The sequence below is a fragment of the Aquimarina celericrescens genome (assembly GCF_042682765.1).
Taxonomy (GTDB): domain Bacteria; phylum Bacteroidota; class Bacteroidia; order Flavobacteriales; family Flavobacteriaceae; genus Aquimarina; species Aquimarina celericrescens.
This window is the reverse complement of sequence record NZ_JBHUHY010000015.1, coordinates 346028-403052: the sequence shown is the minus strand read 5'-3', so window position 1 is coordinate 403052 and position 57025 is coordinate 346028. Positions and strand designations below refer to the sequence as shown.

The 57025-nt window shown below is 33.2% G+C and carries 66 protein-coding genes (2 of these 66 cut by a window edge); 32 read left to right on the top strand and 34 right to left on the bottom strand.

From position 1 onward, the window contains the following. The 4 genes from ACFSJT_RS14875 to ACFSJT_RS14860 form a co-directional block, all read right to left on the bottom strand. A protein-coding gene (locus tag ACFSJT_RS14875) for a thiamine pyrophosphate-dependent enzyme (protein WP_378321094.1) crosses the window boundary here: on the bottom strand, window positions 1-104 show its start. It extends 1636 nt beyond the left edge of the window; the window shows 104 of its 1740 coding nt (coding positions 1-104); its start codon is at window positions 102-104; its stop codon lies beyond the left edge, outside the window. A gap of 23 nt (window positions 105-127) precedes the next feature. Beyond that, window positions 128-592: a hypothetical protein gene (locus ACFSJT_RS14870; protein WP_378321093.1), complete on the bottom strand. Its 465-nt coding sequence runs from the start codon at window positions 590-592 to the stop codon at window positions 128-130. 319 nt (window positions 593-911) lie between these two features. Further along, window positions 912-1064 (bottom strand): hypothetical protein, encoded by a 153-nt coding sequence (locus tag ACFSJT_RS14865; RefSeq protein WP_378321092.1) that lies wholly within the window; start codon window positions 1062-1064, stop codon window positions 912-914. Window positions 1065-1089: 25 nt separating this feature from the next. Continuing rightward, entirely contained in the window at window positions 1090-2451 is a 1362-nt protein-coding gene (locus tag ACFSJT_RS14860; protein ID WP_378321091.1) for an NAD-dependent succinate-semialdehyde dehydrogenase, read from the bottom strand. A gap of 191 nt (window positions 2452-2642) precedes the next feature. On the opposite strand from ACFSJT_RS14860, the gene ACFSJT_RS14855 reads away from it, so the two are divergent. The 3 genes from ACFSJT_RS14855 to ACFSJT_RS14845 are packed head-to-tail and all read left to right on the top strand — an operon-like array spanning window position 2643 to window position 3529. Beyond that, window positions 2643-2972, top strand: a complete 330-nt coding sequence (locus tag ACFSJT_RS14855) for a YtxH domain-containing protein (protein WP_378321090.1) — start codon at window positions 2643-2645, stop codon at window positions 2970-2972. Further along, window positions 2972-3319 carry a hypothetical protein gene (locus tag ACFSJT_RS14850; RefSeq protein WP_378321088.1) on the top strand — a complete coding sequence of 116 codons (348 nt, stop codon included), beginning with the start codon at window positions 2972-2974 and terminating at the stop codon, window positions 3317-3319. The genes ACFSJT_RS14855 and ACFSJT_RS14850 overlap by 1 nt, the downstream gene beginning before the upstream one ends. A gap of 6 nt (window positions 3320-3325) precedes the next feature. Further along, the gene (locus tag ACFSJT_RS14845; RefSeq protein ID WP_378321087.1) at window positions 3326-3529 is read left to right on the top strand and encodes a DUF6327 family protein; all 204 of its coding nucleotides are present in this window, start codon (window positions 3326-3328) and stop codon (window positions 3527-3529) included. 5 nt (window positions 3530-3534) lie between these two features. On the opposite strand, the gene ACFSJT_RS14840 is transcribed toward ACFSJT_RS14845, so the two are convergent. The 7 genes from ACFSJT_RS14840 to ACFSJT_RS14810 all read right to left on the bottom strand — a co-directional run bounded on the left by ACFSJT_RS14840 (window position 3535) and on the right by ACFSJT_RS14810 (window position 9708). Continuing rightward, a complete protein-coding gene (locus ACFSJT_RS14840; RefSeq protein WP_378321086.1) occupies window positions 3535-4602 on the bottom strand; it encodes a helix-turn-helix transcriptional regulator in 1068 nt (355 codons plus the stop codon). A 201-nt stretch (window positions 4603-4803) separates the two neighbouring features. Beyond that, window positions 4804-5271 (bottom strand): hypothetical protein, encoded by a 468-nt coding sequence (locus tag ACFSJT_RS14835; RefSeq protein ID WP_378321085.1) that lies wholly within the window; start codon window positions 5269-5271, stop codon window positions 4804-4806. Between the two features lie 34 nt (window positions 5272-5305). Next, window positions 5306-5812: a Dps family protein gene (locus tag ACFSJT_RS14830; RefSeq protein ID WP_378321084.1), complete on the bottom strand. Its 507-nt coding sequence runs from the start codon at window positions 5810-5812 to the stop codon at window positions 5306-5308. A 222-nt stretch (window positions 5813-6034) separates the two neighbouring features. Then, a complete protein-coding gene (locus ACFSJT_RS14825; RefSeq protein WP_378321083.1) occupies window positions 6035-6637 on the bottom strand; it encodes a DUF2652 domain-containing protein in 603 nt (200 codons plus the stop codon). A gap of 15 nt (window positions 6638-6652) precedes the next feature. Beyond that, window positions 6653-7948, bottom strand: coding sequence for a DUF2254 domain-containing protein (locus ACFSJT_RS14820; protein ID WP_378321082.1), 1296 nt, complete (start codon window positions 7946-7948; stop codon window positions 6653-6655). Between the two features lie 5 nt (window positions 7949-7953). Then, entirely contained in the window at window positions 7954-8667 is a 714-nt protein-coding gene (locus ACFSJT_RS14815; RefSeq protein WP_378321081.1) for a flavodoxin family protein, read from the bottom strand. Window positions 8668-8856: 189 nt separating this feature from the next. Next, the gene (locus tag ACFSJT_RS14810) at window positions 8857-9708 is read right to left on the bottom strand and encodes a bacteriorhodopsin (RefSeq protein WP_378321080.1); all 852 of its coding nucleotides are present in this window, start codon (window positions 9706-9708) and stop codon (window positions 8857-8859) included. A gap of 341 nt (window positions 9709-10049) precedes the next feature. Here ACFSJT_RS14810 and ACFSJT_RS14805 point away from each other — a divergent pair, with 341 nt between their 5' ends. From ACFSJT_RS14805 to ACFSJT_RS14780, 6 genes are all read left to right on the top strand, one after another. Then, complete coding sequence (locus tag ACFSJT_RS14805) at window positions 10050-10625, top strand: hypothetical protein (RefSeq protein WP_378321079.1); 576 nt, start codon at window positions 10050-10052, stop codon at window positions 10623-10625. Window positions 10626-10718: 93 nt separating this feature from the next. Continuing rightward, entirely contained in the window at window positions 10719-11153 is a 435-nt protein-coding gene (locus ACFSJT_RS14800) for a hemerythrin domain-containing protein (protein WP_378321078.1), read from the top strand. A 19-nt stretch (window positions 11154-11172) separates the two neighbouring features. Then, complete coding sequence (locus ACFSJT_RS14795; RefSeq protein ID WP_378321077.1) at window positions 11173-12270, top strand: DNA topoisomerase IB; 1098 nt, start codon at window positions 11173-11175, stop codon at window positions 12268-12270. 14 nt (window positions 12271-12284) lie between these two features. Continuing rightward, a complete protein-coding gene (locus ACFSJT_RS14790) occupies window positions 12285-13172 on the top strand; it encodes a mechanosensitive ion channel family protein (RefSeq protein ID WP_378321076.1) in 888 nt (295 codons plus the stop codon). 19 nt (window positions 13173-13191) lie between these two features. Continuing rightward, on the top strand, window positions 13192-13740 hold the full coding sequence (locus ACFSJT_RS14785) for a hypothetical protein (RefSeq protein WP_378321075.1): 549 nt from the start codon (window positions 13192-13194) through the stop codon (window positions 13738-13740). Between the two features lie 439 nt (window positions 13741-14179). Beyond that, window positions 14180-15211 carry an AI-2E family transporter gene (locus ACFSJT_RS14780; RefSeq protein WP_378321074.1) on the top strand — a complete coding sequence of 344 codons (1032 nt, stop codon included), beginning with the start codon at window positions 14180-14182 and terminating at the stop codon, window positions 15209-15211. 34 nt (window positions 15212-15245) lie between these two features. Here the strand turns inward: ACFSJT_RS14780 and ACFSJT_RS14775 are convergent, their stop codons facing one another. Genes ACFSJT_RS14775 through ACFSJT_RS14760 form a run of 4 tightly spaced genes read right to left on the bottom strand, consistent with a single transcriptional unit; the run spans window position 15246 to window position 16418 of the window. Then, the gene (locus tag ACFSJT_RS14775; protein ID WP_378321073.1) at window positions 15246-15749 is read right to left on the bottom strand and encodes a DUF2383 domain-containing protein; all 504 of its coding nucleotides are present in this window, start codon (window positions 15747-15749) and stop codon (window positions 15246-15248) included. A 4-nt stretch (window positions 15750-15753) separates the two neighbouring features. Further along, on the bottom strand, window positions 15754-15906 hold the full coding sequence (locus ACFSJT_RS14770; RefSeq protein WP_378321072.1) for a YqaE/Pmp3 family membrane protein: 153 nt from the start codon (window positions 15904-15906) through the stop codon (window positions 15754-15756). Window positions 15907-15962: 56 nt separating this feature from the next. Next, window positions 15963-16175 (bottom strand): hypothetical protein, encoded by a 213-nt coding sequence (locus ACFSJT_RS14765; protein WP_378321071.1) that lies wholly within the window; start codon window positions 16173-16175, stop codon window positions 15963-15965. 30 nt (window positions 16176-16205) lie between these two features. Then, window positions 16206-16418, bottom strand: coding sequence for a hypervirulence associated TUDOR domain-containing protein (locus ACFSJT_RS14760; protein WP_378321070.1), 213 nt, complete (start codon window positions 16416-16418; stop codon window positions 16206-16208). A 200-nt stretch (window positions 16419-16618) separates the two neighbouring features. On the opposite strand from ACFSJT_RS14760, the gene ACFSJT_RS14755 reads away from it, so the two are divergent. After that, window positions 16619-16777 carry a hypothetical protein gene (locus ACFSJT_RS14755; RefSeq protein ID WP_378321069.1) on the top strand — a complete coding sequence of 53 codons (159 nt, stop codon included), beginning with the start codon at window positions 16619-16621 and terminating at the stop codon, window positions 16775-16777. A 44-nt stretch (window positions 16778-16821) separates the two neighbouring features. Next, window positions 16822-17271, top strand: coding sequence for a ferritin-like domain-containing protein (locus tag ACFSJT_RS14750; protein ID WP_378321068.1), 450 nt, complete (start codon window positions 16822-16824; stop codon window positions 17269-17271). 109 nt (window positions 17272-17380) lie between these two features. On the opposite strand, the gene ACFSJT_RS14745 is transcribed toward ACFSJT_RS14750, so the two are convergent. The 3 genes from ACFSJT_RS14745 to ACFSJT_RS14735 form a co-directional block, all read right to left on the bottom strand. Then, on the bottom strand, window positions 17381-18472 hold the full coding sequence (locus tag ACFSJT_RS14745; RefSeq protein ID WP_378321067.1) for a DUF748 domain-containing protein: 1092 nt from the start codon (window positions 18470-18472) through the stop codon (window positions 17381-17383). An 88-nt stretch (window positions 18473-18560) separates the two neighbouring features. Beyond that, window positions 18561-19142, bottom strand: a complete 582-nt coding sequence (locus ACFSJT_RS14740; RefSeq protein ID WP_378321066.1) for a DUF3332 domain-containing protein — start codon at window positions 19140-19142, stop codon at window positions 18561-18563. 191 nt (window positions 19143-19333) lie between these two features. Next, a complete protein-coding gene (locus tag ACFSJT_RS14735) occupies window positions 19334-20377 on the bottom strand; it encodes a helix-turn-helix transcriptional regulator (protein ID WP_378321064.1) in 1044 nt (347 codons plus the stop codon). A 260-nt stretch (window positions 20378-20637) separates the two neighbouring features. On the opposite strand from ACFSJT_RS14735, the gene ACFSJT_RS14730 reads away from it, so the two are divergent. Beyond that, window positions 20638-21342, top strand: coding sequence for an SOS response-associated peptidase (locus ACFSJT_RS14730; RefSeq protein ID WP_378321063.1), 705 nt, complete (start codon window positions 20638-20640; stop codon window positions 21340-21342). Here the strand turns inward: ACFSJT_RS14730 and ACFSJT_RS14725 are convergent. The 3 genes from ACFSJT_RS14725 to ACFSJT_RS14715 form a co-directional block, all read right to left on the bottom strand. After that, complete coding sequence (locus ACFSJT_RS14725) at window positions 21332-21664, bottom strand: hypothetical protein (protein ID WP_378321062.1); 333 nt, start codon at window positions 21662-21664, stop codon at window positions 21332-21334. The two genes, ACFSJT_RS14730 and ACFSJT_RS14725, sit on opposite strands and share 11 nt — an antisense overlap. Before the next feature lie 150 nt (window positions 21665-21814). Beyond that, entirely contained in the window at window positions 21815-22831 is a 1017-nt protein-coding gene (locus ACFSJT_RS14720; RefSeq protein WP_378321061.1) for an AraC family transcriptional regulator, read from the bottom strand. Between the two features lie 179 nt (window positions 22832-23010). Then, window positions 23011-24054, bottom strand: coding sequence for a helix-turn-helix domain-containing protein (locus tag ACFSJT_RS14715; RefSeq protein ID WP_378321059.1), 1044 nt, complete (start codon window positions 24052-24054; stop codon window positions 23011-23013). Between the two features lie 209 nt (window positions 24055-24263). Here ACFSJT_RS14715 and ACFSJT_RS14710 point away from each other — a divergent pair, with 209 nt between their 5' ends. From ACFSJT_RS14710 to ACFSJT_RS14700, 3 genes are all read left to right on the top strand, one after another. Beyond that, window positions 24264-24428 carry a DUF1328 domain-containing protein gene (locus ACFSJT_RS14710; RefSeq protein WP_378321058.1) on the top strand — a complete coding sequence of 55 codons (165 nt, stop codon included), beginning with the start codon at window positions 24264-24266 and terminating at the stop codon, window positions 24426-24428. A 42-nt stretch (window positions 24429-24470) separates the two neighbouring features. Further along, window positions 24471-24611, top strand: a complete 141-nt coding sequence (locus ACFSJT_RS14705; protein WP_378321057.1) for a hypothetical protein — start codon at window positions 24471-24473, stop codon at window positions 24609-24611. A 284-nt stretch (window positions 24612-24895) separates the two neighbouring features. Further along, window positions 24896-25018, top strand: a complete 123-nt coding sequence (locus tag ACFSJT_RS14700) for a hypothetical protein (protein ID WP_378321056.1) — start codon at window positions 24896-24898, stop codon at window positions 25016-25018. 5 nt (window positions 25019-25023) lie between these two features. Here the strand turns inward: ACFSJT_RS14700 and ACFSJT_RS14695 are convergent, their stop codons facing one another. Then, window positions 25024-25446 (bottom strand): arsenate reductase family protein, encoded by a 423-nt coding sequence (locus ACFSJT_RS14695; protein WP_378321055.1) that lies wholly within the window; start codon window positions 25444-25446, stop codon window positions 25024-25026. Window positions 25447-25572: 126 nt separating this feature from the next. Between ACFSJT_RS14695 and cls the strand changes: the two genes are divergently transcribed. The 3 genes from cls (at window position 25573) to ACFSJT_RS14680 (ending at window position 29353) form a co-directional block, all read left to right on the top strand. Continuing rightward, the gene (gene cls, locus ACFSJT_RS14690) at window positions 25573-26994 is read left to right on the top strand and encodes a cardiolipin synthase (RefSeq protein WP_378321054.1); all 1422 of its coding nucleotides are present in this window, start codon (window positions 25573-25575) and stop codon (window positions 26992-26994) included. Between the two features lie 304 nt (window positions 26995-27298). Then, the gene (locus tag ACFSJT_RS14685; protein WP_378321053.1) at window positions 27299-27901 is read left to right on the top strand and encodes a porin family protein; all 603 of its coding nucleotides are present in this window, start codon (window positions 27299-27301) and stop codon (window positions 27899-27901) included. Between the two features lie 150 nt (window positions 27902-28051). After that, window positions 28052-29353, top strand: coding sequence for an MFS transporter (locus tag ACFSJT_RS14680; RefSeq protein WP_378321051.1), 1302 nt, complete (start codon window positions 28052-28054; stop codon window positions 29351-29353). 55 nt (window positions 29354-29408) lie between these two features. Here the strand turns inward: ACFSJT_RS14680 and ACFSJT_RS14675 are convergent, their stop codons facing one another. Genes ACFSJT_RS14675 through ACFSJT_RS14650 form a run of 6 tightly spaced genes read right to left on the bottom strand, consistent with a single transcriptional unit; the run spans window position 29409 to window position 39057 of the window. Beyond that, window positions 29409-30305 carry a hypothetical protein gene (locus ACFSJT_RS14675; RefSeq protein WP_378321050.1) on the bottom strand — a complete coding sequence of 299 codons (897 nt, stop codon included), beginning with the start codon at window positions 30303-30305 and terminating at the stop codon, window positions 29409-29411. A gap of 9 nt (window positions 30306-30314) precedes the next feature. After that, entirely contained in the window at window positions 30315-34025 is a 3711-nt protein-coding gene (locus tag ACFSJT_RS14670; RefSeq protein ID WP_378321049.1) for a metallophosphoesterase, read from the bottom strand. A 10-nt stretch (window positions 34026-34035) separates the two neighbouring features. Next, window positions 34036-35565: a GH3 family acyl-acid amido synthetase gene (locus tag ACFSJT_RS14665; protein ID WP_378321048.1), complete on the bottom strand. Its 1530-nt coding sequence runs from the start codon at window positions 35563-35565 to the stop codon at window positions 34036-34038. A gap of 11 nt (window positions 35566-35576) precedes the next feature. Further along, complete coding sequence (locus ACFSJT_RS14660; RefSeq protein WP_378321047.1) at window positions 35577-36800, bottom strand: Pycsar system effector family protein; 1224 nt, start codon at window positions 36798-36800, stop codon at window positions 35577-35579. Window positions 36801-36856: 56 nt separating this feature from the next. Beyond that, window positions 36857-37603, bottom strand: coding sequence for a hypothetical protein (locus tag ACFSJT_RS14655; RefSeq protein ID WP_378321046.1), 747 nt, complete (start codon window positions 37601-37603; stop codon window positions 36857-36859). Between the two features lie 29 nt (window positions 37604-37632). Then, window positions 37633-39057 (bottom strand): CotH kinase family protein, encoded by a 1425-nt coding sequence (locus tag ACFSJT_RS14650; RefSeq protein WP_378321045.1) that lies wholly within the window; start codon window positions 39055-39057, stop codon window positions 37633-37635. A gap of 181 nt (window positions 39058-39238) precedes the next feature. Between ACFSJT_RS14650 and pafA the strand changes: the two genes are divergently transcribed. Both pafA and ACFSJT_RS14640 read left to right on the top strand, forming a co-directional pair. Continuing rightward, on the top strand, window positions 39239-40879 hold the full coding sequence (pafA, locus tag ACFSJT_RS14645) for an alkaline phosphatase PafA (RefSeq protein WP_378321044.1): 1641 nt from the start codon (window positions 39239-39241) through the stop codon (window positions 40877-40879). Window positions 40880-40894: 15 nt separating this feature from the next. Continuing rightward, window positions 40895-41788, top strand: a complete 894-nt coding sequence (locus ACFSJT_RS14640; RefSeq protein ID WP_378321043.1) for a YihY/virulence factor BrkB family protein — start codon at window positions 40895-40897, stop codon at window positions 41786-41788. Window positions 41789-42183: 395 nt separating this feature from the next. Here the strand turns inward: ACFSJT_RS14640 and ACFSJT_RS14635 are convergent, their stop codons facing one another. Further along, window positions 42184-42780, bottom strand: coding sequence for a fasciclin domain-containing protein (locus ACFSJT_RS14635; protein ID WP_378321042.1), 597 nt, complete (start codon window positions 42778-42780; stop codon window positions 42184-42186). A 149-nt stretch (window positions 42781-42929) separates the two neighbouring features. Next, window positions 42930-43358 carry a 6-pyruvoyl trahydropterin synthase family protein gene (locus ACFSJT_RS14630; protein ID WP_378321041.1) on the bottom strand — a complete coding sequence of 143 codons (429 nt, stop codon included), beginning with the start codon at window positions 43356-43358 and terminating at the stop codon, window positions 42930-42932. Between the two features lie 178 nt (window positions 43359-43536). On the opposite strand from ACFSJT_RS14630, the gene ACFSJT_RS14625 reads away from it, so the two are divergent. Both ACFSJT_RS14625 and ACFSJT_RS14620 read left to right on the top strand, forming a co-directional pair. Continuing rightward, a complete protein-coding gene (locus tag ACFSJT_RS14625) occupies window positions 43537-44256 on the top strand; it encodes a YqjF family protein (protein WP_378321040.1) in 720 nt (239 codons plus the stop codon). Between the two features lie 11 nt (window positions 44257-44267). Continuing rightward, entirely contained in the window at window positions 44268-45548 is a 1281-nt protein-coding gene (locus ACFSJT_RS14620; RefSeq protein ID WP_378321039.1) for an FAD-dependent oxidoreductase, read from the top strand. A gap of 22 nt (window positions 45549-45570) precedes the next feature. On the opposite strand, the gene ACFSJT_RS14615 is transcribed toward ACFSJT_RS14620, so the two are convergent. The 4 genes from ACFSJT_RS14615 to ACFSJT_RS14600 form a co-directional block, all read right to left on the bottom strand. Next, window positions 45571-45966 carry a rhodanese-like domain-containing protein gene (locus ACFSJT_RS14615; protein WP_378321038.1) on the bottom strand — a complete coding sequence of 132 codons (396 nt, stop codon included), beginning with the start codon at window positions 45964-45966 and terminating at the stop codon, window positions 45571-45573. A gap of 15 nt (window positions 45967-45981) precedes the next feature. Further along, window positions 45982-46296, bottom strand: coding sequence for a rhodanese-like domain-containing protein (locus ACFSJT_RS14610; protein WP_378321037.1), 315 nt, complete (start codon window positions 46294-46296; stop codon window positions 45982-45984). 116 nt (window positions 46297-46412) lie between these two features. Beyond that, window positions 46413-47039 carry a thioredoxin family protein gene (locus ACFSJT_RS14605; RefSeq protein WP_378321036.1) on the bottom strand — a complete coding sequence of 209 codons (627 nt, stop codon included), beginning with the start codon at window positions 47037-47039 and terminating at the stop codon, window positions 46413-46415. Between the two features lie 39 nt (window positions 47040-47078). Further along, the gene (locus ACFSJT_RS14600; RefSeq protein ID WP_378321035.1) at window positions 47079-47600 is read right to left on the bottom strand and encodes a TlpA family protein disulfide reductase; all 522 of its coding nucleotides are present in this window, start codon (window positions 47598-47600) and stop codon (window positions 47079-47081) included. 239 nt (window positions 47601-47839) lie between these two features. Here ACFSJT_RS14600 and ACFSJT_RS14595 point away from each other — a divergent pair, with 239 nt between their 5' ends. The 10 genes from ACFSJT_RS14595 to trpA all read left to right on the top strand — a co-directional run. After that, window positions 47840-48307: a MarR family winged helix-turn-helix transcriptional regulator gene (locus tag ACFSJT_RS14595; RefSeq protein WP_378321034.1), complete on the top strand. Its 468-nt coding sequence runs from the start codon at window positions 47840-47842 to the stop codon at window positions 48305-48307. A 25-nt stretch (window positions 48308-48332) separates the two neighbouring features. Further along, entirely contained in the window at window positions 48333-48899 is a 567-nt protein-coding gene (locus ACFSJT_RS14590) for a YceI family protein (RefSeq protein WP_378321033.1), read from the top strand. A 219-nt stretch (window positions 48900-49118) separates the two neighbouring features. Continuing rightward, a complete protein-coding gene (locus tag ACFSJT_RS14585) occupies window positions 49119-50516 on the top strand; it encodes an anthranilate synthase component I family protein (protein ID WP_378321032.1) in 1398 nt (465 codons plus the stop codon). Window positions 50517-50669: 153 nt separating this feature from the next. Next, the gene (locus ACFSJT_RS14580) at window positions 50670-51242 is read left to right on the top strand and encodes an anthranilate synthase component II (RefSeq protein ID WP_378321031.1); all 573 of its coding nucleotides are present in this window, start codon (window positions 50670-50672) and stop codon (window positions 51240-51242) included. Window positions 51243-51336: 94 nt separating this feature from the next. Then, the gene (gene trpD, locus ACFSJT_RS14575) at window positions 51337-52332 is read left to right on the top strand and encodes an anthranilate phosphoribosyltransferase (protein WP_378321030.1); all 996 of its coding nucleotides are present in this window, start codon (window positions 51337-51339) and stop codon (window positions 52330-52332) included. An 89-nt stretch (window positions 52333-52421) separates the two neighbouring features. Further along, a complete protein-coding gene (trpC, locus tag ACFSJT_RS14570; protein WP_378321028.1) occupies window positions 52422-53204 on the top strand; it encodes an indole-3-glycerol phosphate synthase TrpC in 783 nt (260 codons plus the stop codon). Continuing rightward, complete coding sequence (locus tag ACFSJT_RS14565) at window positions 53201-54331, top strand: SDR family oxidoreductase (protein WP_378321027.1); 1131 nt, start codon at window positions 53201-53203, stop codon at window positions 54329-54331. Before trpC ends, ACFSJT_RS14565 begins: the two co-directional genes overlap by 4 nt. 9 nt (window positions 54332-54340) lie before the next feature. After that, entirely contained in the window at window positions 54341-54997 is a 657-nt protein-coding gene (locus ACFSJT_RS14560) for a phosphoribosylanthranilate isomerase (RefSeq protein WP_378321026.1), read from the top strand. Between the two features lie 61 nt (window positions 54998-55058). Beyond that, window positions 55059-56240 (top strand): tryptophan synthase subunit beta, encoded by a 1182-nt coding sequence (trpB, locus tag ACFSJT_RS14555; RefSeq protein ID WP_378321025.1) that lies wholly within the window; start codon window positions 55059-55061, stop codon window positions 56238-56240. A gap of 81 nt (window positions 56241-56321) precedes the next feature. Then, a protein-coding gene (gene trpA, locus ACFSJT_RS14550) for a tryptophan synthase subunit alpha (RefSeq protein ID WP_378321024.1) crosses the window boundary here: on the top strand, window positions 56322-57025 show its 5' portion. Its footprint extends 58 nt past the window's final position; the window shows 704 of its 762 coding nt (coding positions 1-704); the start codon lies at window positions 56322-56324; its stop codon lies beyond the right edge, outside the window.

Sequence of the window (57025 nt, the reverse complement as noted above, 5' to 3'; positions counted from 1 at the left end):
CCTATAGCGTCTACCAGAGGATTTAATGCATCTCCGGCTACTCCAAAAATATGCTTAACACCTTCGTTTTGTAGTATTTCTAACAATTGTTCTGAAACATTCATTTATTTTCTCTTTAAATAAGCTCTTAGTCAGTAAAAACAAGTTGCGACTCAAAAGGTTCTGACCATTTAGAAACTAGATTTATGGCAGGAATTAAAGTTGCAAATACTTCAAATTTTCTTGAATACACTGAAGTATTATCCTGCAGGTTACCCAGTTTTAAATTCATAGGTGTTTTAAAGGTAACATTCTCTTTTTTCACCTCGTCTGCTCTAATTAAAACACTTTCCCTACACAAAAAGTCATCTTTTCTTTCATTACTAACTACTCTTTGAATCTTCGTATCGTCCCAGTTTGCGAACAATACCGGTATATCATTTACACCGTGTACATCGTATACAAAAACATGTAGCATGTATTCCATATTACTTGATACATCCAAGGGATGGAACTCTATTTGGGTGTTCACGATAATCATGTTTTTTTTATGATCGCTTACTTCAATATATTCAGGAATTTTATCTAGTGTAACTTCTTTTATTTTTGCCATAATAGTGTTGGTTTTATATTAAAATGGGATTGAAAACAATATTCAACCCCATTTTACATCAATCAATCAAAAAATCATTTTATACTACATGTATCAACCGGCCAAAAGTTTATTATTATTCGTATTTAGTAAAAGTATTTTAGTTTTTCAGTAAACAGTATCACGATCCGCAGAATTATTGATGCAAATGATAAAAACATCTCTTCTACTACAAAATTTGATCAGGAAATACAAAAAATCATTTAATTTGAATTTCTATGTAAGCATCTGGGTGGTTTCATAATATTCATCACCTGTTTGGCCAATCAATACGTAACAGCTATAAGAATTCAAAAAATATTCCTGATGCTACAACCACTGCTATAAGTATGATCAATACTAAAATTACAAACTTTGCTCCAAATTTGGTTTTGGTATTTTTCTGAAATATAAAATCTTTTCTTTTTTCGTCTTCCTCTTTTACAAATTTCATTTTTAACAAATTAAATTTAACTTTTCTACTTTATGTAAACCGTCTTTTTGTTCACAAATTCTAAAATTCCTTCTCTGGAAAGTTCTCTGCCATATCCTGATGCTTTCGTACCTCCAAATGGAAGTCTCGGGTCTGATTTTACCATTTCATTAATAAAAAAAGCTCCATCTTCTATGCTATCAATTTGCTTTCTGGCTTCATCGATGTCTTCTGTAAATAGCATGGTACCAAGTCCAAAAGAAGATTCTGAGGCCAGTTTGAAAGCATGATGCCTGTCTTTTGCTTTAATTATGGCTGCAACAGGACCAAAAACCTCTTCGTCAAAAGCTGGCATTCCCGGTTGGACGTCTACCAAAATGGTTGGTTCAAAAAATGCTTTATCTCTTTTGTTACCAACAAAAACCTTTGCTCCTTTTTGTATAGATTCATCAACCTGACGCTGTACCTCTTCTGCAAGATCTACTCTGGCTAGGGTGCCTATTTCGGTTTTTGGATCCAAGGGCGCTCCAAATTTTATATTGGATACTTCTTCTTTAAATTTTTCTAAGAATTCGTCATAAATTTCTTCAACGACTATAAATCTTTTAGCAGCAATACAGCTTTGTCCAGAATTCTGCATTCTGGCTTTTACAATAGTTTCGATATATTTATCGAGATTGGCATCTTCCAGAATAATACAGGCATTATTTCCCCCGAGTTCTAATACAGTTTTCTTAAGATTCTTACCTGCTATTTCTGCAACCGCCCGGCCGGCTTTTTCACTTCCCGTGAGACTTACTGCTTTTATAATATCATTTTCTATGATAGTTTCAATTTGATCATGGCTTACCAACAGTGTTTGAAAACAACCTATAGGATACCCAGCTGCTTCAAAAAGATTTTGAATAGCCAAACCACATCCCGTTACATTATTAGCATGCTTCAATATTGCTGTATTTCCTGCTGTTAAGGTTGGAACTGCGAAGCGCATTACTTGCCAGAAAGGATAATTCCAAGGCATTATAGCCAATATACAACCTAATGGATCATAACTAATAAAACTTTCCTGAGCTTCTGTATCAATAAGTTCGTCTGCCAGAAATTCATCTGCATTTTTTTCGTAAAAATCGATGAGCCATATACATTTTTCTATCTCAGCAATACTTTCTGTGTAAGGCTTACCCATTTCGTGGGTAATAAGATTAGCGTATTCTTCTTTGTTTTGATCTAGTATCTCGGCTAGTTTTTGAAGAAGTTCAGTTCGATGATTTAACGATGTTTTTTTCCAGTTCATAAACACTTCTTCAGCTTTTTCTAAAGAAGCGATTATAATTTCATCTGTAGATAAAGCATACTCCTGCAAAATCTCTCCTGTAAAAGGATAATTAGTGGTAATTTTATCTGACATGGTATGATTTTTTAATTTAAGAATCAAAGGTATATTTTGCTTGCGAGCAATGTGAACGCTTTTAAGAGAAATCTTAATTCGTTTACTAATAAATCATTTCGGTTAACATCCTTATGATTTGAGTTAAACCAAACAACCGTTTTTTCAGAAATTTGATAGAAATCATTTTAAAACTTAAAAAAACAGTAATAATGAGCGACAATAGTAATACATTTTTAGCCTTTTTAATGGGAACCGCAATAGGAGCATCTTTAGGAATACTATTTGCTCCTGATAAAGGAATAAATACCAGGAGAAGAATAGCAGAAGAAGCACAGGCGACCAAAGATAATTTGGCCAGAGAAGCTTCTAATTTACAACATCGAATAGTCGATACTGTTTCTACTCAAAAAGAAACTTTGGATACTAAGATCGAGTCGTTAGTATCAGATGCAAGCTACAAAGCAGATGACGTGATTACTTCTTTAGAAAAAAAACTAAGAGAATTAAAAGCTAAAAATAAAAAATTACAGAAATCATAATGGGTGTTATTAATGCTATAAACGAAACTTCTAACAAGGCATATGATTCTGGAGAAGCTTATGTAAAAACCTCACAAGAGTATTATAAACTCAAAGCTTTTCAGCAATTGGCAAGAGCATTTTCTTTTTTGAGCAAGCTGGCCATTATAGGAGGCTTGCTTTTCTTAGGTCTTATATTTTTGACTGTTTCTGCTTCAATTTGGTTAGGACAACTCATAGGCAGCACCGTTCTGGCATGCTTATTAATGGCCGGAATTCTATTTTTATTTACGGGAATAGGATATCTTTTACGTGGAAAAATTGATACAAACATCATTAAAAAGATGTCTAAAGACTTTTTTGATTAAGGAACTATGAAAAAAACGTACACCTCTTTTAAAGAAATAGAGCAAGATTTGCGTAAACTTCATTTACAAAGACAAATATATCTTGAAGAAATGAAATTATTAAAATCTGAGTTAAAAGAAGATTTGCAGCCTTATCAATGGGTTTCTACATTATTAAGCGCTGTAAAAAAATATGGAATCCTGTATTTAATAAGGAGGCTTTTTAGATAAATGTATTATGAGGAAACACCAAGTATTTCTTCTACCGGTAGTTCAGTCCTACTTTTAAATTCATTTGGACTAATTCCATATTTTTCTTTAAAAATCTTAGAAAAATAACTTCTGCTACTAAATCCAATTGAATATACTACTTCAGATATATTCATATCTGTTGTTCTTATCAGATCTCTAGCTGCCTCCAACCTTACATGGCGAATATATTCTGTTACGGTTCTGGCATATAACAATTTAAATCCTTCCTGCAGTTTGGTTTGAGGCAATCCTATCGCTTCTGACAACTGATCCAGCGAATAATCTTTTGCTACATCTTTGATTATTTTTTTTGCTAAACCTCTAATTAATCCTAACTCTCTTTTTAATAGTGTAGTAGGCAACACTTCTTCTTTCATAGCTTTATCGTGCTGCTGGATGTGCATAGACAGAATTTGATAGACCATTCCTTCAATTTGCAATATTCGAATTATCCCTCTTTGCTTAAGTGTTCGTAAAGCTCCTATTTTGTCGGCTAATTTTAAATTATAAGTGCCAAAATATGCAAAAGCTTTCTCATGATCTTCATCCATAAAAACTTTGTAAAGTTTTTCGTTGAGTTGAGATACATTATTTAATCGTTTTTTCAGATATTTTTTCCTGACAATTTGTATAACATTAATCTCTAACTTCTCCTCTTTCGGAAAATATCCATAATTATAACCGCCGTCGCGACTTGTTATGATTATAGATTGAAATTGTTCTAAGGCATGTATCTCTTTTTGATATCCAAAACGATGTCCACAAAATCCTGTAAGACAATATGTAAAATGAATAGGATTAAACTCTGAAGCATCCATAACCAAGACAAACTCTTTATGAAAGATAATGTCGTATTCTAACAAGTTTACTCCCCAATCGAATGTGATAAATCTAATAGAACCGTGCGCATTAAGATTATTCACAGTTAAAGTATATTCTCCCCATCGTTCTTCTATTTTCCCTCCAATTACTTCCTGAATCTGTCTAACTGTTCCTTCGGTATCCTTTGCAGTGATATTAATTTCTATCGGATTTGTTGGTTTAGGATACATTAGCGCGATTATTACCTTCGTTTTTGTTTACTTATTTTTCAGGGGCTATTAAACAAAAGTAGTAATGTTTTATCAGTTTGACTAGGATCTACTCTAAATACGTTAAAAAAAAGACATTACCAAAATGTGGAGACATTTGAAAATTCAAAAGCTCCCTTAAAAAGGGAGCTTTTGAACAAATCAATATTGGAAATGATCTTTTTAGATCGAATCAAACTCGTCTACAAAAAAGAAATCTCTATCTGCATTATTCACAAAATACAATCCTTCTCCAAAAATATACTCTACATTTCTTTTATTTACAACTACTTTAAAACCTCTTTCTGTCGGTTTTAATTCGAAACTATCACCATCGTCTTTAGCATATCGCAGCACTATATATTTATCATAATCACTCCACATGTCGTTATCAACATATATCAATTTTGTTACTTGTGCAGGTACAATCTTTCTATCCTGATTCAATTCACCCTTCTCTTCTGATCTTAACTTAAGTGGAGTTTTGCTGGTTTTAAATACTGTAACTCGATAAGGTATCATTTTACCATCTTTCTTAAATTCAAAAGATTTCGTGACTCTGGTTTTCATCATTTGCGAGTTACTTTGTGCAACCGCATTTGTTAATGTAAAAGTTATTAATAAGGTAGCTATCAATTTTGCTGCTTTCATTTTATAAATTTTAAATAGTTATTAATTTTCTTTTCTATGCTTCTTTGATCATACTGGTATCAAGATTATCTGAGGTACTTTTTGACCAAGCGTTAAGCATCCAGCTTGATTTTTCTAATTCTCTTATATAAGCTCCAATCATATCAATGGTTCCTTCATCTCCGGCTTCATCTGCATGCTTTAATATCACGCGCATTTGCACTAATATTTTTTTGTGGTCCCCTAGTAATTTTTCGACCATTTCAAAGTCTTTCATCAATGGACTAACCTCTTCTACGGTAGCTAATTTTAGATACTCCTTAAACTGACTTACGGGATGATGCCCCAGCGTCAAAATACGTTCTGCGATTTCATCTATTTTTATTTTCGCATCATTGTACAACTCTTCGAATTTTACATGAAGATCAAAGAAATTCTTTCCTAAAATATTCCAGTGAAAACCTCGAAGTTTTTGGTAATAAAGATTATAGTCAGCCAAAAGAATATTAAGTTCTAATACTACGGGTAACAATTTTTTTTCTTCTATATTTAAATAATTCATAGCAAATTTTTAAGATTAATATTTCTAATTATTTCACATCAAAGTGAGAATCATTATTTTTCTTCAATACAAAGATACCTGTAGTAAAACAGCATCCTTTGCTCATTTACTATTTATCTTAACTCAATTGTTAGTTTGATGAAGCTATACCTATTGTGAAGAATTTAGAATGTAGATCTAGAAGTAACTACTAATATTTTTAAGGCTTAACGAAATAAAAATCTAATCTAAAAGAGGCTTAAGATTAATATAACTGTAATTTACTTCGCCTATGTGTTTATATGCAGTATCATGATCATGAAGTTCGCCCCAACCAAAATTACGTTCTATGGTCTCATCTTCATATTCAGAAAGTAAGCTTTCGGAAAGTAAGATATACTCATCTCCCGGGATTTCGTTTTTAAGTAATCGATGAGCTAAAATAACATCTTCTCCCATGAGTTTGATGTTTTTACCAATAGGTACTGCACTAATTTGTTTACCATAGTGCAAAATAATCTTTAATCCGAGCATTTTGGGAATGTTGTCGCTTTCTCCGTTTTCTTTAAATTTGTCATGAAGTGTTTTTAACTGATCATAAAAATCGGTATAAAAGCGTCTGCATTGATCTACTAATTGTTTAAATGGCGGAAGTTTTCCCGGTCTATAAAATAAAACAGCATCCCCCTCGATCTCTGATACCTTTAACCCTATTTCATTGGCATAAATAACCTTGTTAAGCAACGCAGAAATCACTTCTGAACTCAAATCAATATCGGTTGAACTCATGAATTCTGTAAATCCACTAATATCCGGGATACAAATTAAGGTAGGTTTTGATTCCATATTTTTAAAATTATCTTAAGAATTTTTATTTATGATCTCTAAGATAGGCTTTCTATCATTCTCATTCTCGATATTTTGCTCAATACTTGTACTCAAGCTCTCTATTTCTTTGATTATTTCCTTTTTATTGGATTCTACTATTTTACTATTCTTTACAGAGTATTGAAGTGCTGCGGCCAATTCAAACATTACTATTGAATCATTTTTTGCGTAGTGTCGTATGGGTTGAATAAGTATGCGCATTAACTCTTCTGCGATAATCGTATTTTCAATGAGTATAATTTTATTTTCTGTGTTTTCTTCAAAGGTTTTAGGATAAACTTGAGAAGCCTTACATATAAGTTGCCCAAGTTTAGTAATTACATCAGTAGTGGTACCCGGATCATTAATACCCGGAGACATCGCTCTTACAGCTACTTCGGTCAATTTAAGCATCCCACTAATATAGCCATCATTTTTATGTTTATCCTGCGAAAAACTGATGCTATTTATTAAGGAACGTAGCTCATCTGCGGGTATATCTTCTTTAATTTTCATTAACGGACTACCCTTCCAAACATATTGGCTTTCATATGGAATTATTTCAATATAATTTTCTTGATTTTTAAAATAATCGCTTACAAAAGATATAAATATGCCCTGATAATATCCAGAATGTTCGCTATAAATCACTTTCCAGCCAGAAGTACTTAAATCACAAGAATTCTGATTATTGATCTTTTCTTCCAACTTCTTATTACTCTGTGCAAAGATCTTATCCACAATATGATCTATTTGAATCGCACTAGAAATACTATGAATAAAATATACGAATAGACTTATACAAATTATACCAAAAATAGCTGCGAGTATTGTCGAAAATCCTGAATACCCTTCGGATGGACTGTAACTACCCAGCGACATCAAAATTATAACCGTATAAAGTATGGTTCCTGTATAAAAACCAAGAATGATTTGGTGTTTTTTATCCGAAATTAATCCGGGTAATAGTCTGGGTGAAAAATTTGATGATGCTTGATTAAGAACCACCATTACCATTGAAAAACTGAAAACAGTTAAAGACAAGATTCCCCCGATTAAAGTCGATAAAATAGTTTTAGCTGTTTCTATATCTCTTACCACCAAAAATGATGCCCTTTCCTTCAGCTTAGTTACTAATTCCAGGTTTTCAACATTTAGAGTACATATAGAGATTACACAAAATAGAAAACTTATTAAAACAGGGTAAAAAGCAATACTACGAAATATATCATGAGATAATTCTGTTATTTTCCTTTGAACTGATCTTAGTATCTTTTTAAATTGTTTCAAAGCGATTAGCGATATTCAGGGTTTTCAAAATTCCAGCGCGTACCATCGTCCCATGCAGATCTTGAGTTTCCGTAAGAAGGAAAACCACCTTCATTTTTAAGCATCCTGGCCAAGTGCAAGAGGTTATAGGTCATAAATGTAGTGTTTCTATTAGTAAACTCATTATTTTTAGCCCCGGATTCTTTATCGAGATAGCTTGGTCCAGGCCCTGCTTCACCAATCCATCCACAGTCGGCTTGTGGTGGAATACTATATCCCAAATGCTGCAATGCGTATAAGATACCCATCGCACAATGTTTTATGCCATCTTCGTTGCCAGTAATTACACAACCACCTACTTTGCCATAATATATATATTGACCTTTTTCATTGGTTTTGCTACTCATCCCATATAACCTTTCTATTAACTTGGTAGCTACAGAAGATTTCTCACCCAGCCATATTGGCGTACCCACAACAAGTATATCAGCATTTCTTACCTTTTCATAAATCTCTGGCCAATCATCTTTATCTTTTCCTTCTTCTTTCATATCGGGCATTAATCCATAAGCAATATCATAATCTACCAAACGTACATATTCTACCGATACGTTTTCAGAATTCATGATATTTATAGATACATTCATCAATCCTTCAGTATGACTTTGTTGTGGAGATTCTTTCAAAGTGCAATTGATATAAGTTGCCTTTAGATTTGAAAAGTCGATTTGTTTTTCCATGAAATTGATCTTTGAAATTTTGAAAAGTTACGTTGTTTATTTTGTATAATCGACATGATTGATCCTTTTGCGATAAGAAGGAATCTATTTTTCAACTGTTACTGATGTCAAAGGAATTGAATTCTCTAGTACTCCCTCCAGGAGTAAAACAAAGAGAATTCAAACCTTGTACATAATCCCATCTAGCGTTTATGCATTTGTGGGAAGTTCGTTATAATCATAACCATCTTCTTTACTTAAAATAGTAGCTACTCTACCCAACAATACACCGTATATTACTTTTGAACATACATCTGCCACGGTATAGGTAATTTGTCGACCAACAACACCGGATTCATTAAAAAAACCTCCTTCTATCCCTAACAAATGAGGCATTAAATATGCACCCGGATATAAAAACCATGATATCAGAAACAATATCCATATTTGATTCATTATGCTTTTTGCTTTAGATGGTATCCCTTCTTTACCTTCATTAATAACTTTGCGCATTACCCATAAAATATGCACAAAAAATGCAGTAGAAATAGCTCCCCATATAAAAAACTTGGATAGATTAGATACTTCATAAAACTGCCCAATGTATCCGGTGATTATCATTAAAGCACCCGAAAACCAAAACTGATTTCTTATTGATTTTAAATTTGATTTAGTAAGTGACACAACAAACAATATTTGAAATAATAACATAGGTACATCAATGAGCCAGTTAAGATATCTATATCCATTATTGAATAAATCACCATCTGAATTTAAGAAGTACCTCCCAGCTTCTTGATCAAACTGAAAAGATGAAGTCCAGTTTCCTGCCTGTGCATACAGTAATAAAAAAGCAGATACCATAACCACACCCGATAAAATATTCGACATACGATATTTTGGCGATACTGTTTTTAAGGTTAAAACAAAATAAAATAAACCCGCCAGCATTACAGCATATCCCAAAGTAAGCGTGTGTGAGACAATCTGGTAAGCCATTTCAGAATAACCTTCGGTCATTCCAATGTAATTCTCAAAATTCGCATTTATTAATTTTTTCATAGCAATTTGAATTTAAAAATTTGATTATTAGTTTCATATTTTGGTTATATGAATTACCAAATCTAGATGAATTCATCATAAATTCTTATCACTAAAAACATAAAACTTAACGCAATCGGTAATACTTATAACTAAAGAGAACATTCAAGTAATAAATTCAAAACAGTTAATGAAAATCGTGTATGCGCACAACTTATCAAAATAACGATCTTACTTTTGAAATGAAAAAATTATCTAGGGCTACTATAAATATCTTAAAACAAAAAATATTTCATTAGAGCAAATGTGATGTATTAAAACTTTAGTGGCCCTAAACATTCTAAACTAAAAACCTTTTTATTATGAAAAATTTTATAGGATTAATAATGATTATCCTTTTAGTAAGTAGTTGCGACGTTCAACAAAAAAAAGAAGCTAAGCTACCCGAGGTTGAAGTAGATATTGACACAGAAGCAGGCCAACTCCCAACATTTGATGTAGACTGGGCAGACGTAAATGTAGGCACCAGAACTAAAATGGTAAAAATACCAAAGGTGGTCGTAGTTATGGAAGAAGAAGAAATTGAAGTTCCGTACATAGACGTTGATATGCCAAATTCTGGAGAAAAAGAGGAATTGACGTTAACCGTAGAAGCAGAAGTAGAAAATAAAGAGCATTCTATAGATATTAAGGAGATCATTGCTACGAGTAACAAATTATATGTTATTTCAGAACTGAAAGAACTAGATCAAGACTTAGGAGATAAAAAGTTAAGAGTATCGGATCGCGTGATACTAAATGCTCCAGATCTTAATGTAAAACATATTATCATGGGCGAAAAACCTAACCGTGTTTTTAATGACCAATATAAATATGTAACCGATATCAATGCTTTCAAATCAGGACTGAAAAATTCTAAGGTGATTTTCACCAAATAATATATCTAATTTCCAGATAGATATGGTTAGTTATCCAAAAATGGTCTCTTTACAAATTGTGATGAGACCATTTTTAATTTAAAACTTAATGTTATGAATATATTTGAAGCCTTACGAAACGATCATGATCTACAAAGATCTTTATTAGATGATCTTGTAAATACTTCTGGTGACACAGAGAAGAGAGATCAAACTTTTGAAGAACTTAAAAAACAATTGGCCATCCATGCAGATGCTGAAGAAAGACATTTTTATGTATCTCTTATCGACAGCGATAAAACACAAGAAAAAGCAAGGCATAGTATTGCAGAACATCATGAAATTGATGAACTTATTGAAGAATTAGAAGATACAGAATATTCCTCGTCGTCTTGGTTAAAAATAGCCAAACAACTTAAAGAAAAAGTCGAGCATCATCTTGATGAAGAAGAACACGAAGTCTTTCAAATGGCTGGCAAGGTTTTATCTGAAAAACAAAAAAGTGATTTAGCCAAAGACTATTCTTCGCATATTGAGAATAACAGATAATTGATAGCCGCCACATCATATGAATTCAAATTTAAAAAATCCAAAATTTCTAACTCAGATCCTCACAGCACCTGAAACTGTGATTGATCAACTAGATTTGGTATATGTAAATGACGATAAATTAAATATTACCAGACATAAACACAAAAAAGGATTTCAATACTTATTAAATGGCAGGCCCTTATCTACAAAAAAAGATATCAAAAGGATTGATAGTTTGGTCATTCCCCCGGCCTGGAACGGTGTAAGAATTGCCTGTTTAGAAAATGGTCACTTGCAAGCTATTGGCAGGGACCTAAAAAATCGTAAGCAATACCGATATCATCCCTTATGGAATGCTATTCGTAATCAGACTAAGTTTTACAAAATGACAGCTTTTGGCAAACAACTTCCCAAAATACGAAAACAGGTGGATCAAGATCTCGAACAATCAGGTTGGCCCAAAACTAAAGTGTTGGCACTTATTATACGATTGATGGAAGAAACCCATATTCGTATCGGTAATGAGCAATATGCAAAACGTAATAAAACGTATGGCCTATCAACTATGCGAACCCGGCATGTAAATATAGAAAAGGATAAATTAAAATTTGAATTTGTAGGTAAACGAGGAAAAAAACATTCGGTCACCTTACGAAACAAAAAATTGATTCGTCTTGTAAATCGATGCGAAGAAATACCGGGCTGGGAATTATTTCAATACTACGACGGTGATGGAATCAAACAAAGTGTAGAAAGTAGTATGGTTAACGACTATGTACATCAAATATGTGGAGACCTTTTTACTGCAAAAGATTTTAGAACCTGGGCGGCAACAACGATTTTCTTCGAAACGCTGTTAGATTTCGGTATAGCCAATTCCAAAAAAGAAGTGCAGAAAAATATACTAAAAGCCTATGATGCAGCCGCTAATGGTCTGGGCAATACCCGAAATGTATGTAGAAAATATTATGTACATCCTGCCGTGGTAGCTGCTTATGAAGATGGTTCTATCAAAAAATCTTTTGATGAGACAGATCAAAATTATGAAACCGAAGAATACTTTTCATCCTCAGAATATGCTGTCATAAAATTATTAGAAAATTATACTCCAACCTTCTTGAAAAATGTTGGATAATTAAAATCAAGATAATGAATGATAAACTAATTGATGCATGGAATAAAATGCAGGAAAAACTGGAGTCGTGGCTAGACTCTATTGTGGTAAACCTACCTAACATACTGATCGCTATTTTGGTATTCATTGCAGCGCTGATCGCTTCAAAATATATTAGCAAAATAGCAAGAAAAATACTTGATAAAAGTCGCTTACAGCCATCAATGAAAAATTTGATCTCTAAATTTATTTCTATCACTGTAGTTATTTTAGGGTTGTTTCTCATTTTAGGAATCTTAAATCTCGATAAGGCTTTAAACACTATTCTCGCAGGTGCCGGAGTTGCTGGTTTAGCAGTAGGTTTAGCATTACAAGGTGCATTGGCTAATACTTACTCTGGTATTATTTTATCGTACATCAAGCATATTAAGTTTGGAGATTGGATAAAAACTAATGATTATGAAGGGGAAGTCATCGATATTGACCTAAGAGCTGTAACCATCAAACAGGTAGACAACAATCTTGTTTATATACCCAATAAATTAGTCGTAGATAATCCTATAAAGAACTATTCTACAACGGCACAATCCAGAGTAATCTTGGAGTGTGGGGTGGGATATGAATCTGATTTAAGGTTTGTTAAAAACCTAACTATTGAAACCATTGTAAACAATTTTAAAGCCGTAGAAAATAAAGAAGACGTATTATTTTTGTGGAGAGAATTTGGGGATAGCTCTATTAACTATGAGCTACGGTTTTGGATCAATTCTACCTCTGCTCTCGAAGTTGCAAAAGCTCAAAGTGAGACAATGATGCTTATTAAAGAGGTATATGATGAAAATGATATTAATATACCGTTCCCGATACGAACGTTAGATTTTCCTGATAACTTCAGCCTAATCAAAGACAATAACGAAAATTAGGGAGATAATAAGAACATAAATGATTAAATTAACAACCTATAATAAACAGGCGCTTTTTGGTGGAATCATAGCTGCACTAATTACGGGTGGTGGAGCTTTTTTACTGGGTAGCTTGAGTGGTTACGAAGCCAAATCTTTAAGAACCTCATCCTTACCCCGAATAAACACATTGTGTAATACCATAGTGTTGGCTTCAGCAACTATTCTTGCATTATTGTTAACATTGTTAAGCGTAAGTTCGGGAACAAAATCCAGATTAAAGGATGAACACTATAAACATGTCCTCATTATTGCAAAAACAGACACTATTGTTTTTGTGGTTGCTATGGTGGTATTTCAGATTTTCAATATTCCAATTACAGAAGCAGAAAATGTACCTAACTCGTGGTATTCAACTATTTATTATGTTAGTCTATTACTCTCTGCAATACTTAGTGGTGCGCTCATAAGTGTTGTACTAATGCTTTATAATGCAGTAACTAGCATCATAAAAATTATCGGGTTAGGAATATCTGATCACCCATTAATTTATGAAGATGAATCAGAAACTAATAATAAAAAATATTGAATATCCGTAATATATCATATACCATAATCGTCAACCTGAACTCGTTTCAGGTTCTCATTATAACTGATTGTTTATGGACGAAATGAGATTCCGAAATAAATTCGGAATGACGCTAAATAATTACATATTACGGATAATCATAAAAAGATAAACGAACTTAGTTTTTTGAACGCGAAGAACTTTTTCTATTTTTCACATATTTATAACCTAAATAAACGAATTGAGCACCTACAAATAAGAGCTTATATTTTCTACTTTTTACTAATGCTGATGCAATTCCTAATAATGAAGATTTCATTTTTAGTTTTAAAGTTAGAAAACGTAAGAAACCTGTTTAGATCTAAAAAAATTTATTATTAATGCAATCCGCATCTTATTATGACATCATTAGTATTACCATGTACTGAAACTAAATACACAATAACTAATATAAATTTAGATGAAAAACATTAGTCCGACCATCATACGGCAAATATTTATATTACTTCTGATTTTATTAATTGGGGGTCTTATATTTCGAGAAATTCTTCCTTATCTTTCTGGTATATTAGGTGCGATTACAATTTATGTCATTTTACGTAAAGTGATGGTTAAATTAGTACGTAAAGGATGGCATCCGGATCTCGCGGCAATTACTTTACTCATAGGTTCGTTTGTAGGTATACTAATGCCTGTTATAGGACTCATTTTGATGTTAAGCAATAAAATTGGGGACGTTACGCGAAATTCAGAAAAAGTTGTATTAGCTATCAAAGGGCGATTGGATAAATGGGAGAATCAGCTAGGTTATGATCTCAGTTCTCAAATAGATCCAGATGCCGTCTCTTCGTGGATCACAGACAATCTACAAAGTTTTGCCGGAGGTACTTTTAATGTTTTTATATCTATTGGAATAATGTACTTCTTGCTTTACTACATGTTTACTAACCGCAAAAAATTACGAGAATCTTTATTCGAATATATTCCTATCAATGAGGAGAATCTTCGAATTATTGGTGACGAAAGTCAAAAAATGGTACGCTCTAATGCTGTTGGGATTCCGTTGGTAGCAATCATCCAAGGAATTGTAGCCTTAATTGGATTTCTGATTTTTGGCATAGAGGATTCTCTCTTCTGGTTTGTTATTGTGGTTGTAGGCTCTATGATTCCTTTTATAGGTACTTTAATTGCTTTTTTGCCGATATTTATAATTTCGCTGTCTTCAGGACATACATTACAAGCCTGGGGAATATTAATTTATGGTCTCGTTATCGTTGGATCTTCAGACAACCTAGTTCGTTTGTATGTTTTAAAAAGGTTAGATAACGTACATCCTATCATAACGCTCATTGGTGTTATCGTTGGCGTCCCGCTTTTTGGGTTTATTGGTTTGATTTTCGGACCATTGCTTATAAGTCTATTCCTTATAGTGGTTCAAATTTATAAATCAGAATATGGTAAGCCGGTTGAGAAAGGGGAAGAAAGATTATAATATTATTGCGGCTAATCATAAATAATTTGATGAATCATAAATATTCATTTTTGAGTTGCACAACTTTTGCTTTTTGTACTTGAGCTTTTTTCCTATTTAATTCTTCCATTATATAACTTCCCTCAATGCCTTGAAATATTAGGTGTGTCATTAAACGAGTAATTATCTCTAAAATATCAATTGGGATGGTATCATCCTCTAAAACTATAGCACATTTATCTATAAGATCCTGGTCATGATCCAGACACTTACAGACGATAGGGATATATTTAGTGTTTTCCAGGGTTAATTTAAAATCAAGTCCTTTTTGATGAATTTTACCCTTTTTTATATAAGATATATCGGGTTTTATTTCATTAAAAGTAAGCCCTTCAACTAATTCATTTGCGTATTTATTTCTCTCCACACTTTGATGGTTCAAAAATCTTGATAGTGCCACAATTTGAACCTCTTCTGCAGCTTCATAATATTTTTTTTCAGCTTCAAAAGTCATTTTTAGCAACTCTTGTATTTCTTGGTATTTTTTTCTTGCATACATAGTTCTATTTATTTACGATGAATGCATGTATTACTCCGGGAATCCAACCAATGAGAGTGAGTAATAAACTTATTAAAAAGGTAGACCCAAGCCCGTGTTTCAGAAAAACTGCTAAGGGTGGTAAAAGAATGTTTAAAATAATTGTTAGTAAAGACATAATGTGAATATTTGACGATTAGTGTATAAATTTTATTGATTAAAATCAAAAATGATTCAATCGACCAGCTCTACTTCGTTATCATTTCGAAGAACATGTTGGCCATTGGCAAGCTTGATATAAAGTGCTTTCCCGGCAGTATTATATCTAACAAAATGATCATTCTTAATTTTGTTTGTAAGTTTATATTCGTAGGTTTCTTCTACAGTACCATAGGAAATCTGATTAACTCCTTCTTTCCATCGTACCAGTGTTCCTTTTCTTATCATGACATATTAGTTTTAAAAGTTAATTTTTGATTATTCTACTCTTTCTACTTCACTCTCGCTTTTGAGAACATAATCTCCATCCTCCTGCTTGATGTATAGCGCTTTATCATTTTCCTCTCCGTTTCTGGTAACTTCTGTTCCTTTAATAGTCTTGGTGACTTTTTTAGTATATGTTTCTTCTACGGTTCCGGTGGCGGATCCTTCACCCCAATTCCATTTTACTTTAGTTCCTTGTCGTATCATAATTTTTATTTTTTGACAAGATCTTAAAGAATTGTTGATTTTATGCGCATTATCAAATCAATCATTAACTCTATAAGCTATCGTTATGCAAAAGGTAATGCACAAAAAAATGTTAAAATCTAAATGAGTTAATCTTTGATTTTTTTAAACAAATTAAAGCCTATCTACCTAGGTATCTTCGAAAAATAAAAACCAACAATATGACACTAGAATTACTCTTGTATATAGTTAACACGTTTGCAGTTGCTGTAGTTGCCGTAGTTGTGAATGGCTTGATCAAGAAAAAAATGAAAAACACATTACATATAACACGCAAAAAAATTACTGTATCAATAAACGACAAGGATATCAAACAGTGAATAGGGCTATTTAATTTTAAATATTAACTCAAAAAAATAACATTATGACAACGTATTCTAAAGAAGTTGGAAATAAACTAAATGATTTATTAGAAAAAACCTATGATGCCGAAAAGGGTTTTAAAAAAGCAGCAGAGAATGTTGATCACGCCGGGCTTAAGAATTATTTTAACCAAAAAGCGCAACAACGCTATGATTTTGGTCACGAATTAAAAGATGAAATCAAAGCTTTTGGTCAAGATGTGGATAAAGGTGGAAGTATTACAGGATCTGCTCATAGAACTTGGATGGATGTAAAAGCTCTTTTTTCTTCTGACAACGAAGAAGCTATGCTCGAAGAAGCAATTCGTGGTGAAGAAGCTTCAGTAGAAGAATATAATGATGTTCTTTCGGAAACTACATTACCAACAAGTACTCAAACCATCTTGATGCAACAAAAAAATAAAATTATGGATGGATTATCTTCCATAAAAAGATTAGAAGACTTAAATTAGTAGTAAAGATTTATTTTCCAAGAAAAAGATCATTCAGAGCGCGCACTAAACAACGCAAGAGTCTTAACGGGGGTTAAAAAAAGACTTTTCTGAGTGATCTTTTTTATTGCTATTCATTCTTCTCTGCCGCCTCTTGCGCATCTTCAAAATTTATTGAATCATCTGTCATCCCCTTAAAAGCCTGAATCCAAGCATTTTCAAAAATATTAAAAATTGTTGCCCATATATCGCTTTGTACAGCGTTTAAATCTCCTTCCAGAGGTACCTTGGTGGCTAAGGTATTATTTTTATGGTTTTTTAATACAAATTTGAAAAAACCAACAAAACCTTCCCATAACGTATCGAGAAAACCATCTTCCTTACCAATAAGTTCTGCATCTACGAGCATTGGTTTGATATATCCTTTTAAGAATCCATCTGCAATGGCTACCTCACTATAAATATTATAACTTCCGTTTTTAAAATCAATTCCCGCATAATGATTCGTAAAATCATTTAGGGAGGTAGCGTCGGCATTCTCTAAGGAAAATGACAGATCCATATCAGGAATAGTTTTAATAAGATCCAATTTTCCCTCCAGACTTACTTCACCTTTACCTATTGAAACTGCTTTGGCACTTAATACCGAGGGAAGTTTTTGATCTTTGCGAATCACATTACGTAAGTTTTGAGCCTCAAGATCTATTTGATTAAAATGTAAATCTATATTAGGATCTGCAGATAATTGTACAAATGCCGCTTTACCGTTATTAATTTGCAGTCTATTGATATTAATTGGCACCAAGTCTGTTAGTGCCTTAGTCCAATCATTGAAGTCAGGATCATCAGTTTTTTCTTTTTCCTGATCTTCAAAAACATAAGTTATTTTTGGTCGAGTCATTATAATTTCGCTCACGATCTTACCTTTAAACAAAGATTTCCATTCAATAGAAATATCAGTTTTTTCAAAATCTAAGAACGGAACCTGAGACCCTGCGTCGATTTTATTAAGATAAAGACTATCGATAACGTAGGCTCCCCTAAATAATGAGATGTCGATATCTTCGACCTGGCCATAATATCCGGGAATATCGGCTAATACTTCATTTACATATTTTTTAACATAATATGGCAACAATAATCTGGCAATTATTAAAAAGAGAATAATCGCAGTTGGAATAACAAATCGTTTTCTTTTATAAATTTTTTTATTCCCTTTCATATCTTTCTTACTTAAAATTAAATTTTTGAAATCAAAAAAGAGGTTGTCCCCGAACAACCTCTTTTAATTTTACAATCTAAATAGAATCTTAGTTGTTTTCAGCCAATAAGCAATTTTGATACAAAGCAACTTTACGGTTTAACAAAGCTAAACCTTCAGTACGTGGCATATTTGGATCAATCTTTACTTTACCTCCATCTGGTAGGTGTACTACATAAAATCCTTGTTCAAAAGAAGAAAGTTTAATTATTTCTCCGTTAGCTTTTACGGCACTCCACGATTTTTGTGACGGACTATACACCAAATCAAGTTTTTCACCTTTTCTTTTCCCGTCTATAACGTTAATTTGTAGTCTGTTTTTCGTGGCGGTCATTTCAAAAGTACTACCATCTCTCTCTACGATTTGGGTTTCGCTATCGCCTTCGTTCATGGCTATTGGATTCGAACCACTCCAAAATTCTATAACGTTAAATATTAAAACATCACCTACCACAAACAATGCGTAAACAGGTATAATATTAAGTCCCCAAAAAACCAGGTTATTAACAAATTTACTATCACTTATATCGTTATTCCAGTCTTTTAAACCATTAAAAGCACTAAAAGAACCAAGACAACTAGTAAACAAGACAGAAGCAGATAATGCAAGACATATTGTTAGTTTTTTCATAATGTGAAGATTTTTAAGTTTATACAAAAATAACAACATGACCGAGCAAAATTAACTCATATACATATTTGGATAGCGCATTCAATATTCGATGGTAAAAAAATCAAAAAAAGATTATACCATCTTGAAGGTGTGGATATCAGGCAGTAGAAATACTCTGCCCTATTAATTCATCATGAAGGTAAAAATAATTATGACATAGATCCTTTTTTATGGGCTGCTGTGTATTTAAATTTATATTCCTTGGGACTACATTTATATTTTTTCTTAAAAATCTTGCAAAAATAGCTTCTACTGGTAAGCCCAACAGAATAAACAATCTCAGATATTGTGAGATCCGTATTTACGATAAATTTTTCTGCTTTTTCCAAGCGTACATTCCTCACAAAATCAGAAACCGTTCTGTCGAACATAAATTTAAAACCTTCTTGAAGTTTTGCAGGCGATAGCCCCGATTCTAAACACAAACTTTTAATAGTGTGCTGGATTTCTGGATACTTTTTAATATAATCACTAATTTCAGAAATCATTTTCAACTCATTTTTTAAGAGTCCGCTAGTATTTGAGTTACTCTCAATTTCTGCGTGAAATTTTTCAATATGTTTTGCCAATATCAAATAATATCTTCCTTTTTGGGATAATAGCTCAGAAATTTCATTAGAATGTTCTATCCCAAACAACAGTTTTAATTGCTCTGCTATTTTAAGACTGTAATTCCCTAAATGAAAATGTTTGGACTTTGTTTTTATATTACTCAATAAATCCTGAAGCTTTTTGTCATATTGATTATCTTCTTTGCTGAATTTTTCAAAATATTCCCTTTTATCCACACAAATAATATTAAGCATCAGATGATTGTCCTTTTTTATTAAAATCTTACTTGACAGTCCCTTGTCACTATGCACGACCGCTGTTTGAAACTGTTCTATTTGCGTAAATCGCTCATGAGACTCAAATTGATGAAAACAGCTACCATCCAAACAATACAAAAACTGAAGTGATTCTGACGCAATCGCATCAATAGGAATCTCAATATCTTTATGCAGTTTGAAATTAAAATCAAAAGATTGCAATCCATTTTGCAAATTTGTATATCGCACCTGCCCATTACCCAATCCAGGTTTTAAAGTAAGTGTATGAATATCATAATTAATAGCAATACTTCCTTCGAGATGCTCTTGTAAAACATTTAATTGAGAAGGAATGCTTAAAACTTCATTCTGTAACTTATTCATAGTGCCCCCTATTAAGAATTTAACATTTTGTTTTTAAACAGCTAAATATTAGACTGTTATACAAAAATAGCGGGTTACCGCACCTTTGCTTATCTTTATTAAAGATTTCCTTACCTCTGTTGCGTCAAAAAGCAAACAATTATCAAATTTTAACGTTTAATTTACTGAAAGGGTTATTAATTATATGGTTCGAGACAACCTTGTAGTGTGTTTATTATTTACTTGCGTAAGTAATTGGGAATGATGTAAAAGTATTGGGAATGATGTATAAGAAGATTTCAAATATCGCAGAGAGAGAACTGATCGAGAGGGAACTGGGTATTTCCTATAAGTTCCCAAGACTTTATACACCAAATTCTGTTATAGATGGTACCGAAGAAGCTACTTTATCTGTAATCACCATGCATAACCCTAATCATATATCCTATGCTATCTGGGGGCTTCTACCCACCAATTATGAAGGAGAGTGGTCTGATTTTCAAAAAGTTTTGGATACACTTAATATTTGCAAGGATAATTTAAACACTAACGGAATCTTTAAAGAGCCGTACCTTGAAAGACGCTGTGTAATTATAGTCACCGGATTTTATATTTATCATTTATACAAAGGCTCTTTATATCCTTATTATGTTTATCTGGATGCCAAAAAACCTTTTTATATCGCCGGAATTTATAATATTCTTAATGATGGCTTTATTACCTGCTCTATGATAATGACAGAAGCCTCTGGTATTGTTGGTGATATTCAAAACCTAAATGCTAAGATGCCGGTATTCATTTCTGAATCTTTTAATGATACATGGTTAGGTAAACAGACAACTATTGATGAAATTGATTATATTCTCGACAACCCGGAAAATTTAAATTTAAAAGCGCATCCAATCGCCAAGGAGTTTTTCAAGAACGATATATCGTATGATTCTATGTTGGATCCTGTATATTATGAGGGTATTCCTATTCCGTAGTATCGGATGGTCTAATATTCCTTCCTTTAATTTCTCTTTGTAAATTACCCACATCAATTTTTAGCGTCATAGGAATTACTCCATATTTAGGTCCAAGACCATCGGTTAAAAATTGTCCTAAATACTGATGCGCGAATTCTATACTTTCAAAAATGAACGTTCCGCCGATAGTCTTGGTTTCTTCATTAGTATAACAAAACACAGAAATTAATCCCTTTATATTTATTAAAACATTTTTTATTTCTTTGGAAACTTCATTTACGCTCTCGATAGGTAAATTTGATTTAAATTTTAAATTGACAATAGCTTTTTGGTCACTCATTGATAGCATTTAGGTTTTGATTTGGACACTCTTATTTTTCGAACCAAATTTCAATTACAAGTAAAATTGGCGGTTTTGGTTTGTTGTATAAATTTAATTCAGAAGTCGATTAGTCAATTAATTCAAAAAGTTAATTTATTAACGCCATCACTAAGCCTTAATTTTCTTTCTGTAGTCGGTTGGTAGAATTCCGTAGCGCTCAAAAAAAATCTTCGAAAAGTAACTCCTACTTTTAAAACCAATATTATAAACAATCTCAGAGATGGAGTAATTGGTATTCTTGATATAATCCCTGGCGATTTCGAGTTTTAATTGACGGACATATTCATTGACCGATTTGGAATATAAAACTTTAAAACCAAGTTGTAGTTTCTTAGGACTTAGACCAACTCTTGTGGCTAGAGCACTCACAGATAGAGGCTCAGAAATATTATCAATGATATATCCTGATAAATTATGAATTTTTTTGATATCTTCTTTTGACAAAGATTCTGGCAGTGCCCGACCATTTTCATAATTGCTATGTTCGAGCATTTGCATTGCCAAAATCAGGTTGAGTTGCCCCTCAATGGATAATGTTCGAACAATACCGCTCTCATGACTATCGTGTAACTGTTTAATTTGATCGGCAATTTTTAAATTGAAATTACCATAATGTTTATATGGTGAATTTTTATTTTCTTCTGTAAAGGCAGAAAATAAGCTCTCACTCAAATAAGACAAATTATTATTCTTTTTCTTAGCATATTCATTAGGCAATACATATATAAAATTAACCTTAACCGATGCCGCCTTTGGGAAAACATAAGTTTCTTTGGAAAGCTTTTTGGTCGATATAATAATATTCTGATATCGTTCAAACGTAAGTGGTCGCTCTTCTGAATCATTAATATATTCAAGTTTTCCTTCTGATATAAATATAAACTCTACCGGATTTGCATTCTCAATATTGAAAATGATTTTAGTATCTTCAACAAAATTAACATCATAATCTACCAGAGAAACCCCCCAATCAAAGGCTATTGTTCGAACTATCCCAACTCCTAATTCATTATTAAACTCTAGGATGTGTTCTCCCCATCGTTGTGTTAGTTCACCATTTAAATGACGATTTAATTGCTTTAAAATCTCGGCACCATCTACACTATTTATTTCAATCTTTTGCATTTTGCTACTAAAATCTATATGCTATTTTTTGTTTTGTACAAAAAAAACAGATTTACGTTAAACAGATTGACAATTTTGAAACATATACTAACACTTTTGGTCAGTTTAGATAAGAAAATTTTACACTAATTCTAATCATTATAGGTGCTCAATAAGATATTATTTTGATCTCAAAGCAATTAGGCTGATTGAGTATCCTGCTCCCTATTTCTCACCTGGTCAAGATATTGTTTTGGATTTACACCAAAGCGTTTCTTGAATAATTTTGAAAAATAACTCCTGGAGTTGATTCCTACCCTATACGTGATTTCGGTAATATTTAAATCTGAAGATTCCATAAGATTTTTTGCAGTTTCTATCCTATAATTCTTGATATATTCATTTACCGAAGTACCATATAGTTGCTTAAATCCGTTTTGAAGCGTATTTTGATTTAAACCTACTCGTTTAGCTAGATTTACGATATTATCTATACTTTCAATTTCTTCTTTAATAATAGTTACTGCTTCTTCTATACTTTCAATAGTTGTTTGGCGCAAAATTAATCGCTTATCTGGTTCGTTTAAATCATCCAGGTATTGTTTCAACTGGTGGGTTAAAATTTCATACGCCTTACCTTCCAGATAAACTTGCCGCATAAAACCCGTGAGTTCGCATTCAGTAAATTCAGAAATAAATTTAGCGACATCGAGACTATAATAATTCTTATAGAAAAATTGATTGATTCCATTTATATCTCTAAATAATTCAATGAGGTCTTCATTCATATTTGGAAGAAAGGATTCTATTTTTTGTTCAAACTTCTTCCTGTTAATCTCTAAACTAAAAATACAAATAGGAGTATGTGCCGGAATCTTAAAAATATGATTATTTTTAGGAGTACTGGATAGCATGGTGTTCTCTAAACGCCTTATTTCCTGAAACTCTTGGTCATTCTCAAATTTATGATAAAAACCGGATTCTCTATTAAAAATAATCTTTAAGGGATGAACCACCCCCTTCTTTAATTCGTAAAAAAAGTCTTTTTTCAATAAATAATCAGTTTCAACAACCCCAACGCCAAAATCAAATTGAAAAGAACGCATATATCCCGAACCAAATTCTTCTGGCAATTGCACACAACATTCATGATTAGAATTTTCATAATCAACACCGAGACTATCTGCAAACTCTTCAATTATATTACTTACGTTATGATCTTGTATTACGATTTTCTTTTTCATGAAGCTCTGTTGGTGGTTGCTTGTATTAAAGATACATTTAATTTTGGAAGTTTACAGTACCTATTTTCTAATAAAGCAAAGGAGTCAACAAAACGTTTGATACAGCTAAGGACTCTTCGTAGATTTAAAGAAATTTATCATGAAAAGATTTGATAATCAAATCACTCTTAATCAGAAGAGACTTTTTAATAACTAAATAATTACAAACTATGTTACGTTGGACAATTATCTTTATCGTTTTAGCTTTGGTAGCTGGAGTTTTGGGGTTTGGTGGTATTGCTGCAGGAGCTGCCAGCATTGCAAAAATCTTATTCTTCATTTTTATTGTACTTTTTATTTTATCCCTCATATTCGGGAAAAGATTTAAAGCATAACTAACCATAAATTAATAAACCATGAAAAAAATAACATTAGTATTGGCAACCGCTCTCCTTATAATGGCTACCACCATAAGCTGTAGAGAAAAGAAAAGCACTGGAGAAAAAGTAGAAGATGCTGTAGAAGAAAGCGCAGAAGAAGTGGAAGATGCCGTGGAAGATGCAACAGATGATAATTAAACAAAAGTAAGTAAGGAGAAAATTTTGGAAAAAACCAGGTAAACAGGCATGAGGTTACCTGGTTTTCTTAACCAATCAAATCATTTTGAACCAAAAAAACATCTCAATATGAGCCAATCCAACAAAATTAGCACCAAAATAGTCTTTAAGACTGCAATATGCTTATTTGCTGCACTGTTTACCTTTATGTGCGTGTATGTATATTTAATCCTTGTGGGTAACTAAGAATTATAAATGACATCACTATTTACTTAAATAATTTTAGCTCAAATAAATACAAAATCATGGAAAGAAAATTTAAACAAAAAGAAAGAAAAAAACCTCTCACAGATTTAGGAAAACCGACTAAAAACCCTAATCAGCCCAATCTAGAGAAGAGTACGATCACAGAAAAAAAAGAGAAGTAAAAAAATCACTTCTCTTTTTTCTTTGCAGGGTTTCTTGAGACACCGGCACTATCAGGGTCCATATATTTCACAAAGTCTGAAGGATTTTCAATTTGATAAAACTTTTCGTCTAAAATCAAAATAGGATTTGCGACAACCTCTGGGTGATTATCTAGAACTTTTAACCAATCGTTCGTTTCCAATTTGACATTGGCACTATAGGATTCTTGAAAATTTGGATGTTCTTTGTTAACCAATTCAGAAATTTGAATGCCTAAGTTATTTGCAATTTCTATCCACTGGGTCCCAGGAATATTAGTTTTCGACGTATCAACTGCCAAAATATCTTTTTTAGAAGCACTCACATAACCATAAGTTTGCTTACCCAAAGAGGTTTCTGAATTATATATAAGTGTAATTTTATTTTTATCGGTAGAGATGATTCCCATAGTATTTAAATTTTTAATTTTATTAAAAATATAACACGATATCCGATTTACGTAATGCGATACCGATAAATGATGACTCATTTAAAATTACCGGTAAAATCATAAACAATATAAAGAACAGCAGACATGATCATCACCATTAGTATCTATGTAATTCTTACTCTTTTAGCAATAGTACATATTATATTATACAGCTCAAGACCAACCAAATCGCTGAGCTGGCTGCTCATTGTTTTAATATTTCCATTTATTGGTATTTTATTATATATCACTTTTGGTATCAACCGAAGAAGATTCAAACTTTTCAAGCTTAAAGAAACTGTAAAAAGACGTTTGTATGATAAAAAATTCAGAGATCAATTCGTTAAAGAACAAAAGGTTGAGTTTGAAAATAAAAAAAACACAAAATTATCTGAATTATTACGAAACAGCTCCAATTTTGCTACTCAACCTGCCAACGACGTCAAAGTATTACATAATGGAAAAGAGACTTTTGATATTATTTTTGAAGAATTACAAAAAGCAGAAAAATTTATACATCTGCAATACTATATTTTTGAAGAAGGAGAATTGTTTAACAAGCTGTATTCCTTATTAAAGGAAAAACTCGAAAACAAGGTCGAAGTAAGAATTCTTTATGACGCCATAGGAAGCTACTCATTACGAAAAAAAGCGAAGAAGAAATTTCGAGATATTGGAGCAAAAGTATACCCCATAATGCCACTTCATTTTGGCAGCTTTTTATTTACTTTAAATTATCGCAACCATAGAAAAATTATAGTAATCGATGGTAAAGTTGGTTTTACTGGTGGTGTTAATATTTCTGATAAGTATATTAAATCTGATTCAGAACTCGGTATATGGGATGATACTCATGTATACCTGAAGGGTCCGGCAGTAGATAGTCTACATCGCGTTTTTATTAAAGATTATTATTTTGCCAGCGATCAGGAATTATTATTAAAAGACAAGTACCTTCCAGATATTGAAAAACAAGGTGATGTTGCAGTACAAATAGTGGCTGGAGGACCTGATGCCGATCATCCTTCTATTATGCAACAGTACATTAAAATGATTAATTTGGCCGAAGAGTATATTTATATTTCTAATCCATACTTCATTCCAAATAGCGCGATGCTGGAAGCACTCAGAATAGCTGCATTAAGCGGTGTACAAATTAAGTTGTTAGTCCCTAAAAAATCAGATTCTTGGCTGGCAAAACATAGTATGCTTTCATTTTTTCAAGAATTATTGTTCTTAGGAATAGAAATCTATCAACAGAAAAATGATTTTCTACATAGTAAAGTCATCGTTATGGATGGTGAAATCGCTTCTGTTGGATCCGGAAATTTCGATCACAGAAGTTTTGAGCACAATTTTGAAACCAATGCTTTAATTTACGATAAAGAAGTTACAGAAAGTATTTGTGAAGATTTTATTAAAGATTGTAAAGAAAGTATACTTCTTGATTATGAAACTTATAAAAATCGCCCCTTAAGACAGAAGTTGTCTGAAGGTATTGCAAGATTCTTTAGCCCTTTGTTATGATATACATCTTAACTAATATACCATGATCAGGAATCGTATCTAAACTTTTTTGAGTTCAAATGAAAAACATGATTAAGGTAAGTACCCTGAATCTTGATAGTTTAAGCAATTCATGTCTTTTCTCAAAAAAAGTTATACATACTCTTATCCATCAAAAACAACTTCTAGAATTATATTTCTTAAATTTTGTTAAACCTTAAGACTACTACTTAATGAGTTAAAAACGGGGTTTTTTGGGTCAATCATTACTATGAGTTCGATATAATTTTGATCAAACAAAAATTATAAACAAAAACATACAATGATGAAAAAAACAGCCTTATTATTTACTTTTCTTTTATGCGGTGTAGTATCATTTGCACAAGAAGTGGAAAACAGATTTCAGTTTGGAGCACGAGCAGGGGTTAATTTCGCTACAATTACAGGAGATGATTTTGAAGATCCAAATTCGCGAACCAGCTTTTACGCAGGACTTGTGGCAGAGACATTTGTAACAGAGAAATTCGCGCTACAGGGCGAAGTATTTTACTCTGGACAAGGATTTGATATTGAAGAGACTACTTTTGCAGGTGTCATTGTTACCCCTGAAGCAGAATTCCAGATTGATTACATCCAAGTACCACTTTTAGCAAAAATTTACTTGATTGACGGTTTAAATATCCACGCAGGCCCTCAGTTTGGTTTTAAAATCAATGAAGAAATAGATACCGATCCTACAGGAGATGGTGGGGATTTTGACACCGACTCTATTAAGGACTTTGATTTTCAGCTAGCTGCCGGGGCAGAGTTTAAATTAACTGGAGGATTTTTTATCCAGGCGAGATATACGTACGGAGTATCAGAGGTGGTGGAAGATTCTGATGCACATAATTCGACATTTTCAGCTGGTGTTGGATTTATGTTCTAAAGAATAATATTCAAAAAAGCATTGATGAATAGAAGGCCTACTAGTACATAGTAGGCCTTTAATTATTCAATATTATAGAAAATAAAATTTTAGAAAATTATATCTTACGATCATTCTGAGTTAAAAAGTAGATAACCCATAAATTAAAGCATGAATACTATTGAAAGACTATACGATTTTATTAATGAAGAGGAAGATGCCCGTATCTGCAAAGATATCGACGAGAATGCTTGTAGGTACACTCCTAAAAACTATTTCTTAATTCTGTTGAGTAACATCTTTACAAAATTGGGAGACACGCTTAGCAATCCAAAGACTGTACTTGCATGGGTAATGAGTTATGTGCAGGCTCCCGTATACCTTATAAGCTTTATAGTACCTATAAGAGAATCTGGATCTATGCTACCGCAGATAATTATATCCAGCTATATCCGAAAAAAAGAAATTAGAAAGTGGGTTTGGGTATTAGGATCACTTCTCCAATTTTTGTCTATTTCGGCAATAGGAGTTGTTGCAATGAATTTTGATGGTTCAAAAGCGGGTTGGTTAATCATTATCTTATTAATAGTATTTAGCCTATCCAGAGGTCTTTGTTCTATATCCTCAAAAGATGTGCTGGGTAAAACTATACCTAAAACGAGAAGGGGTAAACTCAAAGGATACACTGTTGCTGTATCCGGAATATTAGTGCTTTTTGCAGGGTTGTTCATGATTTACAAATCGAAGCAAGAGCAAAATATAGAGTTTTATAGCAGTATTATCTTTTTTGCTGGATGTATGTGGCTTATCTCGGCTATTGTCTATGCAAATATCAAAGAATTTCCTGGAGAAACCTCTGGTGGTCAAAATGGTCTTAGTGAAGCTATTGCCAAAATAAGTATTCTTAAAACTGATCCTAATTTTAGAAATTTTATCATCTCAAGATCTTTGCTATTATGCTCTGCGTTAACCGCTCCTTTTTATGTTTTGCTAGCTCAAACCTACTTAGGTAAAGAAAGTTATCTACTGGGACTCTTTATCCTTGCCAATGGTATTGCGTCTATAGTTAGCGCGCCAATTTGGGGTAGAATGGCAGATGTTTCAAGTAAAAAAGTAATGTCTATTGGTGCAATTATTACGTCGGTATTAGGAATTTTAATATTTTTAATCATAAGTTTTTTTCCTGTTTTAAGACAACAATATTGGCTTTATCCAATTGCTTTTTTTGTTTTAGGTATTGCTCATAACGGAGTAAGATTGGGACGCAAAACGTACATACTGGATATGGCAGGTGGTAACAAAAGAACCGATTATGTTGCGGTAAGTAATACCTTAATTGGAATTATACTGCTAATCACCGGGGGAATTAGTGCATTAGCTTCTATAGTATCTGTTGAAGGAGTGATACTGGCTTTATCATTGTTAGGTGTTGCGGGAGCATACAAAAGTTCAAAATTGCCAAATGTAGAGTAACACATGATTTTAATAATTCTTCTTGTGTATATTTGAAATATAAAAATAATTTCTTCTATATTTTGAGTTTTATCCCTGCGCGAATGTACAGGCTATTTTGATCATTTATGGTCAATACATCTTCCTGATCATTGTTTCGTAAACGTATATCATTTACTACTGTAAACCCTGCATAGGAATATACTACTAAATGATTTGTGAGATATCGTTCATAGCCCAATCCTGCAAGTACTATCGTCATAGAAATATTGTTTGCAGTTCTCTCTTCTGCCGTTTGTGGGTCGGTAAAATTTTTATTGTTTTGAATATTAGCAAAAAAACCATCTAACGTCATGAAACCTTGAATAACGTTTTTCTCTTTGAAAGTATACTTGATATTAGTTTTTGGAACCCCTATCACGTATGACCAATTAGGGCGAAATTCCCGATAGTAATTGATAAAAGGTAGCGGAAAAGGTCTTCCGGCAGTTGTAGAATAGCGTACTCCAAAAATTAATCGCCATGGTTTTGGGACTGTTTCATCAGTTTTATCTTTTAGAAATAATAACGCTCCCGTAAGTATTGTGTCATCAGCATTAATTCCATCTCCTTCAAAATTAGAAGCAACAATAACCCCTGTTTGTGCTACAAAACGCCAATCATTGTTCATTTTAAACGTATAAATCAGACTTCCGGTAAATGAACTAAAACGCTCTAAGTCATTCGTTTCAAAAAACGTTGCATCTCTATAAATAAAATTTACATTTCTGTATTCAATTCCTGGGACCAGGTAACTCCCTTTATCATTCAACCTTATTGGATATTTTGCAAAAACTCTCAATCTCCTGAAAGAATTATCGCTACTACGTTGTGGAAAATAAGTATATTCTAATCTGGCAAGATCAGACACCTGAGATTGCATCGCCATAACAAAACAAGAAAAAGCAAAAAGTAGAATATATTTAGTATCCATGAATTGTATTTAGAATTTAAATGCAAAAGAAAATGAGAATCTGGCTCCATCATCACCCGCAAAGAGATTAAAGGTTCCACTCATGGCATCAGCGCTGTTTATCCAGAAGCCGCCACCGTAATCACTATTCCATTTATCTGATGTGTCATTATCAGCTAGCCAAACTCTTCCAGTGTCTGCCCCGGCAAATATTCCAATTTGCAATGGTAAAATTCGAGTTTTAAATTGTTCAAAACTGTATCGAATATCTGCACTTCCGGCCAAAGAGGATTGTCCTGAAAAACGTTCTGTTCTATACCCCCTTAGCAAGTTATCATCTCCCAACTGTGCAGCCTGATAAAACTCATAATTCTCGCCAATATTGAACTGACCTTGTGCAGCAGTTTTCAATACGAGTTTACGATTATTGGTTAGGGCATTATAAAAACCCAGGTGTGGTTTGATGTATCCAAAAGTTCTTTCGCTATTCTCGAGATTCATTCGTCCACCCACATTGATTTCAAATTTCATACCACTAGTGGGATTAACTACCACGTCATAACTTTCATATCGATAGGTTCCATCCAAGCCTGCAAACCACTTTCGATCGAATGCCTCAGGATCTTGTAAGTTTGCCTCGATAGTAATAAAGCGATCTGGTGTGTCGTCTACTCTTATACCTTCTACGGTTCCTTTATATTCAAAATAGCTTCCTAAACGACCATTTTTAACTGCTCCTAAAGAAGCACTATACGTGCTTAATTTTACACGATTATAATCAAAATCCAGCTCATCTTGATTATTTTCAGTTTCGTTTCCGAACCCAAAAAAGTTAACCGCAAAATTAGGACTCGTGTACTTTGCACCCACTAATAAATTGTAATCGCCCAGTATACCTGCAAATTCTCCACGATAGCCAAGATCAAAACCTTGAGTTGCAAAATAATAACCACCTGAAAAAGCGTGACTAGAAGAAAAAGGATTTCGATGAAAACCATTTATGGTGTAAACTGCCATTGGGCCTATTCTTATACCATCATCTGGATTAAAACCTATAACCGGCAATACAGACGAAGCAGTTAATACATCTTCGTTTTTATCGAAGTTATTAATCTGATAATTGTCTGTAAATCGAATTTTGGCTCGACCCTTTTTCTCGACAGTATTGGGTTTACTTTTATGGTCGTAAACAGCAATCTTTCTTCCTTGATTAAATCGGTAGATGTCATTATTTTGTCCACCAATAATATTGATTCGAATTGGGTTATCTCCTTTTCCAGTAGACTCAAAGACATCGTCATCGTCTAAGCCGTAGATCCAGATTTCTTTAGTTTCCTGCTTATTAAATGTTTTGTCGCTTACGACGGTTCCCTTTTTTCCATCTTTTATTCTCGAAACAACTATTCTGGTTTTTCCATCTTTCATTCGCTGTATATCAAAAAAATCATCCTTATCGGTACCTGTAACTATGGACAAGCTTGTAAGATAATCATAATATCTATCTGCGATATCTACAATATTTTGGCGTCTCCCTTTTAAGTTTTTCTTGATATTATTGAGATCTTCGCCTTTAGCTTCAGGAGGAATATTTTCAAAAGCATTTTCGATTGCTGTATCCGTAAGATTATCCTGAATATATTTTGCTTGTCTAAGCCATTCCTCTCTCCCACTGTTTCTAATCAATGTACGATCTAATCTGGTAGCAGAGGCGTTAATCCATTTTACATCCTTAAGTTCTTCATCATAGACCTGAAATTGATTTGCAAATCCCATTAATCCTCTTAAAGTTCCTAAAAACCCTCCATCAAAATTAGAAAATGCCTGATCCCGATCGCGGGGAATAGGTTTGAAAATGTGATCTCCGTTTTCTAATTCATATTCTGCCCATCTCCATTGATCTTGATGACGGTCCCAATCGCCGATCAACATATCAAAAACTCTTGCCCTGATATATGCAGATTCATCAATTTTATATTTTTCATCTCTTCGTAAACGCTCATAAACATCAGAAGTACTTTCTATGTCGTCGGGTTTACCAAATGAAGCCAAATCTTTATGGTTTTCTTCTGGACGCTCTTCAATCATATACAATTCTCCCCCATGATCAACATTATATTTCCCCAGAGCCTTTTGTTTTGGAACATAATATACCTCAGGATTGGTGTGAAAAACATCAACTGCATCGGATAATTCGGGAATAACTTTAAAAATGTAGGGATGGCTTGCTGTGTAAAAATCCAGCAAAATATCTTCTGAAACAGTATCTTCAAGAGACTCCTCGACATAATTATTGCGAAAAACCGTAGACTGCAAAAATTTAACTCCACTCTTCTTAAGAGCTCTCATATTATATTGTTTGCCTTGTTTGTCTTGTAATCTTAAAGATCTGGTTTGATGACCCCCTCCTTTCCTTACAACTTCCAATCCTCCATATAATGTATCTAATATAGCGACTTTGGCTTGAATTTTCTTTCCGTACAAATCGCGGTAGTGATCCCCCCAAATACTCTCATAAAATCCCGTTCTATCGGTATCTTCTTCTTCATATACCGAAGCTTGAACAATTTGTTGCGTAACTTCTGGAATGGATGAAAGATCGTATGTTGATATTTCTTTATAAATTTCTTTTCTGTAAAGTAGGTTGGGTTCGTTATTTTTACTTCCATAATACGAAGCCCAGGAGGAGCCGTCTTTATAAATATCTAATCTTACGAATCCCTGTCCGCCATATGCAAAAAGCCCGTCATTACTTAGTGTAGCATATGAGTTTTTAGCTCCTGCTCCTGAGACAATTTGTTTAACTCCCTCATGCTCTATGTATTGTATCGAATGCTCATGGCCCGAAGCGAAAATAACACGGTTTGCTCCCTTAGCAATGGTTGATAATCTTTGAACTAATGATTTATATTGCTTATTCTGATTATCTTGGGTAGAAACACCACCTGCGGTTCGAATTTGCATTGCTAATGATCCTAATATGGGTAGCGGTAGTTTCTTCTGGGAAGGATATAAGTGTTTTACTGGCGCGTATTTACCACCATGAACACCATTAGTATATAAAGGGTGATGTAGTGTAAATAAAATGGTTTTATCCTGATTTTTTTTCAACTCACTCTCTATCTCAAGAAACATTGCCTCTCTGGTTTTGATCTCGGGGCAATTATCATTGATTGTAGGGTGCTTATCCCAGTCTTCGAGATACCACTGTGAATCTAAAATAATTAATTGAATATTGTCTGTTATCGCAATGCTTTCTAGTGCACATCCTTTTGAGGGTCTGAACACTTTCTTGTCTTTGAGCTTCTCCTCAAAATATTTCTCTTCCCGTTCTAAACCTTTTAAACCCTCGTTATACCAGTCGTGATTACCCGGTATAAAATAAACCTGACCGTCAAAATTTTTGACAGCATCGATTTGAGCATCCAATCTATGCTCAGCTATTTTTCTATCTTTTTCTCCCTCTTCTGGCATACCATCCGGATAAATGTTGTCTCCCAAAAAGATGGTATAATTTCCTTTTTGTTTATGATTTTCAAGGTATTTCTCTAGTGCCAATAAAGCAGGAGTACTTTGACCAGCTTGTGCGTAACCGGCATCTCCAATTAAATAAAAAGTTTTTTCAATTTCTTTGCCCTTGGGTACGATAGACTCATCAAAGGGTTCTCTGTATTTTGGTTCATAAAGTGCACAATTTGACAGTAGAAGAGTAAGTATAAGTAAGGTAATATATTTGTAATTCATAGAAATAATTTTAGTTGGAAACACTTTGAGAAACAAAAGCTTCCCACTCGGTAAACTTTTCTTCAGACATGACACGTTCCATTTTTACTTGTCCTCCTTTTTTCTTTTGTGCCCCGCTCCATTCAGAAAAAATTGAAGATGGTACCGTTGTCACCCGAACACCTTTTAAGGCCTTGTTTCGTGCAACTTTGTAATTTTTATTAGCTTCTTTAAGCACCTCATCAAGGGCTTCAGACAATCTCTCGTTTTCAATCGAAGTTTCTGTACCTAAATACCAGTGATGATGAAACTCATCATTGATACGAGTAGCAGCAAGCGTAAACTCAGGAATCTCTATATCAAATTTTTGTTCTATTTCCCGCAGTGCTGCATTCATCTTATTTACTGATAATTGTGAACCCACTACATTAAGAAAGAATTTAGTTCTTCCTGTTATTCTAATTTCTGCTCGTTCTACATCTGTAAATTCTATAGTATCGCCAATAATATATCTCCATGCGCCAGAAACCGTACTAATTAATAGCACATAATCTTGATCTGTTTCGACATCGGCTAGTGTGATAGAAGGAGCATCTTGTTTTAAAGAACCGTCTTGATTGATGTAATCTGGCTTAAAAGGAACAAACTCGAAATAGATGCCGTTGTCTGTGATGAGTTTCATCGCATCAGTTTCTGGTCGTTCCTGATAGGCTATAAAACCTTCAGAAGCCAGATAAGTATCAATAACAGTAATTGGTTGACTTAGCAGATTATTGAAACTCTTTTCATAAGGAGCAAAAGCTACACCCCCTGAAGTATATACTTGCAAATTAGGCCAAATATCGTGTATGGTATCAACTTTATGATGCTCTATTACTTTCTGGAGCATCAGCTCCATCCAGGATGGGATGCCACTTAGTGCCCCTATATCCCAGTTTTTTGCTTTTTCAGCAATTCGTTGTACACGTTTATCCCAATCGTCGATCTTGGCAATCTCTTTTCCTGGTTTATAGTATCCCTCAAACCAAAATGGAATGTTACTAGCGCTAATTCCACTAATTTCTCCTTCGAGATGGCCATCTTTTTCTTGTAAATCTGTAGAGCTACCCAACATCATAATTTCTTTTTCGAAAAATTCTGAAGATAAATCAAAATTGGATAATGCTTCAACTTGTTTGATTCCTGCTTTTCGAATAGCTTCTATCATTTCGTTGGTCACAGGAATACGTTTGCTTTTAGTACCTGTTGTACCAGAACTTAATGCAAAATAATCTGGATTCCCCGGCCAGGTAACATTTTCTTGACCATCAATTACCTTATGCCACCATTGTTCATATAATTGGTGATAATCAAAATAAGGCACTTCTTGCGCAAAGTTTTTTTGAACATCATCTGATTGAAGAATAAACTCAAAAAGATATTTCTTACCAAAATCAGTATCTGACGCTGTTTTTAGTAGTTCTTCAAGCACTTTTTGTTGCGCCTCCAAATGATTGGGCTCCGAGGACAAAGCCCCTTTCAACTCTAATGCTCCTTTTATTAATGATCCAATAATTGCCATAGTAATTTCCTTTATTTTGAAATGATTGGTTCTGCTACCTTTTCTGCAAGTTCTACATTAGCAAATGCAAAAATAAATGCAATAACTGAAAGTATAATTCCCACAGTAAACACTATGTATGTGATCTTCAGTAATTTATATTTTCTTTTAAGTACCACACCAAGAAGATAAAGGTCTTTTGTTAACATCGTGTACACATAGTCTTTGTCACTAATGACCGCATCAATAGCTTCTTGATATTTTTCGTAAGGCATTTTAAAAAAGTTTCCAAAAAACAATAAATTAACCTTTCGTTTTCTCACTTGATCTTTTGTGAATTCTCCTCCGGTGACATTTGGCTGTGTAGACATAATAGAAAGAATAATCGCTGCCACGCTAAACAATACCAATACCAAACTTGGTATCATCAAATGTCTATTTGAAGGTGCATCTAACTTTGGAATTAAATTAGCCAATGCCAGTGAAATAATAATGGCATTCACAGAAAGTAAAATATTCGCCTTTGTATCTGCAATATCACTTAGCTTGATATGATTTCTTAATGTTACCCTGAATAAAGTTTGAATCCCTCTTTCTGGACTTTCATTTTTATATTTTGCTTTAAGCTTTGCTTTAACTACCTCTTTTTTTTGTTTCTTTTTGTTCTTTTTTTGCTTTTTTAATAAACTAAGTAGGTTTTTATTTTTTTCTGGCTCCCAATTCTCTACAGCATATCGGGTATAGTATTGGTGCTGCTCAGAGAATAATTTTACATTTTCGGCCCTCCATTCTCTTCCTGTTTGTTCTTCTTTACCGTGAAGAACTAATTCTTGATGTAGAAGCTCACTTACCTCTGTAAAATAATCTTTAGCAAGGTGTGAACTGTCTGCATCTTTAATTATTTCTTCGAGAAAATTGTTTGGTTTTTTACCAAATTTTGTGGCCAGAATGCAGTTTTCTATTTTTTCTACTTTTTCTTTATGCACTCCTTCTTCTGATAGAAATTGTCTCGCAATTTTAGCACTTTCTTTTTCATGATTTTCTGATCCATTGATGTAGCCAGCATCATGAAACCAAGCTGCAAGTTGTAAAATTTCAGAGTCCTCATCATTAATATCTGATTTCTCAATAATCTCTTGTACGCTTTCTACCACCCGCTGCGTATGTAAGAAATTATGATACAAATAGGTCTTGGGTAATTTGTTTTTGAAGAGTTCGAATATATAATCTTCAGCTTTTTCCAGTACAGCTTTCATTCTAGTCCTTTTTTAGTTAATATCGATCGGTTAGTTGTGTATTTTCCGAATTTAAATTATTTCGTCTCTTGTTCTTTAACCAAAAGCAGAATTTCATCCGGAGATAGATATAATCGCCGAATTCTGGCTTTATATTTTTCTGATAAAGAACTATTATTCAAAATAAATTTCTTTGTGTCCAAAATATAATCTTTCATCGAGTGCGTTACGGCATAAGTATCTGCAACACGCTCTGCTTCTCTAATAAAATTTTGAGAGATTGAATATCGTAATCCAAACAGAATTAGGTTTAAACTATTTCTTCTATGATAATCCATGATATGTCCCAATTCGTGTCCCAGCCATCCAATCATTACGTTCTCTGGAATATCTTTAATCTGCAGTTCCAAACCATCAATTTTGAAGGTTTCACTCATCAAAATCACGTAGCTTCTCTTTTTCTTAGGTTTAAAAAGTGTAGAGAATTTAGGTTGTGCTTTCATGAAAGACTTCTTCAGGGAAGGTTTAAACTTAAATTCGATAGCTACTTCTTCAAGCTCGGGATAATGAGACAAAGCAGTGCCTGCTTCGTTTACAATAACCTGTGGTATTATTTTGTTTTTAAGATGAATGCTCTCAGAAATAGCCATAACGTAATTTAAAGCCCCTAAAGAGAGGCTAATATTGAAAAAAGTTTTGAAAAGTGATACATATTGCATTTTACCTCTAGCAATATAGATCACCACGCGATGAGATGTTAATGCATATGATAGAAAGGATAACTCTTTTGATTGATACAGTTCATTTTTTTGCTTAAAAAGCACATCACCATTCTTTACAACGCCCTATTCACTCAATAGTTCTTAAAATAAGTATCCAAAAACTGAAGGCGATTGCTTAACCAAGACTCGATGTAATTCTTATGATCTAGTAACGATATTTCTGATGGCCAAACCAAAGTTTCTCTCTCGTAAACTTTATTATTTTCAAAGTCATTATAAGTCTGTTGTATACTTCTAAATAAAGATTCATTACTAAATTCTTTTTTTCGAAGCGTGAACCAACGATTTTTCAGTCTTTGACGGTAATTATCAGGATTGATTTCTATTAAACGATCAAATAATCCATTGCTTAAAATATCATCTGTTGTTGGAATCCTTTTCCCATCTTGAATAGTCCCTAAAACCCCATCCAGATCCCAGGGTATATTAAAATATGGTGTATGTTTATCATACCTTGCCACATAGAAATTCTTACCTAAATTATCGGTAGCCCTAACGAGATTGATAAAAAGAAAATAATCGATAGCATTATCCAAATAAAACTTTTTTGAAACCTTCTTTTTAAACAGCTGATCTTTGGATTTGATTACAAATTTTGTAAATCGATAGACATCTTGCCAGTGAGATTTATAGTTTATTAGTGGATATTCCATTTCATACCCGGCCCAATGAGGAAATAAGTTTTTGTACTTGGGCACTTTCTTATATGATGGAGCTCCATCATAGCTACCCGCCTTAAACAATTCTCCCCTTACTTCACCTTTTTTGTATTTTTTGAGTTGTAGCAGTTTTCGATCTACTTGTTCGGTTAGAGCATGGATCCCTATATATTTTGAATCTATAAAAACTTCAGCAAACAATACATCAATACCACTTTTGGCATCCTTTTCTTGGTCGAGATAATAAGGTTTATGAATTGATAACCATAATTTACTACAAAAATAAGATCGTAAACGAAGAGGTTCGTTGTATAATCCATCTAAAATCCAATCGTCATCCTCCCTCAAATCGTCAAATTTGATATCAATTGATGTTTCTTCTTCTGGGTTCTTCCAGAATTCTAAATCATAAGATTTTTTGGGAAATTTCAACGAAATATTTCCTCTATATTCAATACCAGCAATTGCCTTCTTCGTACTATCATAATGTGCAAATGTAAATTGTGAAGAGACTTTTGGATCATCTTTTACAGGAAGAGTAGTGACTATTTTGATTAACGGCAATTTTGAATTATATACCTTGAAAATCGTATCATTATGCATTAAATCATAACTTTTGGTGTACGATAACTCGCGTGCTGCTATCGAGAATGTATAGTCTTTGCCAAAAGTAATCTTTAAAGTACCTGAATTAGACTTTATAGAGTCCTCTATCTTAAAATTCCATACGATTATTTTATGCTCTTGATCAATTCCATAAAACTCTTCCTTTGGAGTTATGGTAATTGTTTGAGATTGTGATTGTGACTGACATGAAAGAGAAAACAAGCATGCCATTAGAAAATATTTTATAAATCTCATTGCCTATGATTAGAACGTATTTTTTCTAAAGTACAAATATTCGTATTAATACAACCGAAATATGACATTATCCCAAGAAGTTTTACCTGTATCGATAAAATCATTCTGAAATTACATACTTTTTAAGTACTTTATGGTTCTTAATAGACTTGAATTTATGCCTTACAGAATAATCATCCTTTTACTACTAAGCTTTTCACTAGCAAATGCTCAAGACAAAAATAAAAGCAGTGAAAAAACAAAGCCTAAACTTGTAGTTGGTATAGTGGTGGATCAAATGCGCTATGATTATCTTACTAGGTTTTATAATAAATTTGGCGAAGGTGGCTTTAAAAGAATGATCAATAAAGGGTTTTCTTTTAAAAATCATCATTTCAATTACATCCCAACGACCACAGCCCCTGGACACGCCTCGATTTTTACAGGAACTACTCCGCAAAATCACGGAATCTTAGGAAATATTTGGTATGACAAAATAAAAAAGCAAAAAATATACTGTGTGGCAGATGCTAATGTTTCTCCGGTCGGTACAAGCAGCTTAGATGGTAGTATGTCACCGGTACATCTTAAAGCTACTACAATTACAGATCAAAATCGCTTGCATACACAAATGAGAGGAAAAACGATTAGTATCGCTCTTAAGGACAGAGGTGCAATTTTATCTGGAGGTCATACTGCTAATGCTGCATATTGGTTTAGAGGTCAAAGTCAAGGGAATTGGATTTCGTCATCGTATTATATGGATAAATTACCCAAATGGGTAATGGCCTTTAATGAGTCGAATACTATTGACAGCTATTTTAAAGATTGGAATACCCTTTACGATATAAATTCTTATTTAGAAAGCGGGCCTGACAATAGCCAATATGAAAGAGGTTTTAAAGGAAAAGAAAAACCAACATTTCCTTATAAACTTAAACAGTTAAAAGAATTTAATGGAGAATATGATATTCTTAAACAGACTCCATTTGGAAATAGTTTAACGGTAGATTTCGCCCTAAAAGCAATTATAGAAGAACAATTAGGTAAAGATGATAATACTGACTTTTTAACAATTAGTTGTTCAAGTACAGATTATATAGGTCACAATTTTGGGGTAAATTCTAAAGAAATTGAAGATACATATATACGCTTAGACCTGGACCTTGAGCGACTCTTAAATGCTTTAGATTTGTCTGTGGGAAAAAATAAATACCTGGTATTCTTAACCTCAGATCACGGAGCTACACATGTACCTCAATTTTTAACATCAGTAAAAATCCCATCCGGCTATTTTAAGGAAGCCTCTGTACAGTTAGCATTAAAAAATCATATTAGATCTCTCTATAAAAAAGACAGCATTATTGAAAACATATCTAATAACCAAGTATTTTTAAATCATAATTTAATCAATAATAACAACATTGATTTTGAGGAAGTTCAAAATGAAATAGCCCAGTATCTTATAAAAACAAAACAAGTAGACAAGGTATACACTCGTTTTCAGTTAGAAAACTCAAATATCAATTCAGGAATCGGGGCTAGAATTAGCAAGGGATTCAATTTCAAACGAAGTGGAGATGTTTGTTATACATTAAATCCCTCGGTAATAGCATATTCTAAAACAGGTTCTACCCACGGTAGTGGATATCAATATGATACTCATGTTCCATTATTGTTTTATGGTTCTAGAATTAAAGAAGGTACAACGATCAAAAGAACAACAGTATCTGATATTGCTCCTACCATTGCTACACTATTAGATATTGCGTTACCTAACGAGACAACAGGAACTATATTAAAAGAACTTATTGACTAATCTTATCGAAATTATATGAAATTTACAACGGTTTCTATTAAGTCATTTTTAAAAATGCTTGCCACTACATATAAAAACTGGATTGCCAATGAACCCTTCCAAATGAGTGCTGCTGTGAGTTATTATGCCTTATTTTCTTTTCCTGCATTACTAATTATTATTATTCAAACTACAGGTTTATTTTATGAAAAAAAAGAAGTAAAGGGTAAAATTATAAGAGAAATATCTGATGTTCTGGGTTTTGATGCTGCCAAAACGGTTGAAGTGATGCTGGAAAATGCTATTGATCAGGAACAATCCACTTTGATTATTATTATTGGTGTGATAACTCTATTGTATGGGGCAACCGGAATGTTTATCGCGCTACAAAAATCTTTAAACGCCATTTGGAGGGTAAAGCCAAAACCTAAAAGTGAAATCCTAAAAATGATCAAAGACCGAATTTTCTCTTTAGGATTAATTCTCATGATCGGCCTTTTGTTATTGACCTCTTTAGTTTTAACTGCTCTAATTACTGCTACTACAGATTGGATCGGAGCACGTTTTCCTAATATTATTATTTACGTGATTCAAATCATCAACTTTATCTTATCATTAATACTATCTACGGTGTTATTTGCATTGATATTTAAAGTATTACCTGATGTAAAAATGAAATGGAAAGATGTTTGGCTCGGTGCTTTTGTAACCACTATTTTATTTAGCATAGGAAAATCGGCCTTAGGAGTATATTTCGGAACAACAAATCCTGGATCTACATTTGGAGCTGCAGGATCAGTGATCCTAATATTGTTGTGGGTCTCTTATTCCAGTTTAATTTTATTTTTTGGGGCAGAATTCACAAAAGTACTTGCCCACAAATACGGAGGTGGGATACAACCCACTTCTTACGCTGAAAAGGTTTCTTAAATTTAATAAAGTATGACGGTTTTACAAATGTCGTCTACTTCGGCACGTAAATTAAAAACATAAATTAAGGAAAAAGAAACCAAAGAAGCTTGTATGATTGCTTTAGACTAAAATTATAAAGAAGATAAATATACCTTTTCAAAGTAGTGTGCAAGCAGATGCGTTTATGATGAAAATTTCATAAGTTATAATAGAGAGTAATGGACAAAACCGCAATAGCTAAATAATTTCTTAAAAAATGAACTACTTAAAATTTGTTCAAATAACTATAAAAATCAACTTCGTGAAATACTAGATTTTCATCTAAAATTAAATTAGCATGGTATAGAAAACCGTCGCTTCCTAAGACTGGGCGACGGTTTGTATTCATCAAAACAGAATAAGTTTAATTTAGCTTAGGGCATTACAACAGTATCGATAGCATGAATTACTCCGTTAGAAGCATCTACATCTGTTAAAACTACTTTGGATTTATTCCCTTTACTATCTGTAAGAATTACGCTATCTCCATCTAATGAAGCCGTTAAATTTCCACCTTGTACGGTAGTAATAACAAAACTACCATTGTTATCATTAATAGCTTTTACCACGTCTGCAGCTTTAAATTCTCCAGATACTACATGGTAAGTCAAAATGGAGGTAAGAGTCTCTTTACTTTCTGGTTTAAGCAAACCATCCAAAGTACCTTCTGGTAGTTTACCAAAAGCATCATTTAATGGTGCAAATACTGTGAATGGCCCTGCACTATTAAGAGTCTCAACCAGATCAGCAGCTTTTACAGCGGCTACCAATGTGGTGAAATTCTCGTTTGCCGCTGCTATCGCTACAATAGTAGATGACTCAGAAGTTTCCTTTTCTGTACTTTCAGTTTCGGTTGGAGTAACCTGTTCTTTTTCAACTTCAACTTTTTCAGCTTCCTTTTTGTTGTTTCCACAGGATGTGCTGATTAATAAGCCTACTAAAGCGAATGATGTTAATACAATTTTTTTCATAATTTTAATTTTTAAATTTATATACACTTAGTTAATTTATTTGGATGAACTTTTTTAATAAAAATTAAGTTAAATTCTGTAGATTCAACTAGAAACAAGTTTGACCTATATGTTTTATAATGTTGGCCCACTATTTTAGACTTGTCAATTTAAAAAGGATATTCGACATAATTCCTTGGTGTTTCATATAAAGTTATTTTTACTTCTAAATTTGAATCTACTTTTGAAACCAATATTTCATAAATTACCCTTGCTATATTTTCAGCCGTTGGATTTAAACTTTTAAATTCTGGTACTTCTAGATTTAGGTTTTTATGATCAAATTTTTCTGTAACATGTTCTTTTATTGTATCTGAAAGTATTTTGGTATCAATCACATACCCTGTCTCTGGATCACAGTATCCTATAATTTTTACTTCAAGCTCATAGTTATGTCCATGATAATTTGGATTGTTACACTTACCAAATATTTTTTTATTTTTTTCATCGCTCCAATTAGGATTATGAAGTCTGTGTGCTGCATTAAAATGTTCTCTTCGAACTATTGCGGTTTTTTTTTGAGTTACTGTTTTAGTCATATTCCTATTTGCTATGAGATAGTTTTTATAAATAATGTATCTCTAAATTCACTAAATAAATTAAACAAGTAATTAATTTTATTTGTGTAAAAATAGTATTTTTGTTTAAGGAAGTATGTTAAACATTAAACAAAATTATGTTCGGATTTTATTTTTTCTTAAATCTTTATCTCATATTATGAGTTTTTTAACCGCAGAATGGCGAAACCTCGCTTTTGCAAATTATGAAATAGACCCTAAGGTACTCGAAAAATATGTTCCTTATGGAACAGAACTCGACCTATGGCAGAGCAAATGCTATGTGAGTTTGATTGGATTTATGTTCAAAAATGTAAAGTTATTAGGTTTTAGTATTCCTTTTCATAAAAATTTTGAAGAAGTTAATTTGCGTTTCTATGTAAAACGTTATGAAAACAAGGTTTTGAAGCGTGGAGTAGTTTTTGTCAAAGAAATTGTACCGAAACCTGCATTATCATGGGTAGCAAATACTGTTTATAAAGAAAAATATGAAACATTACCTATGCAACATCTATGGAAAAATCAAGAAAGCAGCAAGCTATTTCGATACGAATGGAAGAAGAAAGGAAAATGGCAAAGCCTGGAGGTAGAGACTGGATATGATTCGAAACCAATAGAAAAAGATTCAATAACCGAATTTATTACAGAACACTATTGGGGTTATGCCAAAATTAATAGTCAAAAAACCAATGAATATCAAGTTACACATCCCAGGTGGAATGTATTAGAGATTTTAGATTATAATATTAATGTAGATTTTGGATTGATTTATGGTACAGATTTTTCCTTTTTGGATACTAAAAAACCTGACTCCGTAATGTTAGCAGAAGGATCAGAAATTACTATTGAAAGTAAACGTATCTTACAAATTACATCTTGAAATAAAGAGCTATGAACAAAGCAGATTATAAAATTCATATTATTGGAGCTGGTATTAGCGGCTTGATTGCAGCAAGAGTACTAGAAGAATCTGGATATCATCCGGTTATCTTAGAATCCACCAGCGGTGCAGGAGGAAGAGTAAAAACCGATTATATCGAAGAATACCAATTGGATCATGGATTTCAGGTATTATTAACAGCTTATCCCGCAGCTCAAAAATTTTTAGATTTCAAAACACTTTCTCTACAAAAATTCTTGCCGGGAGCAGTCATTTTTAGTAAAGGAAAGAAAAAAGTAATAGGTGATCCTACTCGGGATTTATCACTACTAATTCCAACACTTTTGGCAAATATTGGAAGTCTTTCTGATAAATTGAAGATTCTAAAACTAAATTCGATTTTAAAAAAGAAGAGTATTCACGAAATTTTTTCACAGAAAGAAAAAACCACCTTAACCTATTTAAAAGATTTTGGCTTTTCTACAGAGATTATACAACAATTTTTTAAACCTTTTTTTAGTGGTATATTCTTAGAACCCCATCTTGATACGTCGAGTAGAATGTTCGAATTTGTATATAAAATGTTTGGAGAAGGATATGCTACGTTACCAAAATCTGGGATTGCTGCCATACCCGATCAATTACTATCTAAGCTTAATCATACCTCTTTTCAATATAATACTTCTGTACAAAAAGTTGAAGACGGTAGAATAATCTTGGAGAATGGAAAAGAGATCCAAAGCCATTTCACGATTATCGCAACAGAACCTGGTTTGGTAATGCCTAAATTAAAAAATCAAGAGGTAGAATGGAAAAGCTGTGATACTCTTTATTTTGAAACAGATACCCGAAATATCAGTAAACCGTTGATTGGTTTAATAACAGATCCAGAATCCCTGATTAACAATATATGCTACCATACAAGTCTTAAAACAAATTCTAATCCAAAAAAAGAATTGTTGTCTGTAACTATTGTAAAAGAGCATAATTTAAATGAATCAACCCTAGTGGCAAGAGTAAAAACTGAGCTTCAACAATATTGTAATATTCAAACGAAACGCTTTATAAAGCGCTTTTTGATCAGGAGAGCATTGCCCAATATAACCAATCTACAATATGAAATGTTACCCACAGAGACCAAACTAACAACAACTGTTTTTCTGGCGGGAGACCAATTATTAAATGGTTCACTAAATGCCGCAATGATTGCTGGCGAAAAAGCTGCCTTGGGTGTTATCGGGACACTGGAAGATGGATTGATAGTAGAAGAGTTTACTTCAGAGTTTAATTGATATTAGATTTTTATGGAGTCTTTTACTTTACTATTTTTTTACCTTTAAATTTCCATTCTGTTATTCCACCATCAAGATCGTAGATTTTTTTGAATCCAGCTTTTTTCATATACGCAGAACACTTACCGCTTCTACCCCCTCGCCCGCAGTAAACAGCGACTGGTTTGGATTTATCCACTTTAGAGACAAGATCTTCAAAATTTTCGTTTCTGAAATCAATATTAATAGCTCCCTCTATGTAGCCTTCGGCATATTCTTCAGGGGTTCTAACATCTATTAACTGTACTCTTCCCATTTCCAATAAGGAGTCCATCTCTTCTGCGGTAATGACTTCAACCGTAGCACTTTCTTGCATCTTATTGCAATTAAATAAGATCACAGAAAGAAAAGTTATTACTACAAATGATTTAAGTTTCATACGAAATCGATTTAATTATTCAGCAGTCTCACCATCCCAATTCATAAAACCACCGATAAGATTATATGTTGTTTCGAATCCCATTTGATTCATCAAAGTACAAGCCTGGGCGCTACGTGCGCCTGATCGACAGTAGACATAATAGTTTTTAGTTTTATCTAATTGTTCGAGATCATCAAGAAAACCCTGACCTTTGCGAATATCTATATTGAGCATATCAGGAATAAAACCATCTTCTATTTCTTCCTCGGTCCTAACATCTAAAATTACAGCGTTGTCATCTTTAGAGATAAGTTCTCTCCATTCTTCTTGTGTGATATTTTCTGCCATCTAAAAAAAATTATACTAAAATTGGACTACATTAATTTATATTCCTTACAAATATAAGAGTCCTTTCATTAAATTGATATAAGAGGGCTTAGAATTTGTTGAACAAACTTACAAGATTATGCTTTTATACTGCAACCTATGGCTTTTGTTATTTCTACCAGAACTTTTTCTCCTTTTAGTAGCGCATTTACAGCATCCTCAACATATTTTTCATTAGCCGCCCCGGCATCCTTGTAATTGTTATCTATCGCTCCGATATATTTAACGATATTACCGTTAGATGTCTTTTCTAACACGTACACATGCGGGGTTTTGGTAGCACCATATTGAGGGTAAATTTTTTGTCCGTCATCAAATAAGTACGGGAATGTAAATCCTTTTTCCTTTGCTCTTACCTTCATATTATCAAAACTATCATCAGGGTAAGCCTTGGGGTTATTTGGATTTATTGCAATAACAGGGTATCCTTGAGTCTTAAATTTCTTGTCTAACTCTATAATCCTGTCCTCATAAGCGACAGAATACGGGCAATGATTACAAGTAAAAATCACTATAAATCCTTTAGCTTCCTTATAATCAGCTAATGCAATAAGAGAGCCATCTATATTTTTTAATTTAAAATCTGTAGCGGTATCTCCTATTGTGTATCCTCCGTCAATTTTCGGGCTAGAAACTTTATCAATCGCAAAAGCACTTACAGCAATTACGAAAGCCACTCCAACAAGAATTTTTAAAGTTTTCATTTGTATTCTTTTTAAATTGTATTTGTTCTTAATTTGTCTTTACAACATTTTTTTTAGTTCTTTTTCCAGCTCATCATAAGTAAAAGATTTTTCATAAAATTTACTCGTATTTCCTTTATAAATTATCGTTGCCGGGATAGAACCCGACCAACTCTCATCTACTTTAGGTATCCAACTATTTGAGTCAGGATCATCAAGTAAAACTATCCTACTTTGTATTTTTTGTTTTTTAAGAAAAGGAATTAACTTAGTTTCTACATGTTTGGGTAAGTCGAGACTTACCAGTATTACTTCTACTTCATTATCTGGATACCTACTATTAATCAATTCAAAATACGGTAATTCTGCAACACAAGGTTTACACCAAGTGGCCCAAAAATTAATTACTCGGGTTTTACCATCATTTATCTTAAGTAGTGGTTCCAGGCTTTTAAAATCATACATAGGTATTTCTATGCCGTTACTTTTAAAAACGTCTGTGGCATCCAATGCCATCTTCTGTTCTCCCTTACAATTAGTGAAGAAAACTGCCAATCCAAAATATAAAATCAACCTAGACATACTACGAATTTATCAAAACCGCTAATCACGCTAAAGAAAATTAACAAGGTTTCTATATTTTATCTAAATATTTTCAGAATTTTTTATCAATATTCCACTTACTAATAGCATTATTCTATTTCACAATAATACCATTTAACATCAATAGTAGTACAAATTTAACAAAGAATTAATACCAATTTACAATTTTAAAAACAGAAATCTACATACATTTGTATATACAAATTTTGTATAAACAATTGAATATAGAAGATATCATAAAAACAGAAGTTGAACTTCCTTTATCCAGGAAAGCAATAGTTAATTTATTGTATACAGAAAACTGGTTAATGGATAAAATTAATTTAGAACTAAAGTCTTTCGATATATCCATTCAACAGTTCAATGTGTTAAGAATTTTAAATGGGCAAAAAGGAAAACCTGCCAATCTATCTACAATTCAGGAAAGAATGGTGAGTAAGATGAGTAATACTACAAGATTGGTTGATAAACTTATTGTAAAAGGATATGTAGAGCGGGTAATCTGTAAATCAAATCGCCGAAAAGTGGAAATCACTATTACCGAAGAAGGGAAAAATTTTTTGAAAAAATTAAATCCCATAATGCAATCTTTTGAAGATAGAATTACTGCAAGCCTTTCCAAAAAGGATCTTATAATGTTAAATGAACTCCTAAATAAATTAAGAAACATAGACTATAATCATTAACATAAGTAAATTAAATTTAAAAATCATGAAAAGAACACTTAAATCATTAATCTTGACTGTTGCGTTTATCACTTCGGTAATGACATTTGCCCAAAAAAAGGAAATCAAAACCTCTGAAAGTAACATCAACTGGACAGGAAAAAAAGTTACGGGCTCGCATACTGGGACATTGAAGTTGTCTGAAGGATATCTTGTCTTTGATGGCGAAAAAATTACAGGAGGAGAATTTGTTGTAGACATGACTTCTCTAACAGTAACCGACCTTGAAGCTGGAAACGGAAAAGAAAAACTTGAAGGACATTTAAATTCTGACGACTTTTTTGGTATTAAAAATCATAAAACGGCAAAACTAGTGGTTACAAAAGCCAAAAAAACAGATAAAGGCTATAAGCTTGCTGGAGATCTTACCATCAAAGGTAAAACTAATCCGATTTCATTTGATTTAGCCGTAAATGGTGACTCTGCTTCTACAAAACTTATGGTCGATAGAACAAAATATGATATCAAATATGGATCAGGAAGCTTTTTCGATAATTTAGGTGATAAAACCATCTACGACGAATTCGAATTAGCCGTAGATTTAAAAATGTAAATTTTTGTTGTACTGAATTATAATTAATTTATATATTTGACTCAATAAATAGAATTATGAAATTAATCTTAACAAATAATTGGTGGTGGTCTTCTCAAAACGTAAACGTCGTGAGATAGCTATTATTATTGTGTTAAGTAAACATACCAAAGGCTTGTCAAATCACGACAAGCCTTTTTTTGTTGCCTGTTTTAAAAGATATAAATTGATAAAGTAAAAATGAGTTATAAATTAACCACACACTACAAACAAATACTGGCAGATACTTTTACTCCTGTAAGTGTTTATCTTAAAATCAGAGATCGTTTTCCAAATAGCTTGTTGTTAGAAAATAACGATTACAGAGGTAGTGAAAATAGTTTCTCCTATATATGTTGCAACCCTATTGCTACAATAAAAATAGAGAATGAAGTGATCTATCAATCCTTCCCTGATAATAACATCACCAAAACAGAAATCACGGGTAATACCAATATTCCGCAAATAATCGAGCAATTTGGGCAACAATTTGAAACTTCAAAAACTGACTTTAAGTTTATCAATAATGGATTGTTTGGTTATATTGGTTATGACGCTGTTCGTTATTTTGAAGATATAGATATTACTAAAAAAGAAAAAGGGCTTGATATACCAGACATTTATTACACAGTATATCAAAATATTATTGCAATTAGTAATTTCACTAATGAAGCCTACATTTTTGCACATTGCTATCAATCAGAAAGTAATATTGATGAAATAGAATCTCTGCTTAAGGTTAAAAATTTTGCTTCCTATAATTTTAATGCAGTTGGAGATACAACTTCAAACTTAAATGATGATCAATACAAACAGCATGTAGCACTAGCAAAAAAACACTGCCACCGCGGAGACGTTTTTCAACTTGTACTATCAAAGCGTTTCTCACAAAAATTTAAAGGAGATGAGTTTAATGTATATCGTGCATTGCGCAGTATTAATCCGTCGCCATATCTGTTTTATTTTGATTATGGTGATTTTAAAATCTTTGGAAGCTCTCCCGAGGCACAATTAATTGTAAAAGATGGTATTGCAGAAATTCATCCTATAGCAGGAACATTTAAGCGTACAGGCAACGATGAACAAGATGCCGAACTTGCAAAAAAACTCTCTGCAGACGAAAAAGAAAATGCCGAACATGTGATGCTGGTGGATTTAGCAAGAAATGATCTAAGCCGAAACGGAAGCGAAGTTACCGTAGATACCTATCGCGAAATTCAATTTTACTCACATGTGATACACCTGGTAAGTAAAGTAACTGGTAAAAAGCATGCAGATACTACAACGATGCAGGTAGTAGCAGATACATTCCCAGCAGGTACATTAAGTGGTGCTCCAAAACATATGGCCATGCAACTTATCGAAAAATACGAAACCGTAAATCGCGATTTTTATGGTGGAGCCATAGGCTTTATGGACTTCTCTGGGAACTTTAATCATGCCATTATGATCCGTACTTTTTTAAGCAAAAATCATGAGCTTCATTGGCAGGCCGGAGCAGGATTAGTAAATGAGTCAAGTGAAGAAAATGAGCTTCAAGAAGTATATAACAAACTGGGGGCATTAACAAAGGCATTACAATTAGCAGAAGAAATATAAGGGTGTTACCCTGCGGGTCGGGCTAACCGCGCTACACGGTAGCTTGCTCATATCCCTAACACTAATTATAAAGTAACCAAGTAGCAATGAATCAAAGTCAAACAAAAAACTCAGAAACTTAGGAACTCTGAGACTTTGAAACTAAAAAAGAAAATGAATAAAAAAGTATTAGTAATAGACAACTACGATTCATTCGTATACAATCTGGTCCATTATTTGGAAGATCTGGGATGTGAAGTAACCGTTAAGCGTAACGATCAATTACGGCTAGAAGATGTAGCGCCCTTTCATAAGATTTTACTTTCTCCTGGTCCCGGTATTCCTGATGAAGCAGGGTTATTAAAAGATATTATTAGATCGTATTCGAATACTAAAAGTATTTTTGGTGTTTGCCTGGGACAACAAGCTATAGGAGAAGTGTTTGGGGGCAACCTTATTAATTTAGACGAGGTATATCATGGTGTGGCTACTAATGTGACCTTATCAGTTACCGACGAACCTCTTTTCGCCGGATTAAACAATAATTTTAATGTAGGAAGATATCATTCCTGGGTAGTTGCCAATGAAAAACTACCAGATTGTCTCGAAGTAACATCTTACGATGAAAATAGACAGGTTATGTCTTTACGACATAAAGAATTAGACGTGCGCGGAGTACAATTTCATCCGGAATCGGTATTGACCCCGGACGGAAAAAAAATATTGGAAAACTGGATCAATAATTGACATTAAAAATTACAATGATTACTATAAAATTTTAAAAAATAACCCGTAAAAATCCCTTCTCCATTTTTGGGAAGAGGGTTGGGATGAGGTACCTATGAAAAACTTACTCAACAGATTAATAAATCACGAAACTATTTCCAAAGAAGAAGCCAAGGGTGTTTTAGTTAATATCTCTCGGGGAGCCTATAATCAAAGTCAGATTGCATCTTTTCTTACCGTTTATATGATGCGAAGCATTACCGTCGAAGAACTTGAAGGATTTAGAGATGCACTACTCGAACTTTGTGTAGCAGTCGACCTCAGCGAATACAATCCGATAGATCTTTGTGGTACTGGTGGCGATGGAAAAGACACTTTCAATATTTCTACGCTTTCATCTTTTGTGGCTGCCGGGGCAGGAATCAAGGTGACCAAGCATGGTAATTATGGGGTTTCTTCAAAATGTGGCAGTTCTAATGTGATGGAACATTTAGGGATCAAATTCAGTAATGATAAAGATTTTTTGAAGCGTAGTATCGATGAGGCAGGCATTTGCGTCCTGCACGCTCCCCTGTTCCACCCTGCAATGAAAAATGTAGCTCCTATACGACGAGAATTGGGTGTTAAAACATTCTTTAATATGCTTGGGCCTATGGTAAATCCCGCTTTTCCTAAAAATCAAATCGTAGGGGTTTTTAACTTAGAATTAGCCCGAATGTATGGTTACTTATACCAAAATACTGATAAAAATTTTACTATCATTCATGCACTAGATGGTTATGACGAAATTTCGCTTACCGGAAGTACAAAAACTATTTCTAACACTACCGAAGGAATGTTAACTCCTATGGATTTTGGTGTTTCGGCTTTAAAACAAGAAGAAATTGTTGGTGGTGATTCGATTTCGGCATCTGCGGATATTTTTATGAATATCTTGGGAGGAAAAGGAACTGAAGCCCAAAACAATGTAGTTTGTGCTAACGCCGGTATGGCGATTGCGACAGTAGAAGGCTTACAGCCTAAAGAAGGATTTGAGAAAGCCAAAGAATCCTTGCTTTCTGGTAAGGGATTAGAAGCACTAAAAAAAGTGCAGGAATTGAGTAAAAATTAGAAAATCAGCATTATCATTCCAGCATAGACTGGAATCTTTATGCTTAACTAAAATTAAAAAGATTCCAGCCTACGCTGGAATGACAGATAATGAACATCTTAGACAAAATAATAGCTGATAAATACAAAGAGGTTGCGCTTAAGAAAAGTTTGATTCCGATAAAACAATTAGAAAATTCGGTATTGTTTGACCGCAAAACAAATTCGTTAGCCAAAGCACTTCAAGATAGTGATACTGGTATCATCGCCGAACATAAAAGAAGATCTCCTTCTAAATCTGTAATTAACCAAAGTGTAAGTGTACAAAACGTTGCTTTGGAATATGAAGCAGCAGGCGCTTGCGGAATGTCTGTGCTAACCGATGGAAAATACTTTGGAGGTTCACTTGATGATCTTTTGCTTGTTCGCGCCTCTGTACAATTTCCTTTACTACGTAAAGAATTCATTATTGATGAATATCAATTATTAGAAGCCAAAGCCCATGGTGCCGATGTTATTCTTTTAATTGCTGCAGTGCTAACCAAAGACAAGATTAAAACATTATCAGAGCTTGCCAAAAGTCTATCGTTAGATGTTTTGCTTGAAGTTCATAATCAAGAAGAATTAGAAAAATCTATCATGCCGTCTTTAGACGTGTTAGGGGTTAATAATCGGAATCTAAAAACTTTTGAGGTAAGTACTGATATCAGCAAAAATCTTAGTACTCAAATTCCCAATGATTTCGTAAAAGTTTCAGAGAGTGGAATTAGTAGTATCGAAGCCATCAAGGATTTGAAATCATACGGATATAAAGGCTTTCTAATTGGTGAAAACTTTATGAAAACAGAAAATCCCGGAGCTAGTGCCAAAGAATTTATAAATCAACTCAAATGAATACAATATTAATAACAGGAGTAACAGGAAACATAGGTTCACATGTATTATTTGAACTCTTATTCGATTTGTATTCAAAAAAAGAGAAAGCTACTATTTATGTTTTGATTCGTAAGCAAAGTGAAGCAATGGCTAAAGACCGTTTGTTAAACGAAGTTTTCACAAAACAGCTTATCCCTAACAAAATACTACCTTTTTACAAAAGATATTTAAAACATATTCATGTCATCGAGGGAGAAATAAATGATTTTTTACTTCCTGAGGCTGCGGGTAATAATTTGATTGTTTATCATCTGGCAGCTTCTGTAAATTTAAGTAATACCGAAAAAGCAAGAAACGAAATTGCACACGTAAATTATGCTAATACACAGGCATTTTTTGAAAACATCAAATCACGAACCAAAAAATTGGTTTTTGTAAGTACAGCCTTTTCAAGAGGTGAAATTGAAGGTGAAATTACAGATGATTACCATTCGGTCTCTAATTTTGAATTCAGAAACTTTTATGAGGCCTATAAAATGAAAGTTGAAAAACTCATTTTACAAATTGCAAAAGAAAACAACTTTAGTTGTACCGTTGCTCGACCAAGTGTAGTTTCTGGTAGATTAATCGATTATCCAAAATTTGTTAGTAGTCGATATATTGTGTTTTATGCGATCGGAGAATTCTTCAAAAAAATAAAAAAAACAAATGCCGACATAGGAAAAGTGAGAATGGCTTTGAACATGGAAGGGGGACTTAATATCGTTCCGGTAGATTACGTAGCCAAAGCAATAATTCGTGCAACCGATATTCAAGATGAACAACTAAACATAACATTGACAAAGAATGTCCCAACACAACATATTATTAAAAGTATTTTACAAAAATGTGAGGTAGAAATCGAACTGGTCGATGAAGAACCTAAAAACAAAACCATCATAGAAAAATTATTTTACAAAACCATAGGCAGTCAATTACTAAAATATTCAACGTCTAAAAAGCATAATTTCGAATCCAAACTAATACGAGAACTATTGAGCGATATAGAAGAGCCCAATATGCAGGATAATTTTAATCAGGTCTATAATTTTGCGCACGATATCAATTTTGACAATCGCAATATCACGTTACAAACAAGTTTATAAAATTGATCTATGAAAGTTAAAGTCTGCGGAATGAAATATCAAGAAAATATTGAAGCAGTAGCCCGGTTACAGCCAGATTATTTGGGCTTTATTTTCTATGATAAATCACCCAGAAACTTTGAGGGGAATATCCCCGATTTACCTCCAAAAATTAAGAAAACAGGCGTTTTTGTAGATGCCTCCATTGAGTTTATAATTAAAAAAGTAAAACAGTATGGTTTCAAGACGGTTCAGTTACACGGAAATGAATCTGAAGCATATTGCCAAGAATTGAGAGAAGATTTAAATAAAATCTCAACTACCATATTGAGCGAAGTCGAAATGTGGAAAGTATTCTCCGTCAAAAATGAATTCGATTTCGATGCTTTAAAACCATTTGAAAGTATTGTAGATGCATTTCTTTTTGATACCAAAGGCAAAGAAAAAGGCGGTAATGGATATACATTTGATTGGAGCGTTCTAGAAAATTATCCCTCGACTACCCCATTTATTTTAAGTGGAGGGATTGGACTAGATGAGATCAATTCTGTTTTATCGTTCTTGCGCAGGCCAGAATCCAAGTACTTATACGCTATCGATGTAAATAGTAAATTTGAGATTGAACCAGGACTAAAAAATATTGAAGAATTAGAAGAATTTAAAAAATTGTTGTTCGTTGATAATTGATTGATATTAGATCTTATTACTACACTATCAACTATCAATTAAAAACTGTAAATTAAAAGAAATGAGTTATCAAGTAAACGAAAAAGGATATTATGGAGATTTTGGAGGAGCATATATCCCCGAAATGCTATATCCAAATGTAGAAGAGTTACGCACCACATATCTCGATATCATGAATGATCCTTCTTTTAAAGAAGAATTCGATCAATTACTTAGAGACTATGTGGGCCGTCCTTCTCCTTTATATTTTGCAAAGCGACTTTCAGAAAAGTATAACACAAAAGTATATCTGAAGCGTGAGGACCTTAATCATACCGGGGCACATAAAGTGAACAATACGATCGGGCAAATACTTGTGGCCAAACGATTAGGTAAAAATAGAATCATTGCCGAAACGGGAGCAGGACAGCATGGTGTAGCGACAGCAACTGTTTGTGCCCTAATGGGTATTGAGTGTATCGTTTACATGGGAGAGATCGATATCAAACGGCAAGCACCCAATGTGGCAAGGATGAAAATGCTGGGAGCTGAAGTGAGACCTGCTAAATCAGGGAGTAAAACACTCAAAGATGCCACTAATGAAGCGATACGAGACTGGATCAATAATCCGGTAGATACACACTACATCATTGGTTCTGCAATAGGTCCTCATCCTTATCCTGATATGGTAACACGGTTTCAATCGATTATTTCAGAAGAGATTAAATGGCAACTTAAAGAAAAAGAAGGTAGAGAACATCCAGATTATGTAGTAGCGTGTATTGGTGGGGGTAGTAATGCTGCGGGTACTTACTATCATTTTCTAGACGAACCTAGTGTTGGCATCATTGCTGTAGAAGCAGCAGGAAAAGGCGTAAATTCTGGTGAAAGTGCGGCTACTTCTCAATTAGGTAAAGAAGGAATTATTCATGGTTGCAAAACATTATTAATGCAAACTCCAGATGGTCAAATTACTGAGCCCTACTCTATTTCTGCTGGTTTGGATTACCCAGGGGTAGGACCTTTACACTCGCATTTATATAAAACAGGGAGAGGGGAGTTTTATTCGGTTACCGATGACGATGCCATGACTGCAGGACTTGAATTGTCACAACTCGAAGGTATTATCCCGGCTATAGAAACATCACATGCCTTGGCGATATTTAATGATAAGACCTTTAAACCAGATGATATTGTGGTCATAGGCCTTTCTGGCCGAGGTGATAAAGACCTTAACACGTATATTGATTATTTTAAATTGTGAAAACTAGTATTAAGTATTTAGTACAAAGTATTGAGATTACTTATTACTTTGTACTCAATACTAAATACTCAATACTAAGACATGAACAGAATAAACCAGAAACTAGCAGAAGATAAAAAGTTGCTGTCGATATATTTTACGGCGGGATATCCATCACTTCATGACACTTCAAAAGTGATCAAAGATTTAGAAAAAAGTGGTGTTGATATGATCGAAATAGGATTACCATTCAGTGATCCGTTGGCCGATGGCCCAACGATACAAGAAAGCTCAACCGCAGCCCTTAAAAATGGAATGACCACAGCACTTCTTTTTGAGCAATTAAAAGATATTCGCCAATCTGTAAACATTCCTTTGATTATCATGGGGTACTTTAATCCAATGATGCAATACGGAATAGAGGAATTTTGTGAGAAGTGTCGAGAAATAGGAATTGATGGTTTGATCATTCCCGATTTACCGGTAGCTGAATATCATGAGCACTATCAGGAAACTTTTGAGAAATACGGATTGATCAATGTATTTTTAATCACTCCACAAACATCAGATGAACGTATCAGATGTATTGATGAGGTATCAAATGGTTTTATTTATATGGTAAGTTCTGCCAGTACCACCGGAGCCAAGAATACTTTTGGAAGTGAACAACAGCAGTATTTTGAGCGTATTGAAGCGTTACAACTTAAAAATCCACAAATAGTTGGTTTTGGTATTAGTAATAAAGAGACATTTTTACAAGCAACCAAAACCTCAAAAGGTGCCATCATTGGTTCTGCTTTTATCAA

Bases quoted from the DNA above. Each gene is read 5' to 3' on its own strand.
- ACFSJT_RS14715 (WP_378321059.1), bottom strand. From the start codon at position 24,054: ATGAAAAAGAAAATCGTAATACAAGATCATAACGTAAGTAATATAATT.
- ACFSJT_RS14580 (WP_378321031.1), top strand. From the start codon at position 50,670: ATGAATAAAAAAGTATTAGTAATAGACAACTACGATTCATTCGTATAC.
- ACFSJT_RS14590 (WP_378321033.1), top strand. From the start codon at position 48,333: ATGAAAAGAACACTTAAATCATTAATCTTGACTGTTGCGTTTATCACT.
- ACFSJT_RS14825 (WP_378321083.1), bottom strand. From the start codon at position 6,637: ATGGAATCAAAACCTACCTTAATTTGTATCCCGGATATTAGTGGATTT.
- trpB (WP_378321025.1), top strand. From the start codon at position 55,059: ATGAGTTATCAAGTAAACGAAAAAGGATATTATGGAGATTTTGGAGGA.
- trpD (WP_378321030.1), top strand. From the start codon at position 51,337: ATGAAAAACTTACTCAACAGATTAATAAATCACGAAACTATTTCCAAA.
- ACFSJT_RS14620 (WP_378321039.1), top strand. From the start codon at position 44,268: ATGAACAAAGCAGATTATAAAATTCATATTATTGGAGCTGGTATTAGC.
- ACFSJT_RS14840 (WP_378321086.1), bottom strand. From the start codon at position 4,602: ATGTATCCTAAACCAACAAATCCGATAGAAATTAATATCACTGCAAAG.
- ACFSJT_RS14780 (WP_378321074.1), top strand. From the start codon at position 14,180: ATGAAAAACATTAGTCCGACCATCATACGGCAAATATTTATATTACTT.
- ACFSJT_RS14630 (WP_378321041.1), bottom strand. From the start codon at position 43,358: ATGACTAAAACAGTAACTCAAAAAAAAACCGCAATAGTTCGAAGAGAA.
- ACFSJT_RS14750 (WP_378321068.1), top strand. From the start codon at position 16,822: ATGACAACGTATTCTAAAGAAGTTGGAAATAAACTAAATGATTTATTA.
- ACFSJT_RS14870 (WP_378321093.1), bottom strand. From the start codon at position 592: ATGGCAAAAATAAAAGAAGTTACACTAGATAAAATTCCTGAATATATT.
- ACFSJT_RS14685 (WP_378321053.1), top strand. From the start codon at position 27,299: ATGAAAAAAACAGCCTTATTATTTACTTTTCTTTTATGCGGTGTAGTA.
- ACFSJT_RS14740 (WP_378321066.1), bottom strand. From the start codon at position 19,142: ATGAAAAAACTAACAATATGTCTTGCATTATCTGCTTCTGTCTTGTTT.
- pafA (WP_378321044.1), top strand. From the start codon at position 39,239: ATGCCTTACAGAATAATCATCCTTTTACTACTAAGCTTTTCACTAGCA.
- ACFSJT_RS14735 (WP_378321064.1), bottom strand. From the start codon at position 20,377: ATGAATAAGTTACAGAATGAAGTTTTAAGCATTCCTTCTCAATTAAAT.
- ACFSJT_RS14865 (WP_378321092.1), bottom strand. From the start codon at position 1,064: ATGAAATTTGTAAAAGAGGAAGACGAAAAAAGAAAAGATTTTATATTT.
- ACFSJT_RS14830 (WP_378321084.1), bottom strand. From the start codon at position 5,812: ATGAATTATTTAAATATAGAAGAAAAAAAATTGTTACCCGTAGTATTA.
- ACFSJT_RS14725 (WP_378321062.1), bottom strand. From the start codon at position 21,664: ATGAGTGACCAAAAAGCTATTGTCAATTTAAAATTTAAATCAAATTTA.
- ACFSJT_RS14600 (WP_378321035.1), bottom strand. From the start codon at position 47,600: ATGTCTAGGTTGATTTTATATTTTGGATTGGCAGTTTTCTTCACTAAT.
- ACFSJT_RS14800 (WP_378321078.1), top strand. From the start codon at position 10,719: ATGAATATATTTGAAGCCTTACGAAACGATCATGATCTACAAAGATCT.
- ACFSJT_RS14700 (WP_378321056.1), top strand. From the start codon at position 24,896: ATGGAAAGAAAATTTAAACAAAAAGAAAGAAAAAAACCTCTCACAGAT.
- ACFSJT_RS14640 (WP_378321043.1), top strand. From the start codon at position 40,895: ATGAAATTTACAACGGTTTCTATTAAGTCATTTTTAAAAATGCTTGCC.
- ACFSJT_RS14635 (WP_378321042.1), bottom strand. From the start codon at position 42,780: ATGAAAAAAATTGTATTAACATCATTCGCTTTAGTAGGCTTATTAATC.
- ACFSJT_RS14650 (WP_378321045.1), bottom strand. From the start codon at position 39,057: ATGGCATGCTTGTTTTCTCTTTCATGTCAGTCACAATCACAATCTCAA.
- ACFSJT_RS14790 (WP_378321076.1), top strand. From the start codon at position 12,285: ATGAATGATAAACTAATTGATGCATGGAATAAAATGCAGGAAAAACTG.
- cls (WP_378321054.1), top strand. From the start codon at position 25,573: ATGATCATCACCATTAGTATCTATGTAATTCTTACTCTTTTAGCAATA.
- ACFSJT_RS14850 (WP_378321088.1), top strand. From the start codon at position 2,972: ATGGGTGTTATTAATGCTATAAACGAAACTTCTAACAAGGCATATGAT.
- ACFSJT_RS14660 (WP_378321047.1), bottom strand. From the start codon at position 36,800: ATGAAAGCTGTACTGGAAAAAGCTGAAGATTATATATTCGAACTCTTC.
- ACFSJT_RS14560 (WP_378321026.1), top strand. From the start codon at position 54,341: ATGAAAGTTAAAGTCTGCGGAATGAAATATCAAGAAAATATTGAAGCA.
- ACFSJT_RS14625 (WP_378321040.1), top strand. From the start codon at position 43,537: ATGAGTTTTTTAACCGCAGAATGGCGAAACCTCGCTTTTGCAAATTAT.
- ACFSJT_RS14775 (WP_378321073.1), bottom strand. From the start codon at position 15,749: ATGTATGCAAGAAAAAAATACCAAGAAATACAAGAGTTGCTAAAAATG.
- ACFSJT_RS14585 (WP_378321032.1), top strand. From the start codon at position 49,119: ATGAGTTATAAATTAACCACACACTACAAACAAATACTGGCAGATACT.
- ACFSJT_RS14765 (WP_378321071.1), bottom strand. From the start codon at position 16,175: ATGATAAGAAAAGGAACACTGGTACGATGGAAAGAAGGAGTTAATCAG.
- ACFSJT_RS14610 (WP_378321037.1), bottom strand. From the start codon at position 46,296: ATGGCAGAAAATATCACACAAGAAGAATGGAGAGAACTTATCTCTAAA.
- ACFSJT_RS14805 (WP_378321079.1), top strand. From the start codon at position 10,050: ATGAAAAATTTTATAGGATTAATAATGATTATCCTTTTAGTAAGTAGT.
- ACFSJT_RS14565 (WP_378321027.1), top strand. From the start codon at position 53,201: ATGAATACAATATTAATAACAGGAGTAACAGGAAACATAGGTTCACAT.
- ACFSJT_RS14795 (WP_378321077.1), top strand. From the start codon at position 11,173: ATGAATTCAAATTTAAAAAATCCAAAATTTCTAACTCAGATCCTCACA.
- ACFSJT_RS14845 (WP_378321087.1), top strand. From the start codon at position 3,326: ATGAAAAAAACGTACACCTCTTTTAAAGAAATAGAGCAAGATTTGCGT.
- ACFSJT_RS14615 (WP_378321038.1), bottom strand. From the start codon at position 45,966: ATGAAACTTAAATCATTTGTAGTAATAACTTTTCTTTCTGTGATCTTA.
- ACFSJT_RS14835 (WP_378321085.1), bottom strand. From the start codon at position 5,271: ATGAAAGCAGCAAAATTGATAGCTACCTTATTAATAACTTTTACATTA.
- ACFSJT_RS14860 (WP_378321091.1), bottom strand. From the start codon at position 2,451: ATGTCAGATAAAATTACCACTAATTATCCTTTTACAGGAGAGATTTTG.
- ACFSJT_RS14755 (WP_378321069.1), top strand. From the start codon at position 16,619: ATGACACTAGAATTACTCTTGTATATAGTTAACACGTTTGCAGTTGCT.
- ACFSJT_RS14810 (WP_378321080.1), bottom strand. From the start codon at position 9,708: ATGAAAAAATTAATAAATGCGAATTTTGAGAATTACATTGGAATGACC.
- ACFSJT_RS14760 (WP_378321070.1), bottom strand. From the start codon at position 16,418: ATGATACGACAAGGAACTAAAGTAAAATGGAATTGGGGTGAAGGATCC.
- ACFSJT_RS14680 (WP_378321051.1), top strand. From the start codon at position 28,052: ATGAATACTATTGAAAGACTATACGATTTTATTAATGAAGAGGAAGAT.
- ACFSJT_RS14770 (WP_378321072.1), bottom strand. From the start codon at position 15,906: ATGTCTTTACTAACAATTATTTTAAACATTCTTTTACCACCCTTAGCA.
- ACFSJT_RS14720 (WP_378321061.1), bottom strand. From the start codon at position 22,831: ATGCAAAAGATTGAAATAAATAGTGTAGATGGTGCCGAGATTTTAAAG.
- ACFSJT_RS14815 (WP_378321081.1), bottom strand. From the start codon at position 8,667: ATGGAAAAACAAATCGACTTTTCAAATCTAAAGGCAACTTATATCAAT.
- ACFSJT_RS14670 (WP_378321049.1), bottom strand. From the start codon at position 34,025: ATGAATTACAAATATATTACCTTACTTATACTTACTCTTCTACTGTCA.
- ACFSJT_RS14605 (WP_378321036.1), bottom strand. From the start codon at position 47,039: ATGAAAACTTTAAAAATTCTTGTTGGAGTGGCTTTCGTAATTGCTGTA.
- ACFSJT_RS14745 (WP_378321067.1), bottom strand. From the start codon at position 18,472: ATGAAAGGGAATAAAAAAATTTATAAAAGAAAACGATTTGTTATTCCA.
- ACFSJT_RS14785 (WP_378321075.1), top strand. From the start codon at position 13,192: ATGATTAAATTAACAACCTATAATAAACAGGCGCTTTTTGGTGGAATC.
- ACFSJT_RS14710 (WP_378321058.1), top strand. From the start codon at position 24,264: ATGTTACGTTGGACAATTATCTTTATCGTTTTAGCTTTGGTAGCTGGA.
- ACFSJT_RS14695 (WP_378321055.1), bottom strand. From the start codon at position 25,446: ATGGGAATCATCTCTACCGATAAAAATAAAATTACACTTATATATAAT.
- ACFSJT_RS14730 (WP_378321063.1), top strand. From the start codon at position 20,638: ATGATGTATAAGAAGATTTCAAATATCGCAGAGAGAGAACTGATCGAG.
- ACFSJT_RS14665 (WP_378321048.1), bottom strand. From the start codon at position 35,565: ATGGCAATTATTGGATCATTAATAAAAGGAGCATTAGAGTTGAAAGGG.
- trpC (WP_378321028.1), top strand. From the start codon at position 52,422: ATGAACATCTTAGACAAAATAATAGCTGATAAATACAAAGAGGTTGCG.
- ACFSJT_RS14675 (WP_378321050.1), bottom strand. From the start codon at position 30,305: ATGGATACTAAATATATTCTACTTTTTGCTTTTTCTTGTTTTGTTATG.
- ACFSJT_RS14855 (WP_378321090.1), top strand. From the start codon at position 2,643: ATGAGCGACAATAGTAATACATTTTTAGCCTTTTTAATGGGAACCGCA.